At 42.3% G+C, this 52,860-nt stretch carries 43 protein-coding genes, 2 pseudogenes and 1 riboswitch (1 of these 46 cut by a window edge); of the genes and pseudogenes, 38 read left to right on the top strand and 7 right to left on the bottom strand.

Going from position 1 to position 52,860, the window contains the following annotated elements; genetic code table 11:
• Positions 1–146: 146 nt before the first annotated feature.
• Positions 147–377, bottom strand: coding sequence for an HPr family phosphocarrier protein (locus DWX73_RS01160; RefSeq protein WP_118346308.1), 231 nt, complete (start codon positions 375–377; stop codon positions 147–149).
• A 135-nt stretch (positions 378–512) separates the two neighbouring features.
• Complete coding sequence (locus DWX73_RS01155; protein WP_118346307.1) at positions 513–1,244, bottom strand: SDR family NAD(P)-dependent oxidoreductase; 732 nt, start codon at positions 1,242–1,244, stop codon at positions 513–515.
• Between the two features lie 138 nt (positions 1,245–1,382).
• Between DWX73_RS01155 and DWX73_RS01150 the strand changes: the two genes are divergently transcribed.
• From DWX73_RS01150 to DWX73_RS01110, 9 genes are all read left to right on the top strand, one after another.
• Entirely contained in the window at positions 1,383–2,234 is an 852-nt protein-coding gene (locus DWX73_RS01150; RefSeq protein WP_118346306.1) for a YitT family protein, read from the top strand.
• A gap of 13 nt (positions 2,235–2,247) precedes the next feature.
• A complete protein-coding gene (locus tag DWX73_RS01145; protein ID WP_118346305.1) occupies positions 2,248–2,784 on the top strand; it encodes an HD domain-containing protein in 537 nt (178 codons plus the stop codon).
• A gap of 294 nt (positions 2,785–3,078) precedes the next feature.
• On the top strand, positions 3,079–3,987 hold the full coding sequence (gene pfkB / locus DWX73_RS01140) for a 1-phosphofructokinase (protein ID WP_118346304.1): 909 nt from the start codon (positions 3,079–3,081) through the stop codon (positions 3,985–3,987).
• 26 nt (positions 3,988–4,013) lie between these two features.
• The gene (locus DWX73_RS01135; protein WP_118346303.1) at positions 4,014–5,927 is read left to right on the top strand and encodes a PTS fructose transporter subunit IIABC; all 1,914 of its coding nucleotides are present in this window, start codon (positions 4,014–4,016) and stop codon (positions 5,925–5,927) included.
• A gap of 90 nt (positions 5,928–6,017) precedes the next feature.
• A complete protein-coding gene (locus tag DWX73_RS01130; RefSeq protein WP_118346302.1) occupies positions 6,018–6,761 on the top strand; it encodes a DeoR/GlpR family DNA-binding transcription regulator in 744 nt (247 codons plus the stop codon).
• 12 nt (positions 6,762–6,773) lie between these two features.
• Complete coding sequence (locus DWX73_RS01125) at positions 6,774–7,031, top strand: HPr family phosphocarrier protein (protein WP_118346301.1); 258 nt, start codon at positions 6,774–6,776, stop codon at positions 7,029–7,031.
• Positions 7,032–7,058: 27 nt separating this feature from the next.
• Positions 7,059–8,672, top strand: a complete 1,614-nt coding sequence (ptsP, locus tag DWX73_RS01120) for a phosphoenolpyruvate--protein phosphotransferase (protein ID WP_118346300.1) — start codon at positions 7,059–7,061, stop codon at positions 8,670–8,672.
• A 191-nt stretch (positions 8,673–8,863) separates the two neighbouring features.
• Positions 8,864–10,870: a prolyl oligopeptidase family serine peptidase gene (locus tag DWX73_RS01115; RefSeq protein ID WP_118346299.1), complete on the top strand. Its 2,007-nt coding sequence runs from the start codon at positions 8,864–8,866 to the stop codon at positions 10,868–10,870.
• Positions 10,867–11,889 carry an asparaginase gene (locus DWX73_RS01110; protein ID WP_118346298.1) on the top strand — a complete coding sequence of 341 codons (1,023 nt, stop codon included), beginning with the start codon at positions 10,867–10,869 and terminating at the stop codon, positions 11,887–11,889. The genes DWX73_RS01115 and DWX73_RS01110 overlap by 4 nt, the downstream gene beginning before the upstream one ends.
• Positions 11,890–12,005: 116 nt before the next feature.
• On the opposite strand, the gene DWX73_RS01105 is transcribed toward DWX73_RS01110, so the two are convergent.
• Positions 12,006–12,866: a class I SAM-dependent methyltransferase gene (locus DWX73_RS01105; protein ID WP_118346297.1), complete on the bottom strand. Its 861-nt coding sequence runs from the start codon at positions 12,864–12,866 to the stop codon at positions 12,006–12,008.
• A gap of 410 nt (positions 12,867–13,276) precedes the next feature.
• On the opposite strand from DWX73_RS01105, the pseudogene yedF reads away from it, so the two are divergent.
• From yedF to DWX73_RS01000, 21 genes and pseudogenes are all read left to right on the top strand, one after another.
• Positions 13,277–13,881, top strand: a pseudogene (yedF, locus tag DWX73_RS01100) (sulfurtransferase-like selenium metabolism protein YedF).
• 99 nt (positions 13,882–13,980) lie between these two features.
• A complete protein-coding gene (gene selD / locus DWX73_RS01095) occupies positions 13,981–15,027 on the top strand; it encodes a selenide, water dikinase SelD (protein ID WP_199413517.1) in 1,047 nt (348 codons plus the stop codon).
• A gap of 24 nt (positions 15,028–15,051) precedes the next feature.
• Positions 15,052–16,458: an L-seryl-tRNA(Sec) selenium transferase gene (selA, locus tag DWX73_RS01090; RefSeq protein WP_118346295.1), complete on the top strand. Its 1,407-nt coding sequence runs from the start codon at positions 15,052–15,054 to the stop codon at positions 16,456–16,458.
• 44 nt (positions 16,459–16,502) lie between these two features.
• On the top strand, positions 16,503–18,419 hold the full coding sequence (selB, locus tag DWX73_RS01085; RefSeq protein ID WP_118346294.1) for a selenocysteine-specific translation elongation factor: 1,917 nt from the start codon (positions 16,503–16,505) through the stop codon (positions 18,417–18,419).
• Positions 18,419–19,327, top strand: coding sequence for a selenium metabolism-associated LysR family transcriptional regulator (locus tag DWX73_RS01080; RefSeq protein ID WP_118346293.1), 909 nt, complete (start codon positions 18,419–18,421; stop codon positions 19,325–19,327). The genes selB and DWX73_RS01080 overlap by 1 nt, the downstream gene beginning before the upstream one ends.
• 143 nt (positions 19,328–19,470) lie before the next feature.
• Positions 19,471–20,610, top strand: coding sequence for an aminotransferase class V-fold PLP-dependent enzyme (locus tag DWX73_RS01075; RefSeq protein ID WP_118346292.1), 1,140 nt, complete (start codon positions 19,471–19,473; stop codon positions 20,608–20,610).
• A 15-nt stretch (positions 20,611–20,625) separates the two neighbouring features.
• Complete coding sequence (gene yedE / locus DWX73_RS01070) at positions 20,626–21,720, top strand: YedE family putative selenium transporter (protein ID WP_118346291.1); 1,095 nt, start codon at positions 20,626–20,628, stop codon at positions 21,718–21,720.
• 98 nt (positions 21,721–21,818) lie between these two features.
• Entirely contained in the window at positions 21,819–22,022 is a 204-nt protein-coding gene (locus tag DWX73_RS01065; protein WP_118346290.1) for a sulfurtransferase TusA family protein, read from the top strand.
• A 2-nt stretch (positions 22,023–22,024) separates the two neighbouring features.
• Complete coding sequence (locus DWX73_RS01060; RefSeq protein ID WP_118346289.1) at positions 22,025–22,261, top strand: DUF3343 domain-containing protein; 237 nt, start codon at positions 22,025–22,027, stop codon at positions 22,259–22,261.
• A gap of 169 nt (positions 22,262–22,430) precedes the next feature.
• Positions 22,431–23,969 carry an asparagine synthase (glutamine-hydrolyzing) gene (gene asnB, locus DWX73_RS01055; RefSeq protein ID WP_118346288.1) on the top strand — a complete coding sequence of 513 codons (1,539 nt, stop codon included), beginning with the start codon at positions 22,431–22,433 and terminating at the stop codon, positions 23,967–23,969.
• A 21-nt stretch (positions 23,970–23,990) separates the two neighbouring features.
• Positions 23,991–24,800, top strand: a complete 810-nt coding sequence (locus tag DWX73_RS01050) for a prolipoprotein diacylglyceryl transferase (RefSeq protein ID WP_118346287.1) — start codon at positions 23,991–23,993, stop codon at positions 24,798–24,800.
• Positions 24,801–24,972: 172 nt separating this feature from the next.
• The gene (locus tag DWX73_RS01045) at positions 24,973–26,862 is read left to right on the top strand and encodes a serine hydrolase domain-containing protein (protein ID WP_118346286.1); all 1,890 of its coding nucleotides are present in this window, start codon (positions 24,973–24,975) and stop codon (positions 26,860–26,862) included.
• A 24-nt stretch (positions 26,863–26,886) separates the two neighbouring features.
• Positions 26,887–27,336: a polyketide cyclase gene (locus tag DWX73_RS01040; RefSeq protein ID WP_118346285.1), complete on the top strand. Its 450-nt coding sequence runs from the start codon at positions 26,887–26,889 to the stop codon at positions 27,334–27,336.
• A 60-nt stretch (positions 27,337–27,396) separates the two neighbouring features.
• Positions 27,397–28,158, top strand: a complete 762-nt coding sequence (locus tag DWX73_RS01035; protein ID WP_118346284.1) for a MerR family transcriptional regulator — start codon at positions 27,397–27,399, stop codon at positions 28,156–28,158.
• Positions 28,159–28,240: 82 nt separating this feature from the next.
• Complete coding sequence (locus DWX73_RS01030; protein WP_118346283.1) at positions 28,241–28,621, top strand: desulfoferrodoxin family protein; 381 nt, start codon at positions 28,241–28,243, stop codon at positions 28,619–28,621.
• A 152-nt stretch (positions 28,622–28,773) separates the two neighbouring features.
• Positions 28,774–31,974: an alpha-mannosidase gene (locus tag DWX73_RS01025; RefSeq protein ID WP_118346282.1), complete on the top strand. Its 3,201-nt coding sequence runs from the start codon at positions 28,774–28,776 to the stop codon at positions 31,972–31,974.
• A 17-nt stretch (positions 31,975–31,991) separates the two neighbouring features.
• Positions 31,992–32,672 (top strand): D-lyxose/D-mannose family sugar isomerase, encoded by a 681-nt coding sequence (locus DWX73_RS01020; RefSeq protein ID WP_118346281.1) that lies wholly within the window; start codon positions 31,992–31,994, stop codon positions 32,670–32,672.
• A gap of 193 nt (positions 32,673–32,865) precedes the next feature.
• A pseudogene (locus tag DWX73_RS01015) lies at positions 32,866–33,086 on the top strand (FeoA family protein).
• A 14-nt stretch (positions 33,087–33,100) separates the two neighbouring features.
• On the top strand, positions 33,101–33,322 hold the full coding sequence (locus DWX73_RS01010; RefSeq protein ID WP_118346280.1) for a FeoA family protein: 222 nt from the start codon (positions 33,101–33,103) through the stop codon (positions 33,320–33,322).
• 75 nt (positions 33,323–33,397) lie between these two features.
• Positions 33,398–35,596, top strand: coding sequence for a ferrous iron transport protein B (gene feoB / locus DWX73_RS01005; RefSeq protein WP_118346279.1), 2,199 nt, complete (start codon positions 33,398–33,400; stop codon positions 35,594–35,596).
• A 188-nt stretch (positions 35,597–35,784) separates the two neighbouring features.
• Positions 35,785–36,888, top strand: coding sequence for an alkaline phosphatase family protein (locus DWX73_RS01000; protein ID WP_118346312.1), 1,104 nt, complete (start codon positions 35,785–35,787; stop codon positions 36,886–36,888).
• Between the two features lie 55 nt (positions 36,889–36,943).
• Here the strand turns inward: DWX73_RS01000 and carB are convergent, their stop codons facing one another.
• On the bottom strand, positions 36,944–40,168 hold the full coding sequence (gene carB, locus DWX73_RS00995) for a carbamoyl-phosphate synthase large subunit (RefSeq protein WP_118346278.1): 3,225 nt from the start codon (positions 40,166–40,168) through the stop codon (positions 36,944–36,946).
• Between the two features lie 188 nt (positions 40,169–40,356).
• On the bottom strand, positions 40,357–41,157 hold the full coding sequence (locus tag DWX73_RS00990; protein WP_118346277.1) for a M55 family metallopeptidase: 801 nt from the start codon (positions 41,155–41,157) through the stop codon (positions 40,357–40,359).
• Between the two features lie 190 nt (positions 41,158–41,347).
• Between DWX73_RS00990 and DWX73_RS00985 the strand changes: the two genes are divergently transcribed.
• The 8 genes from DWX73_RS00985 (at position 41,348) to glmM (ending at position 50,759) form a co-directional block, all read left to right on the top strand.
• On the top strand, positions 41,348–41,986 hold the full coding sequence (locus tag DWX73_RS00985; protein WP_118346276.1) for an endonuclease III domain-containing protein: 639 nt from the start codon (positions 41,348–41,350) through the stop codon (positions 41,984–41,986).
• A gap of 110 nt (positions 41,987–42,096) precedes the next feature.
• On the top strand, positions 42,097–42,288 hold the full coding sequence (locus DWX73_RS00980; RefSeq protein ID WP_118346275.1) for a hypothetical protein: 192 nt from the start codon (positions 42,097–42,099) through the stop codon (positions 42,286–42,288).
• A 133-nt stretch (positions 42,289–42,421) separates the two neighbouring features.
• Positions 42,422–44,947, top strand: coding sequence for an FAD-dependent oxidoreductase (locus tag DWX73_RS00975; RefSeq protein WP_118346274.1), 2,526 nt, complete (start codon positions 42,422–42,424; stop codon positions 44,945–44,947).
• An 84-nt stretch (positions 44,948–45,031) separates the two neighbouring features.
• Positions 45,032–45,110, top strand: a riboswitch (ZMP/ZTP riboswitch).
• A gap of 107 nt (positions 45,111–45,217) precedes the next feature.
• Positions 45,218–45,931 (top strand): IMP cyclohydrolase, encoded by a 714-nt coding sequence (locus tag DWX73_RS00970; RefSeq protein ID WP_118346273.1) that lies wholly within the window; start codon positions 45,218–45,220, stop codon positions 45,929–45,931.
• A 32-nt stretch (positions 45,932–45,963) separates the two neighbouring features.
• Entirely contained in the window at positions 45,964–47,142 is a 1,179-nt protein-coding gene (locus DWX73_RS00965) for a phosphoribosylaminoimidazolecarboxamide formyltransferase (protein ID WP_118346272.1), read from the top strand.
• Between the two features lie 193 nt (positions 47,143–47,335).
• A complete protein-coding gene (locus tag DWX73_RS00960) occupies positions 47,336–47,755 on the top strand; it encodes a hypothetical protein (protein WP_147334764.1) in 420 nt (139 codons plus the stop codon).
• Between the two features lie 131 nt (positions 47,756–47,886).
• Positions 47,887–49,296, top strand: a complete 1,410-nt coding sequence (locus DWX73_RS00955; protein ID WP_118346270.1) for an NAD(P)/FAD-dependent oxidoreductase — start codon at positions 47,887–47,889, stop codon at positions 49,294–49,296.
• A gap of 116 nt (positions 49,297–49,412) precedes the next feature.
• Positions 49,413–50,759, top strand: a complete 1,347-nt coding sequence (gene glmM / locus DWX73_RS00950) for a phosphoglucosamine mutase (RefSeq protein WP_118346269.1) — start codon at positions 49,413–49,415, stop codon at positions 50,757–50,759.
• Between the two features lie 79 nt (positions 50,760–50,838).
• On the opposite strand, the gene eno is transcribed toward glmM, so the two are convergent.
• Both eno and DWX73_RS00940 read right to left on the bottom strand, forming a co-directional pair.
• Complete coding sequence (eno, locus tag DWX73_RS00945) at positions 50,839–52,146, bottom strand: phosphopyruvate hydratase (protein ID WP_118346268.1); 1,308 nt, start codon at positions 52,144–52,146, stop codon at positions 50,839–50,841.
• Between the two features lie 87 nt (positions 52,147–52,233).
• Positions 52,234–52,860 carry the end of an MATE family efflux transporter gene (locus DWX73_RS00940; RefSeq protein ID WP_118346267.1) on the bottom strand. It continues 738 nt past the right edge of the window, so the window shows 627 of its 1,365 coding nt (coding positions 739–1,365); the start codon falls outside the window, past its right edge — the gene reads right to left on this strand; its stop codon occupies positions 52,234–52,236.

The following is a 52,860-nucleotide window of genomic DNA, read 5'->3' as shown; positions in this document are numbered from 1 at the left end:
GCCATTCTTTTCTTCTTTTTAACGAAAAGTTTCAGGGCAGATTTGACTCATGTGAGTCAAATCTGCCCTGTTTGGAACTATCTATTTCCCGACAGCCCGTTTGGTTTGCCTAATAAAATAGGGGGAGAGTAGAAAAACTACATATATTATGCTGCAAGGTATGGACTAATACAGTCCAGAACTTCCGAACAATCATCTGCGTGAATCTGAAGTGTAAGTTCAGAAGCATCACTGATCGCTGCAGCGCTGACAATGGACTTGGCATCTACAATTCGGCATCCTGCTTTTAAATCCATGTCGAAATCAAATTTACGAATTTTTGTTACAAAATCAAATACTTGTTCTGCATTATTAAAATGTACTTTGTAAGAATGCATGGAATGAACCCTCCTTCAAAAAAATATAACGATATCCGGATAGGAAACAGTTATGTCTAATTATAAGCAGAATAAAGCAAAAGTCAATAGTAAAAATGTTAATAAAGTGTGAAAAAGATAGAATATTCTAACAATTTAAAGAAATCCGCCGTCAAATCCGATAATCTGACCTGTCATGTAGGAAGGGGCAGAAGCGGTGTGGAAGATAAACTTTGCTGCTTCCCATGGAGAAGCGAAATATCCTGCCGGGATTTCTTCTGAAAGGCTTTCGCGCTCTTCTTCTGATAATTGGCTATTCATTTTTGTGTCAATTACGCCGCAGGCAATGGCATTTACTTGAATATTGCTTGGAGCAAGTTCTTTTGCAAGCGCTTTTGTAAGACCATTGACACCTGATTTAGATGCAGAATAGGCTGCTTCACAGGAAGCGCCGGAAGTTCCCCACATAGAGGAAATATTAATAATCTTGCCTGATTTTCGGCGGAGCATTATAGGAATGGCGCTGCGGCAGCAATAAAATACAGAAGAAAGATTTGTATTAAGAACGCGATTCCATTCTTCGTCGGTCATATCGCTTAATAGTCCAATCCATGCGATTCCGGCATTGTTCACAAGAACATCTAGCCCAAGATGAGTATTTTCTATTTGAGTGAAGATAGTGCGAACGGTTTCCGGATTGCTGATATCTCCCGGAAAGATGCTACAGCCAGTATGAAAATTGGAAGTAATCTCTTCCTGAAGTGAGAGCAGGCGCTCTTCTGACCGGGCGTTTAAAAATGTATGATAGCCGTTTTCGGCAAAGATAAGAGCAGCCGCACGTCCGATTCCTTCAGAGGCGCCGCTGATAAAAACTGTTTTTTGATGCATAATCATTCTCCTAACATATAATCTGAATTGATTGTATCATATTTCAGCGGATTTCGGTTGATTTTCATTGTGGGACAGGAGAAAAAATGTTACAATAAACGGAGTAAAATGAATAAAACTAAAAGGAGAAAAGCTGTTATGAAATCAAAGATAAATATGAAAGAATATTTATTTATTACGCTTGGTATCATGATTGTAGCGGGAGCAGTATACTTTTTTATGATACCGTGCCAGCTTGTTGTAGGAAGTTTGTCAGGTCTTGTACTGGTGCTTTCGAATTTTATTCCGCTGTCGATTTCGACAATGACATTGGTATTGAACATGCTGCTTTTGATTCTGGGATTTATTTTTATCGGGAAAGAATTTGGAGCAAAGACGATCTATACATCGATCATGCTTCCGGTTTTCCTGAAAGTGTTTGAGATTTTGTTCCCGGATCCGAAGCCTCTGACAGATGAGATTATTATTAACACAATTTGTTATGTGCTCATCGTCAGCATTGGTCTTGCCATGCTGTTTAATGCCAACGCTTCTTCCGGAGGTCTCGATATCATTGCCAAGTTTCTGAATAAGTATTTTCATATAGAGCTTGGAAAGGCGATGACAATTGCCGGAATGGTAACGGCGTTTTCTTCGATTCTTGTGTATGATACGAAGACACTTGTGATCAGTATTCTTGCGACATACTTCAATGGAATCGTGCTGGATCATTATATTGATGGGTTCCATGTGAAGAAACGAGTCTGTATTCTTTCGTCAGAATATAAGAAGATACAGCAGTACATTGTGCAGGAGATGAGAAGAGGAGTAACCTTGTATCCGGCAAAGGGAGGTTATGACAATCAAGATAAGGTAGAACTGATCACAATTTTGACAAGACCTGAGTACGGAGAATTGCTGAAATATATTCACGAGGCAGATCCGAAAGCGTTTGTGACAGTTTCCATGGTAAGTGAAGTCATTGGTGAATGGAACAGAACGAAAAAATAAGGGGATAGAAACGATGATAGACAGGGCAATTGCGTTTGCGACAAGGGCGCATGAAGGACAAGTTCGCAAGGGGACGACACGTCCGTACATTGTGCATCCGTTGGAAGTAGGCAGGATTGTATCGGTAATGACAGATGATGAGGAGATTATCAGTGCAGCAATTCTTCACGATACGATTGAAGATTGTGAAGAAGTGACGGAGGAAGTTTTGCGAAAAGAATTCGGAGATCGGGTAACAGAGCTTGTGCTTCAGGAAAGCGAAGATAAGTCAAAAACCTGGATGGAGCGTAAAAGCGCTACAATCCGTCAGTTACAATCAGCCACAAGAGAGCATAAAATGATCGCACTGGCAGATAAGCTGTCGAATATGCGGGATATTGACAGAGATTATCCTGAGTGCGGCGAGAAGCTGTGGGAGCGGTTTCGGATGAAAGATAAGAAAATCATCGGATGGTATTATAAAGGAATCCGGGATGTTTTGCGGGAAGAATTCGAAGGACTTCCGGTATATGAAGAATACTGTCATCTTGTTCATAAAAATTTTGAATAGTTTAGAAAATACTGACAAGAATCAGTTATAAAGTAAAAAACAAAAGAAAGCTGTCATTTCCAGGATATAGAATGGAAGGACAGCTTTTTTGAATGTATGCCTGGCGGCACATGCTTTCAATTATGGAAAAATGATATTTGCTAAAGCGGATATTGTGATTTTGCACAAAAATCAATTGAAAATATTGTGACTGAAAATGATTGAAAATGATTGACTATGACTAAAAACGGGAATATAATTAAATCATCAAAAACAACTAAAAACAATCAAAATAAATCAAAAAGGAGGAAAACCATGATTTATACAGTAACATTTAATCCATCGCTTGACTATATTGTTACAGTAGATGTATTGAAGACTGGAGAAGTGAATCGGACGTCTTCCGAGCTGATTTTACCGGGAGGAAAAGGGATTAACGTTTCTATCGTTTTGAAGCATCTTGGAATGGATAATACAGCGCTTGGATTCATTTCCGGTTTTACCGGAGAAGAAATCAGACGCCGGGTAAAAGAGCAGGGAGTTGAAGAAGATTTTATTGAACTGAAAAATGGATGGTCCAGAATCAATATGAAGATTCGTTCTGCAGAAGAGAGCGAGATCAATGGTCAAGGTCCGGTAATTGATGCGAATGCAGTCGGACAGCTCTGTGAGAAACTGGAGCATCTTTCAGAAGGAGATGTACTCGTGCTGGCTGGCAGCATTCCCAATACGATGCCGGATACAATCTACAGAGATATTCTGGAAAGTTTGGAAGGAAGAGGAATTCAAATTGTTGTGGATGCTACAAAAGATCTGCTTGTCAATGTGCTGAAATATCGTCCATTTCTTATTAAACCAAATCACCATGAATTGGCAGAGATTTTTCAGACAACGTTTCAAAACCGGGAAGAAATCATCCGGCATGCGAAAAAACTTCAGGAGATGGGGGCGCGGAATGTCTTGATTTCAATGGCAGGAGATGGCGCAGTGCTTGTTTCTGAAACAGGGGCAGTTTATGAGAGTGAAGCGCCGAAAGGCGTGGTTGTGAATTCTGTAGGAGCGGGAGATTCGATGGTGGCTGGATTTCTTGCGGGATATCTGCAGACCGGTAATTATAAGGAAGCATTTAAGATGGGAATTGCCAGCGGCAGCGCCAGTGCCTTTTCAGAAAATCTGGCAACACTGGAAGAAGTAGAGGCGCTAAAAAGTACATTGTGTTTTTAAGGTTAAAGAAAGAAGGAGCTAACTATATGAGAATTACAGATTTATTATCAGCAGACAGTATTGAATTAAATGGAACTGCTCAAAATAAAACAGATGTTTTGAATCAGATGGTAGATCTGATGGAAAAAAGAGGAAATCTGTCGGAGAAAGAGACATATCGCAGTGCGGTGTTTGCAAGAGAGGAAGAAGGAACAACCGGAGTTGGAGAAGGAATTGCAATTCCGCATGGAAAATCCGCAGCAGTTACGGCACCGGGACTTGCAGCTATGGTTGTGAAAGACGGGGTAGAATACGATGCTTTGGACGGAGAACCTGTGGATTTAATCTTTCTGATTGCAGCGCCGAACACAAAAGATAATGTGCATCTGGAAGTATTGAGTAAACTATCTGTTCTTTTGATGAATGAAGAGTTTACGGCAGCGCTGAAAGCAGCAGCATCGAAAGAAGAATTCCTTCAGATCATTGAAACAGCAGAGAAGGAAAAAGATGCAGAGGAAAAAGAAATTCAGAAATTGGTGGAAGAGCCAGAGATGGCGGTACAGAAAAAAATTGTTGCAGTAACAGCGTGCCCGACAGGAATTGCCCATACGTATATGGCAGCGGAAAGTCTTGAAAAGAAAGCAAAAGAACTTGGCTATCAGATCAAAGTAGAAACAAGGGGCTCCGGCGGCGCTAAAAATGTGCTTACGGAAAAAGAAATCAGAGAGGCAGACGGTGTCATTGTTGCAGCAGATACAAAAGTTCCGATGGAACGTTTCCACGGAAAGCGCGTGATCGAATGTCAGGTTTCTGCGGGAATCAGTAAGCCGGAAGAATTGCTCCAGAAAATTGCTGCTGAAGATGCGCCGATTTACAAGAGCAAGGGAGAGAAACAGAAAGATATGCCGGTGGAAAAAGAAAGCACCGGACATCAAATCTATAAGCATTTAATGAATGGTGTTTCCCATATGCTTCCATTTGTAGTAGGCGGCGGTATTCTGATCGCGATTGCATTTTTGATTGACGGATTTAGTGTAGACATTGCGACACTGGAAGATAAATCACTATTTGGAACAATCACACCGACAGCAGCATTCTTTAAACAGATCGGCGGACTTGCATTCGGCTTTATGCTTCCGATTTTGGCAGGTTTCATTGCGGAAAGTATTGCAGACAGACCGGGACTTGCGATTGGTTTTGTTGGTGGAGCTATTGCGGCAAACGGAAAATCAGGATTTCTTGGCGCACTTGCAGCCGGATTTATTGCAGGGTATCTCGTACAGTTATTAAAGAAAGTATTTTCAAAGCTTCCTGACAGTCTGGAAGGTCTGAAACCGGTACTTTTATATCCACTTTGCGGAACACTGTTTATCGGTTTAACTATGACATTTATTATCGAGCCGGTTGTAGGAATTGTGAATACAGCTTTAACAAATGGATTATCGGCCATGAGCGGTACAAGTGTTATTTTACTTGGATTTATTCTGGCAGGTATGATGGCAGTTGATATGGGAGGTCCATTTAATAAAGCAGCATATGTATTTGGAACAGCATCGATTGCATCAGGTAACTATAACATTATGGCAGCAGTTATGATCGGAGGTATGGTTCCGCCGTGTGCGATCGCACTTGCTACATTATTATTCAAAAATAAATTTACGGTTGAAGAAAGAAAATCAGGTCCGACGAATTTTATTATGGGACTTTCCTTTATTACAGAAGGCGCAATCCCATTTGCGGCATCTGATCCGCTTCATGTCCTTCCGGCATGTGTTGTCGGTTCAGGGGTGGCAGGATCATTGTCCATGCTGTTTGGATGTACATTGATGGCGCCTCATGGTGGAATCTTCGTATTCCCGGTTGTAGGAAATGCACTGATGTATTTGGCAGCGCTTGCAGTTGGAACGGTAATTGGTGCAGTCCTTCTTGGTCTTTTGAAAAAAGAAGTAAAAATGAATTAAATTGTTTTGACAGAAACACATTTTGCAGGCATAATAGAGATATGCAGTAAAATCCTGTCGGAATACATCAGACGGAGCAAGGAGGAAATTATGCTTGCAGAAGAACGTATGGAAGAAATAGTACGGCTGGTGCAGGAATATGGCAGTATGACTGTTCAGAAATTAATGGAGTATACAGGGGCATCGGAATCTACTTTGAGAAGAGATCTCAATGCCCTTGATAAACGTGGGATGCTTACAAAAGTTCATGGGGGAGCCATTGCGCTTGAAATGAACGCAGTTGTGAAAGATTCTGACGTAATACTTCGGGAGGAACTTCACAGAGAAGAGAAAATAGAAGTGGCCAGATATGCAGCGTCACTGATCCAACCGAATGATTTTGTATATCTTGATGCAGGAACGACAACAGGCTATCTGATTGATTTTCTGAAAGAAAAACGGGCAGTTTTCATGACAAATGGTGTGATGCATGCGAGAAAGCTCGTTCAGAAAGGATATACGGTATATCTTCCGGGCGGCGAGTTTAAGGCAGTTACGGAAGCGTTGATCGGAGAGATGGCAATACAGAATCTGCAGAAATATCATTTTACAAAAGGATTCTGGGGAACCAATGGGATTGATTCCTGTCATGGATTTACAACTCCGGACGCGCGGGAAGCGCAGATTAAGCAATGCTCTATGGAACAGACAGAAAAACGCTATATTTTAAGCGACAGCAGTAAGATTGGAAAGGTATCCTGTGTCACTTTCGGGGCATTTGAAGATGCCGGGATGATCGTTGCCGGAGACGTACCGCAGGAATACAAAAAATATAAACATATGATTCATGTGTAGGAGGAAAAAAGGATGGTATCATTTAAATTTACAGTAAAAGACGACGAAGGAATTCATGCTAGACCGGCAGGAATGCTTGTGAAACATGTAGGATCTCTTTCAAGCGCAGTAGAGATTGAATTTAATGGAAAGAAAGTTTCCGCTAAGAAGCTTCTTGCGGTTATGGGACTTGGCGTAAAATGCGGAAATGAAATCGAAGTAGTTGTAACAGGTGATAATGAAGCAGCAGATGCCGACAGCGTAAAGACATTTTTAGAAGAAAACTTATAAAAAATGGCGGTGAAAGGCGGTTGCGTAATGAATAGATTGGAAGGAAAAACAGTATTTTCCGGTATTGCGATCGGAAAGATATCAATACTGCAGAAGGCAGACCAGAGCGTAAAAAGATATCATGTGGAAGAGATAGAGGCTGAGATCCGAAGAGTGGAGGAAGCTAAGCAGACAGCGACAGAAGAATTACAAAAGCTGTATGAGAAAGCGCTTCAGGAAGTGGGAGAATCCGGTGCGGCAATCTTTGAGGTGCATCAGATGATGCTTGATGATGAAGACTATCTGGATTCAATCCACAATATTATTGAGACGCAGCAGGTAAATGCAGAATATGCGGTTGCATCTACAGGCGATAACTTTTCAGCAATGTTTGCGGCAATGGACGATGACTATATGCAGGCGCGTGCGGCAGACATCAAAGATATTTCAGAACGTCTGGTTCGGGTACTGGCAGGACATGGTGAGAGTTTGATGGATGCAGACGAACCGGTGATTGTTGTGGCAGAGGATCTGGCTCCAAGCGAAACTGTTCAGATGGATAAGAGCAAGGTGCTGGCATTTGTGACAAGATTTGGTTCTTCCAATTCCCATACAGCAATTCTTGCCAGAACAATGAATATTCCAGCGCTGATCAATGTGGATTATGATGTGCAGATGAATGGTGCCCTTGGAATTGTAGATGGAAAGAATGGGGTACTCATTGTTGATCCTGATGAAGAAACATTAGAGAAATACCGTACAATTCAGGCAGAAGAAGCAGAGAAGAAGGCGATGCTGAAAGAGCTGAAGGGGAAGGAAACTGCTACAAAGAGCGGAAGAAAGATCAATCTTTATGCGAATATCGGAAGCCTTTCTGATGTGGCAAGTGTACTTCAGAACGATGCCGGCGGTATTGGATTATTCCGCAGTGAATTTATCTATCTGGAGAAAGATCAGTATCCGACAGAAGAAGAGCAGTTCCAAATCTATAAAACAGTTGCACAGAATATGGCAGGTAAGAAAGTAATTATCCGCACATTGGATATCGGTGCAGACAAGCAGGTAGATTACTTTAATATGGATCACGAAGAGAATCCGGCAATGGGATATCGTGCGATCCGGATCTGTCTTGACCGTCCGGAGATTTTCAAGACACAGCTGCGGGCGCTGTTCCGTGCAAGCGCTTATGGAACGATTGCAATTATGTATCCAATGATTATTTCTGTTAATGAAGTGCATCAGATTAAAGCGATTGTAGAAGAAGTGAAGCAGGAGCTGACACAGGAAAATATCCCATTTGGCGAAGTTGAGCAGGGAATTATGATTGAAACACCGGCGGCTGTTATGATCAGTGATCTTCTTGCAAAAGAAGTTGATTTCTTCAGTATCGGTACGAACGACTTGACACAGTATACGCTTGCGATTGACCGTCAGAATGCTAAACTTGACAATATTTATGATGCGCACCACGAGGCAGTACTCCGCATGATCCGCATGGTTGTGGAAAATGCGCATAAAGAAGGAATCTGGGCAGGAATCTGTGGAGAACTTGGCGCAGATATGTCGTTAACAGAGACTTTTGTTGAGATGGGAGTAGATGAACTTTCTGTTTCCCCTACCTTTGTACTTCCAATCCGTAAAATTATCCGGGAGATGGAATAAGAATAGCGGACTGCAGTGAAAAGATTTGTTACATGAGAATTTAGAATCCGACAGAGAATGAAAGAGCTCTGCCGGATTCTTTTGCTTCCGAATGAAATATTTTTATGATTTCCAGAGTGAAATATAGCAAGGAATATGTTATGCTTAGTATAGTGTGTTAGACGAATATACAGAAGGAAAGGTGGATTGTTATGAACTATCCTGCGTGTGAGAAGAAGGATTTTCAGACAGAATATTTTGGACACAAGGTAGAAGATCCGTATCGTTGGCTGACAGATAACCATGATCCGGAAGTGCTTGCCTGGGTAAAAGCAGAAAATGCCTGTACCGATGAATGGTTTGAGAAAGAAAAGCTGGAAGCAAAGATTCAGGCTTTGAAAAAGGGAAAACGACGTCCGCTGTACAGTGCAATTTCTAAGTGGAGAGATGGATTTCTTGCTGCAAAGCGGGAAGATGGATATCCTGTTGTAGTGAAGTTAAGTCAGGATATGCAGGCAGAAGAAATCATTGCAGAGAGAGGAACACTTCCGGAATATACACCATATTCAGCGACGGCATGTCCGAAAGAGCAGAAGTATTTGACGCTTTATGGGTTAAAAGATGAAGCTGCCAGACCGTCAGTGTTGATCATTGACTGTGAGAAGCGAGAGATTGTTGAAACGATCAAGGGAACATTTAATTATGCGTGGTCTGCATCCGATTTGGTACTCTACTATTCTGAAACGGTTTCTGATGCAAAGACACAGGAAAGTTATTCCAGAATGTGCGCTTATCATGCAGATACAGGAGTAACCGAATGTGTATTTGAAGACAGGGAATATTCTGTACTTGGCGATGTGCATGTGGCATCAGATGAACATACAATTTTGTTTGAATACTGGAGTGATTACTCCCATTCCAGATATTTCAGTTATGATGAAATGACAAAAGAAGTGAGGAGTATTAATGGAGATCATGCGGCAGAAATGCGCTATATTGATACAAAAGCAGGAGAACACTACTTTATTATGAAGGAAGATGCTCCTTTTGGAAAATTGATCGCCATTGCACAGGGAAAGTCTTTACAAGATGCCAGAGTATTGAGAGAAGAAGGGGAAGAAGTTCTGGATTCAGGATTTATGCTTGAGGGCAGAGTGTATCTGATGAGCCTGAAAGCGGCGTGTGCGAGACTTATCTGTCTGCAGGAAGAAGAGCAGGCTGTACAGGAAAGGGAAGTAAAACTCCCGGAAGAAATCGGAACATTAACGGTGTGTGGAAGCGCCGGTGGAAAGAAATATTTTCAATACCAGTCTTTTGTTATGCCTCCTGTATTGTTGGAATTTGACGGAAAGACGATGAAGACTGTTCTGAAGAGTTCAGATGTGTCTCATCCGGACGTGATTACAGAGCAGCGCTATGCAAAATCAGTCAAAGACGGAAGAGAGATTCCTTACTTTGTCGTGAGAAGAAAAGATTTAAAACCAGAGGAGTGTAAAGCTGTCTGGATGTATGCTTATGGTGGGTATAATTTCTCGGAAGTGCCGGCTTATGAAATGCCTTGTACCGGTCTTAGAGTGGCAGAATGGGCAGAGGATAAGGGAATTTATATCCTGGCATCGATTCGGGGAGGAAATGAATTCGGAAGCCAATGGCACGAAGAAGGCATGGGACTTTTAAAGAAAAACTGTTATTATGATATGATCGGAATTGCAGAACAGATGATTGAAGAGGGATGGACGAGAAAGGGAGAAGTGATTGTTACCGGTGCGTCCAATGGCGGGTTAATGGTATCAGCGCTTGTAACGATGCGTCCGGATCTGTTCGGATGTGTGATCGGTTCTGTTCCGCACACGGACATGCTTCAATTTGCAGAAGACGACAGAGGGCCGATGTACATTACGGAATACGGAAATCCGCGGGAAAGTGAAGAAATGTTTAAATATCTGTTGAGTTATTCTCCGTATCATAATGTAAAACAGATTGCATATCCGTGGATTTATCTTCAGACAGGAGAATGCGATAATAATGTACCGCCGTATCACGGAAAGAAATTTGCAGCGCGCCTTCAGGAATTGAATCAGAGCGATGCACCAATTCTGCTGAGAGTTCTAAAGGATGGAAGTCATGACAGAGGAGCCGGCGAGGTATTCTGGAGAACAACGGCAGAGATGCAGCTTTTTGCAGATGAATATATTGCATACAGGGAGAACGAAAGATGAAGAAAATTTTGATGATTGGAACCGGAGGAACGATTGCTTCCAGACAGACAGATCAGGGACTTGCTCCGGGACTGACGCCGGAAGATCTCATTTCTTATATTCCGGAAGTAGAATCTGTCTGTGAAGTCAGTACTGTTCAAATCTGTAATGTGGACAGCACGAATATCACACCGGAACATTGGAAATTGATGACAAAAACCATTGAAGAGAATTACTATAGCTATGACGGGTTTGTAATTTGCCATGGAACGGATACGCTGGCTTACACTGCGGCAGCTCTTTCGTACATGATTCAGAATTCTGCAAAGCCGATTGTCATTACCGGCGCACAAAAACCTATGAATATGGACGTGACAGATGCTAAGACGAATTTGCTGGATAGTTTTATCTATGCATCAGATGATGATTCTCAGGATGTGACGATTGTATTTGACGGTAAAGTTATTGTTGGAACAAGAGCGAAGAAAGAGAGAGCGAAGAGCTATAATGCATTTTCCAGTATTAATTTTCCGTATCCGGCGGTCATACAGGATCACAGAGTTATTCGGTATATTCCGTCAGTACCGTATAAAAAACGGGTAGAATTTTACTATGATATGAAAGACAGCATTTGTGTCATGAAGATGATTCCGGGAAGTAAACCGGAGATTCTTTCTTACCTATTTGCAAATTATGATTGTATCGTAATTGAAAGCTTTGGAGTGGGCGGCATTCCGGCAACAATTATGGAAGAATTCTATCATCAGATGAAAGAATGGCAGCAAAAAGGGAAATATGTTGTGATGGCCACCCAGGTTGCGAATGAAGGAAGTAACATGGAAGTGTATGAGGTTGGACAGAAGGTAAAGAAAGATTTTGATCTCATCGAAGCTTATGACATGACGCTGGAGGCAGTAATTACGAAAATGATGTGGCTGATGGGAATTCCGGGGTTGAGCTATCGTCAGGTACAGGAAGCATTTTATCAGACTGTGAATCAGGATATTTTGTTTCCAAGTATTCGGAAGAAATTTTCGTAAATCGTATGGAAGCGGACAAAAACTCTGCTTCAGGTAAAAGTACATATAAATAAGAATAAGAAAAAGAACTGACAGAAACATGTATTGTACGAGCTGTCAGTTCTTTCTTTTTTTATTTATTTTGCTTCCCAGCGGCCACTGGCACCGCAAGGAAGAACGAGACCGTTAGAAGAAACCGGAAGTCCGATTTCCTGAGAGGTTACAGTGCCGTGAAAGCTTTTTAATTCGGTTGCAAGCATATAAGTCAGGACAGCAGGTGCAAGTCCTGTTGTATATGAGTTGATTAGGAAGAATAAAGGTTCATCCGAAAGAATCTTCGTGCAAAGCTTTACGAGAGGATGAATTGCATCCTCAATCTTCCAGATTTCACCTTTGGGACCGCGGCCGTAAGAAGGCGGATCCATGATGATAGCGTCATAATGATTGCCGCGGCGGATCTCACGCTCTACAAACTTCACACAGTCATCTACAAGCCATCGGATTGGAGCGTCAGACAAACCGGAAGAGGCGGCATTTTCTTTTGCCCATCCCACCATACCTTTTGAGGCATCCACATGTGTTACATGAGCGCCGGCCTTTGCTGCGGCTAAAGTTGCACCGCCGGTATAGGCGAAAAGATTAAGTACTTTAACAGGACGTCCGGCGTTTCGGATCTTTTCAGAGAACCAGTCCCAGTTTGTCGCTTGTTCCGGGAATAGTCCGGTATGTTTAAAACTGAATGGTTTCAGGTTAAATGTCAGTTCTTTATAGTGAATCTGCCACTGCTGAGGAAGATCAAAGAATTCCCATTCGCCGCCGCCTTTCTGACTGCGGTGATAATGACCGTTCATGTGCTTCCAACGGCGGTCTGTCTTTGGAGTATCCCAGATGACTTGCGGATCTGGGCGGACGAGAATATAATCGCCCCAGCGTTCTAATTTTTCACCTTTGGAAGAATCAATCACTTCGTAGTCCTTCCATCCGTCTGCTATCCACATAATTTATAATTCCTTTCTGTAAAACATCTTGTAAATTCATTTCTTTAATCGTTTCATTATAGCAATTTTTGCAGAAAAAAACAATTCCTCGTGCAGAAATCCCTTGAAATTGCTTCTTGAGAAACAGAAAGAGAAATGGAATGAATGTCAAAGATATGAGAAACGTGTGCAGCTTTATCTGGAAGGGCAACACCAATGGGATACAAAAACCGCTGTGATTATGGTCGTGAGGGGAGAAAAAACTTGATTTTCCCATAATATCCTGCTACACTTAAAAATATGCAGTTATAGATAAATCATATATATATATTATAAAAACCTATAACCGGACTTGTTTACCTAATACCCAAACAATGATAGAATATGTCTATAAGTGTAAAAGCTTTTTACGAATGAAAGGTGGGTAATTTATGATTACAGTAAATGCGATCGGAGATAACTGTCCGATTCCGGTAATAAAACAAAAAAAGCAATGCAGGCGCTGACAGGACCTGAGACAATTGAAGTATTGGTTGATAATGAAATAGCAGTACAGAATGTAACGAAGATGGCTACAGCAAGCGGCGGAAAAGTGACATCAGAAAAAGTTGCAGAGAAAGAATTCAAAGTAACAATTGAGATGGAAGGCGCTCCGGCAGTTGAGGGCGAGGAAGAAGCTGTATGTACACCGGACAGAAGAGAAAATACGGTTGTTGTGATTTCTTCTGACAGAATGGGAAGCGGTAATGATGAGCTTGGTAAAGTACTGATCAAAGGATTTATCTTTGCAGTAACACAGCTTGATAAGCTTCCTAAGACAATGCTGTTTTACAACGGAGGCGCAACACTGACTGCAGAAGGTTCTGATTCGTTGGAAGACCTGAAGCATTTGGAAGCACAGGGCGTAGAGATTCTGACATGCGGCACATGCCTGAATTATTATGGAATGACAGACAAACTTCAGGTTGGATCTGTGACGAATATGTATTCAATTGTAGAGAAGATGGCCGGAGCAGACAAGATCATTCAGCCATAAGAGAATTCGCTAGATTTTATAGAAGTGAACGTCAGCGTCGGTTTACCGTTGTATTCCGGCGCTGTTTTGCGAAAAAGAATTTGTGAAGGAGAGAGAGTTATGATTCGCGATGTAAAATTAACACATATGACAAAAACAGCAGGATGAGCTGCGAAAGTAGGTCCTGAAACCCTTGCCCAGGTTCTGGGTAAGTTGCCTAAATTTGAAGATGAAAATCTTCTTGTTGGAATTGAAACTTCAGATGATGCGGCAATCTATAAAGTAACAGATGATATCGCGATGATTCAGACGGTTGACTTCTTTACTCCAATTGTGGATGATCCATATATGTTCGGACAGATTGCAGCAGCCAATTCCTTAAGTGATGTCTATGCCATGGGAGGAGTTCCGAAGGTGGCTTTGAATATTGTCGGCTTTCCGAATTGTCTTGACCCTTCTATTCTGGGAGATATTTTAAAAGGAGGCGCCGACAAAGTAAAAGAAGCAGGCGCTGTGCTTGTAGGCGGACATACAATTCAGGATGATGAACCGAAATATGGTCTTTGTGTATCCGGTTTTGTTCATCCGAAAAAGATCTTCAAAAATTACGGATGCCGGCCGGGAGACGTGCTAATTCTGACAAAGCAGATCGGAAACGGAGTTGTGAACACAGCGATTAAAGCCGAGATGGCTTCTGACCGTGCAATCCGTGAGGCGGAGATTGTCATGTCTTCCCTGAACAGAAAGGCAAAAGAAGTTGTGGATAAATATCATGTGAATGCATGTACAGATATTACGGGATTTGGACTTCTCGGACACTGTGCGGAGATGGCGGTACCAAGCCATGTAACATTTGAACTCCGTGTCAAAGATATCGCTTACTTTGAAGATGCGATTTCTTATGCGAAGATGGGACTTGTGCCGGAGGGAGCTTATAAAAACCGTAAACATGCAGGCTCTCATATTGACGTTGGAACAGTGGAAGAGCATTATATTGATCTGCTTTACGATCCGCAGACATCGGGAGGATTGCTGTTAAGTGTTCCAAAAGAAGAGGCGGATGCAGTGATGGAAGATTTTGAGAAAAAGCATATGGATACAAAAGTATCTATCATAGGACAGGTACTGGAAGAAGAGACAAACGGAAAGAATATTCGTTTAGTATAAGAAAAGAAAGAGTTGGAGAAGGGAATGAACAAAAACTTATTATACCGCAATATCCCTAAAGTGGATGTGTTATTAGAAGAAGAAAAGATACAGGAACTGATTGAACGTTACAGTTATGATACGGTAATTGAAGCTATTCGTCAGGAGCTTGACAGCCTGCGGGCATTTATTGGTAAATGTGAGTCAGAAGACGAAGCAAATCACAGATTATCTGTACTGCGGGAGCGGATAGCAGAAAATGTTGCCAGAATGCATCGACCGAATATGCGCAGTGTAGTAAATGCTACAGGGACGATTCTGCATACCAATCTTGGACGTGCGCCAATCGGAGAAAAACACATGAAACATGTGTTTGAGATTGCTACAGGATATTCCAATCTGGAATACAGTCTGGAAGAAGGCAAAAGAGGAGAGCGCTATTCTCACTTTGAGAAGCTGCTCTGTAAGCTGACAGGAGCGGAAGCAGCTATGGCTGTGAATAATAATGCGTCTTCGGTGCTGCTGATTTTAAGTACATTGGGAAAAGGCGGAGAAGTAGTTGTTTCCCGTGGAGAACTCGTGGAAATTGGTGGAAAATTCCGGGTTCCGGATGTAATGGAACAAAGCGGTGCGACACTTGTGGAAGTCGGTACTACGAATAAAACACATTATTCCGATTATGAAAATGCAATTACGGAAGAAACAAAAGCTCTTCTGAAAGTGCATACAAGTAACTATCGGATCGTTGGTTTTACAGAGAACGTATCAATTGCAGAGATGTCCGAAATTGCGAAAGCCCATGATCTTCCGTTAATTGAAGATATTGGAAGCGGAGTGCTTGTGGATCTGAGTAAATATGGTTTGACATATGAGCCGACAGTACAGGATTCTCTGAAGAATGGGGCGGATATTGTTTGCTTTAGTGGGGATAAGCTTCTTGGCGGACCGCAGGCAGGAATTATTGTAGGAAAGAAGAAATACATTGATCAGATGAAGAAGAACCAGCTAACAAGAGCGCTTCGAATCGATAAGTTTACGGCAGCTACACTGGAAGTTGTTCTTCAGGAATATCTCTCTGAAGAGAAAGCAATTAAAAATATTCCGGTACTTCGAATGATGACAGAGTCATTTGAAGATGTGGCGAAACGGGCACGCGGATTGAAACGGATGCTGCAGAATGCAGGAATTGACGCTGTGATTGAGACGGAACACTGTGAGTCACAGATTGGAGGCGGATCCCTTCCGCTAGAACGGATTCCGAGTATGGCGGTAACAATTAAAGCAAATGCGATCACAACAGAAGAACTGGAAGAGCGTATGCGCTGCCTTGAAGTTCCGGTGATCGGGCGTACCTTAAATGATAAAATTCTTTTGGATGCAAGAACGCTTGATGCGAAAGCATGCAAAACAATTGTACAGCAGTTTAAAGAGACGGGAATCTGCAATCGATAGCGGCAGATCAGCGTCTATTACAGATGAGAGGAACGATAAATCAGATGAAGCATATTATTATCGGAACAGCAGGTCATATTGATCATGGAAAGACAACGCTGATTAAAGCGCTGACCGGGCGCAATACAGACCGGTGGGAAGAAGAACAACGAAGAGGAATTACGATTGATCTTGGATTTACTTATTTTGATCTTCCATGCGGGGACAGAGTCGGAATCATTGATGTGCCGGGTCATGAGCGTTTTATTAATAACATGGTAGCCGGTGTTGTTGGGATGGATCTTGTTATGCTCGTTGTGGCAGCGGATGAAGGAATTATGCCGCAGACAAGAGAGCATATGGATATTCTCGGACTGCTTGGAATTGAGAAAAGCATTCTTGTAATTAATAAATGCGATCTTGTAGATGAAGAATGGCTTGAACTTGTAGAAGAAGAGATTAAAGAAGAATTGGAAGGAACATTCCTTGAACATGCTCCGGTTGTGAAGATTTCAGCTGCGACAGGTCAGGGAATCCCGGAACTGATCAGCACGATTGAAGAATTGACCGCAGATGATGTGACAGAAAAAGATACACAGACGATTCCAAGACTGCCGATTGACAGGGCATTTTCCATATCCGGATTTGGAACAATTATTACAGGAACATTGCTTTCCGGAACGATTGCGAAAGATACGTCACTGATGATGTATCCGATTGGAAAAGAGTGTAAGATCCGCAGTATCCAGGTACATGGACAGGATGTAGATAAATGTTATGCAGGACAGAGAGTTGCCATTAATTTGTCAAATGTAAAGAAATCGGAATTAAAACGAGGATGTGTACTTGCGCCTCCAAACAGTATGAAAAATACAATGATGCTGGATGTGAAAATGAATGTTCTGCCATCTTCCATGAGAATCCTGACAAATCATAGCCGTCTGCATTTGTTTACAGGAACGAGTGAGATTCTCTGTCGTGCGATTTTGCTCGATCAGGAGGAGTTAGGACCTGGAGAGAGCGGTTATGTGCAGCTTCGTCTGGAAGAAGAAATTGCTGTCAGACGAGGGGATAAATTCGTGGTACGCTTTTATTCACCGATGGAAACAATCGGAGGCGGTATGATACTGGAGCCAAATCCGGAGAAGAAAAAACGTTTCCAGGAAGACGCAATTGAAGAATTAAAGCAGAAAGAATCAGGTTCTTCAGCAGATGTCATTGCGCTTCATGCGAAGCAGCATGGAGATACGATGGTAACGATCCAGGAGCTGGCAAAACTGACAGCGCTTTCCATTGAAGAAGTGACAGAAGATGTTGAGGAATTAAAAGCAGAGGGAACGGTCTATACATTTGCGATGAAGAAAGATATTTATGTATGGCACCGGTCAGATGAAGCAGAGGGAACAGAAAAGATTCTAGGAACACTTGCAGAATATCATAAGAAATATCCGTATCGTCCTGGAATGAAAAAAGCAGAGATCCATATGACATTCTTCAAAAAGATTAAACAGAATGTATTTGATCTTTATATCGATATGTTGGCGGAGCAGGAGACTGTCAGACGTCATCAGGAGTTCTTGAGCCTGCCAACTTTTGAGATTCAAAAGGATGCAACGTATCAGAAAGCAGAGAAAATTATTTGCGATACATTCCAACAGGCAGCATATGATTTTGCAAAATTTTCTGAAATTGATTTTAAAGGAATTGACAGAGGTACTGCTGATGACATTATCATGGGAATGGTAGATCGCCAGGAAGTAGTGAAACTGGCGGAGGATATGTATACGCTTTCGTCATTTGTGGAAAACGCAAAAGAAAAGATCATTGAGCGTCTGAAGGAAAACGGCGGTGTGATTACAATTGCAGAAGTGCGGGATATGTTTGGTACGAGCCGCAAAAGTGCAAAACCGCTTTTAGAATATATGGACAGCATTAAAGTAACGAAGAAAACCGGTGGAGAAAGTGAGAGGGTGGCATACTAATGAATTTGAAGCAGTTAGAGGCGTTTGTGCAGGTGGCGCAAAGCGGAAGCTTTTCAAAGGCCGCAAAGCAATTGTACCTGACACAGCCGACTGTCAGCGCGCATATTTCTTCTCTGGAGAAAGAGCTGGATGCGAGGCTGTTTGTGAGAAATACAAAGGAAGTAAGCCTTTCCGAAGACGGAAAAACATTATACAATTATGCAAAACAGATTATTGATCTGGAACACAAAATAGAAGAAACGTTTTGTGCAGACCAACAGGAAGAGAAGCAGGAAATTACAATTGCAGCATCGACCATTCCGGCGCAGTATCTTCTTCCGAAGATTCTGGCCAGATTTGTGGAAAAGTATCCAGAAGAGCAATTTCGGATTATTGAGACAGACAGCAGTCAGGTAGTAGAGCAGATTATTAAGCGGAGTGTTGATATCGGCTTTACCGGTACGGTGCTTGAGAAGAAACATTGTAAATATATTCCGTTTTATCGAGATGAACTTGTAGTCATTACTCCAAATACGGAGAAATACCGCAAAATTCAGGAAGAAGAGCAGGATTTCAGGTGGCTGCAAAATGAAGCGTTGATTTTAAGAGAAGAGGGTTCCGGAACGAGAAAAGAGGCGGCTAAACAGTTAAGGCAGCTTGGAATTGAATTGGATAGATTAAATATTGTGGCAAGTATTGGAAATCAGGAAACAATTAAAAAATCTGTACAGAATGGGATTGCGATTTCCATTATTTCCCGTCTTGCTGCGGAAGAAGAAACAAATTCCGGAAAATTATTGAGTTTTCCGATTCCATCAAAAGATGGAGGAAGGGATCTGAATGTTGTATACAACAGAAACTTTCATTTAACTCATTCAGCGGAACGGTTTATCAAGATTGTAAAAGAAATCTATACAAAGAAAAAATAGGCGATGAGAAAGAAATGCGTTTTATAGTTTTTATCTATAAGGCGCATTTCTTTATTGTTCTTTTCTATTAGACTAAGCTATGGAAAGAGGCTATACTTGAATGGAAGAAGTTATAGAAAATTAATGATATACGAGGGATGAACATGATTTACTTAGATAATGCAGCAACGACGATGCATAAGCCGCAGGCCGTGATAGATGCAGTTGTGCAGGCAATGAACAGTCTTGGAAATGCAGGCCGCGGTGCCAATGAAGCATCGCTGAGTGCAGCCAGAATTATTTATGATACAAGGGACAGGCTGGCACAGCTTTTCCATGCGGAGAATGCAAAAAGAATCGCATTTACATGCAATTCGACAGAGAGTTTGAATATTGCAATTAAAGGAAGTCTCAATCCGGGCGACCATGCTATTACAACAGCGCTGGAGCACAATTCCGTATTGCGGCCATTGTATGAGATGCAGGAGCAGGGCGTGGAATTAACTGTGATCGAGAGTGATAAAAGAGGACGCATCTGTTACGAAGATTTTGAGAAGGCAATCCGTCCGGAGACAAAAGTGATTGTCTGTACCAATGGATCGAATCTGACAGGTAACAGAGTTGATCTTGAGAGAGTCGGAAAGATTGCGGAAGATCATGGCATCCGCTTTATTGTAGATGCATCACAGACTGCAGGAGTATTTGAGATTGATGTACAGAAGATGCACATCGATATTCTTTGCTTTACAGGACATAAAGGACTTCTGGGACCTCAGGGAACAGGCGGAATCTATGTTCGGGAAGGAATTGAATTGCGTCCGCTCAAAAGCGGTGGAAGCGGTGTAGATACATATAATACGCACCATCCTGCAGAGATGCCGACTGCACTTGAGGCAGGGACATTGAACGGACACGGAATTGCCGGATTAGGCGCAGGTGTGAAATATATTATGGATACCGGCATGGAGCATATCCGTGAGACAGAACAGCATTATATGTGGAAGTTTTACAATGGGGTAAAGGATATTCCAGGTGTAAAAATATACGGTGATTTTGAAACAGAGGATCGCTGTCCGATCGTTACTCTGAATATTGCTGATTATGATTCTTCTGAAGTGAGCGATGAGCTCCTTATGACATATGGTATTTCTACAAGGCCGGGAGCGCATTGCGCACCGCTTATGCACAAAGCTCTTGGAACAGTAGATCAGGGAGCAGTCAGATTCAGCTTCTCGCATTTTAATACGGAAGAAGAAATTGATGCTGCAATTGCAGCCATCAGAGAATTGGCAGAAGAGGAGTAAGAGGAGGAAATTACAATGAATTTATCTGATTCAAAGAAAAAACTGGCGTTTGCCGGCATTCTTTGCGGTATTGTAGCGGCGGTACTGGCAGTGCTTGGCAATCCTGGAAACATGGCATTTTGTATTGCTTGTTTCATTCGTGATACTGCAGGTGCAATGAAGATGCACAGTGCAGCAGTTGTACAGTATGCAAGACCGGAGACAATCGGTATTGTGCTTGGAGCATTTGCAATTTCTGTTGCAACAAAAGAATATCGTTCTTCAGGTGGTTCTTCACCGATGACACGTTTTGTGCTTGGTATGATCATTATGATTGGTTCGTTAGTATTCTTAGGCTGTCCGCTTCGTATGGTAATCCGTATGTCAGCCGGAGATTTAAATGCATGGGTTGCTCTGATCGGATTTGTCGGCGGTGTTGCGACAGGAGCATTCTTCTTGAAGAAAGGCTTTAGCCTTGGAAGAGCATACGAGACGAATGCAATGAGCGGCGCGGTACTTCCGGTCATCGTGCTTGGAATTCTTGCAGTCAGTGTTGGAACAACTTTATTTGCAGTCAGCGAAAAAGGTCCGGGAAGTATGCATGCTCCGATCATCGCATCATTGATCGGCGGAATTATTTTCGGTGTCCTTGCTCAGAAATCAAGAATGTGTTTTGCAGGAAGTATCCGTGATATCATCTTAATGAAGAGCTTTGATTTAATTTCAGTGATTGCCGGATTATTTGTGGTGATGCTTGTATTTAATATCGCAACAGGCGGATTCCATCTTGGATTCGCTGGTCAGCCGATCGCACATTCTCAGCACTTATGGAACATTCTCGGTATGTATGCAGTTGGTTTCGCCGCTGTTCTCGCAGGGGGATGTCCGCTTCGTCAGTTAGTACTGGCAGGACAAGGATCTTCTGATGCGGGAATGACAGTACTTGGACTTTTTGTAGGCGCAGCACTGGCACATAATCTGGGACTTGCTTCCGCAGCAGCTTCTGCAGCAACAGCAGATGCACCGGCAGTAGCAGGAGGTCCGTCTATCTACGGAAAAGCAGCTGTTATTATTTGTATTGTAGTTTGCTTTATTATTGCAGCAGGTAACAAACGTAAAGCAGCAAAATAAATCCGGGGAGCAGTATATTGAAAGTGAGAAGATAGCTTTTGAATGATGCTTGAAGAGTAATAGGAATTATGGTATTCTGGAAAGGCAGGTAAAATATTATGAAGGAAGTAGATGCAAGAGGTCTTTCTTGTCCGGAACCGTTAATGCTGACAGCAGAAGCGCTGAATAGCACAAAAGGTCCGGTAAAAGTTCTGGTAAGTGAAGCACACCAGAAAACAAACGTTGAAAAATATGCTAAAGATCACGGCAAGAAAACAACCGTAAGAGAGATCGGTTCTGAATTCGAAATTGTAATTGAGTAGTTATGAGAAAGAAAGAATTAAAACTGGTTGTAACATTCCATACAACGGCAGACGCAATGGCGATGGAAAAAGCATGTAAAGAACACGGTGTTCCGGGAAGACTGATTCCGGTTCCGAGAAGTATTTCCGCAGGGTGCGGACTGTCCTGGTGTGCAGATCTTACAGATCGTGAAACAATTCAGGATATGATGAAAAATGTTGGAATTGAAGAAGAAGACATGCACGAATGTATGGTGTAAGAAGAGGTAAAGAGCTATCACTTATGTGGTAGCTCTTTGTAATATCCAATGTTTTATCAATCCTGTATAGATTTTTTATTGTGATTCCGAAACATTTGGACTATAATAAGACAATAGGATTCATAGTAAGATAAAAAATAAGATAAATAATTACAGGAGTGATATACATATGATAAAGGTTCAGGAATACAGAGGACATATCCGTAACTGGAAAGCATTATGTACAGAGCTGGAAATTGACAGTACACTTTCCAGGGAGAAGAAAGAGGAACAGATTTTAATCAGAGCGTATGAGACATGGGGCTATGAGATGGCAAAGCACCTGTATGGAATGTTTGCGTTTGCCTTATGGGACGACAGAGAAAAGAAGCTGTTCTGTGTAAGAGATCAGTTTGGAACAAAGCCGTTCTATTATTACGAAACGGCAGATGGAAAGCTGCTTTACGGAACGATGATTCGCAGTATTATTGAACAGCCGGGATTTGTGAAAGAATTAAATGAAGAAATGCTGCAGTTGTATTTGAGTCTGACATATGTTGCAGGAGAGAATACATTTTTCAGAGGACTGAAGAAACTGCTGCCGGGACGTTATCTTGTATGGCAGGAAGGAAGATTGACAGTTGAGCGTTACTGGAAACCGGAATTTCATCCGGATGAGAGTAAGACACTGGAAGAGTGGGCAGATGAGATCCACGATACAGTGAAGGAGGTAATGGCTGAAGTCAAGACAGAAGATGAGACAGCAGAATCATTTCTGTCAGGCGGTGTAGATTCTTCTTATGTTCTCGCGATGTCCGATGCCGAAACCGCGGATACATGCGGATATGAAGAAGAGCGGTTTGATGAATCTGTACTTGCAGTAGAGACGGCAAAACTACTTGGAAAGAACATTGAGCGCTCAGTGATTACACCGGAGCAGTATTTTGCAATTGTACCGTATGTAATGTATAATATGGAGCAGCCGCTTGGAGATGCATCGGCAATCGTATTTGCGCTTGGATGTCAGGCAACAGCAAAACATACAAAGCTGTGTTACTCAGGAGAAGGTGCGGATGAATTTTTCGGTGGTTATAATATGTACCGCAATGCAGAACGCTATGGGGAGAATTTAAAGACGTTCTATGTTGGCAATACAAACATCATGAAAGAAGAAGAGAAGAAAAAGATTCTGAAGAAATACGATCCGGATGTTCTTCCGATTGAACTTGCGGCAGGTATTTATGAAGAAACAGAAGGACTGGATCCTCTTACGAAAATGTCAGATGTAGATATTCAGATCTGGCTGGAGGGAGATATTTACCTGAATGTGGATAAAATGAGTGAGGCAGCAGGGCTCGAAATCAGGATGCCGCTCACAGACCTTCGAATCTTTGATATCGCATCAAGAATGCCGTCAAGATATAAAGTCAACGAAGAACAGAATAAAGTTGCATTCCGCACTGCCGCAAGAAAAGTGCTTCCGGAGGAAATCGCATTCCGCAAGAAGCTTGGCTTTATCGTACCAATCAGAATCTGGATGGCAGATGACCGCTACAATCAGGATGTGCGCGAGAAATTCCACAGCGAGATGGCGGCAAAATTCTTTAATCTTGATGAGATCAATGCGATCTTTGATGATTATGTTGGCGGAAATTCGGATAACTGGAGAAAAGTGTGGACAATTTATACATTCCTTGTGTGGTATGAGGAATACTTTGTAAAACGTTAGAAAATTAGAAAGTTGGGCTTTATGAAAAATGATTTATTAACAATTGGCAATTTTACAGTGCATGGATATGGCCTTATGATCGGAATTGGTTTTATTGCAGCATATCTGATGACGGAATACCGGGCGAAGAAACATCAGATGAATACGGATTTTGTGTTTACATTATTTCTCACATCAGTTGTATTTGGAATGCTTGGTGCGAAATTACTTTTTTATATGACGATGATCGATGAAATCATTGCAAATCCGAAAGTGATTCTGGATGAAGCGGAAGGTTTTGTCGTATATGGCGGAATCATAGGCGGAATTTTGGCAGGCTATGTGGCGTGCCGCATTAAGAAACAGAATTTCTGGAAGTATTTTGATCTTGTTATGCCGGCAGTTGCTTTGGCGCAGGGATTTGGAAGGATTGGATGTCTGTTGGCCGGATGCTGTTATGGGATGGAAACATCCTGTAAATTCTCAATTACATTTCAGAATTCAGATTTTGCACCGAATCATGTGGCGCTGATTCCGACACAGATTTATTCAAGTATATTAGATTTTCTGCATTGTATTGTACTCTGTATGATTGCGAAAAAAGTAAAAAAGGATAAGATTGTATCGGGATGCTATTTAATCTTTTACAGCATTGGAAGATTTGTTCTTGAATTTTTCAGAGGCGATCTGATCCGGGGAAGTGTCGGAGTTCTTTCTACTTCACAATTTATTTCCATTTTCATTTGTGCAGCTGGTATAGCGCTTGTGATATGGGGAAACCGCAGCAAAGAAATGAATACAGAACTGTCAGAAGAAATAGAAGATACTGCTAAAGGCGTATCAGAAGAATAATAGAAGTATTGTAGGAAAAGGTCGGGAGTTCCCGACCTTTTTTGAATAAAAATGAAAGAGAAAATTATAGAAATACAAAAGAAAACTCTGCAGTACTTGACAGAATTTTAGGACAGTGTTAGTGTATTTTTATGAAAAACTTACAAAATTTTGGCTAAAAGGAGACGGGGACATGGAATTAAAAGAACGGTTATCAGAAATTCTGCGGTTAAATCTTGCGAAAGATTATACTGCAGTTTCTTATGCAATTATGGTAGATGGAAAGATCTGGGCAGCAGATGCGATCGGAAATGACGGAACAGAGGAAAAGAAGTCTGTTACGACAGAGCATACGTTTAATGTTTGTTCTATTTCAAAAATGTTTTGTACAACAGCGGTTATGAAACTGGTAGAACAGGGAAAGGTGGATTTAGACACACCGGTATGCGAGTATCTTCCGAAATTTACAATGTTAGATGAGCGCTATAAGAAAATTACAGTGCGTCACTGTCTGAATCATGCAAGCGGACTTCCGGGAACACAGTGGAAACATTTTTCTGCAACGCATGTAGGGGCGGCAGACAACGAGGAATATTATCAGGAGGTATATGATTATCTTGCTAAATGTCATCTAAAAGCAGATCCGGGATATTATTCTGTATATTGCAATGACGGATTTACTTTGGCAGAAATGGTCGTGGCAGAAGTAGCAGGTATGCCATTTGGTGAATTCTGTAAGCAGTATATTACAGAACCAATCGGAGCTCATTCCACGAGACCGTCCACAACACATAACAGTGATTATCCTCTTGTAAAAGAATCCGGAAAACCGGAAGAATATTTCTATTTGCAGGGATGTGGCGGATTCACGACAAATATGATTGATCTTTGCAAGTTTGGTAATCTTTTCTTGACAGAAAATGATATCATCAGTGAAGAAAGCAAGGCAGAGATGAGAAAACATCAAGGTGTAACCTTCCTTCCAGATGATACAGCAAGTATCGGTTATGGGCTTGGATGGGATAATGTGGCAGTGAATGAACCGGAGTTTGATCTTGGAGAGCATGTTCAGAAAAAAGGCGGAAACAGTTTTCAGTTTACGAGCGGACTTTATATTGTGCCGAAATATCAGGCGGTATTGGCAATCAGTGAGACACATGACTGCAAACTGGATGTGAATGATGCTATCTTTAAAATGTTTGCAACAGCTATGCTGGAAGAAAAAGGGATCAATATTTTCCGTAAATATACTCCGGTTCCAAAGGAATTGATGGAGAAGTTTGACGGTACATATTTGATGCCGGGCGGTATTTATCATACGCATTTTTTTGGAACACATCTGACGATAACAAATGATGATACAAAAGGAAATCACATTGCAGCGTATAAAGATCTGAAATTTGACGGCAGCAGCTTTGTTGGTGAGAATGGTGAGAAGTATTTCTTCAGAGAATATGGTGAGGATCAATATTTCTTCTCTACTTATCATGGAAGAGTATCACCGACTGCAATGCGGGCGAGAGATCATAAAGAGCTTTCTGAAACATGGAAACAGCGGATTGGGAAAAAATATATTGCGATCAGTCTGTCAGAACAGGATATGGTCAGCCATGAAATGATGAATGGATTTACCATTTCAAAACTTCCGAATGTGGAAGGCGTACTTGTTTTTTCTTTCAGTTCGATACCGGATGGGGACATTTATACAGATTTCGAAGCTTCTGTTGTGCCAATGGATGAAATGACTGCAGCAGGATTTCTGCAGACACCATCAAATGGAAGCCGGGATCTTTTAGATCCATATTTTGAGATGAAAGAGAATGTGGAATTCTGTCATGTGGCCAGCTACTATTATATAGATGAAGCAGCTGTGCCGGAATACCATGGAGAAAATTTTGATTCAGAGCTGTACGGAGGAGAGCACAACAGTGTTTATCGTCTGACAGAAGAATTGAAATCCCTCCCGGATGTTCCGCAGGGAAGACGTTTGATCGTCCTGAATAAAGAGATGAGCGCGGTTTATGACAGCCAGACAAGCAAAGAATTTAAAGAAGTAAAAGAGGGATATATCAACTTTATTTAGCGGTAACACAGGGAGGAAGAGGGGATGGCAATTTCTAAGACCCGGGCAGAGTTTGCATGTGATATTGAGACGGTATGGGATACCGTAACATCATTGACGGATTATACATGGCGAAGCGATGTGAAAAAGATCAGAGAGCTTCGAACGAAAGGGCATTTTATCGAATACAGGAAAAATGGAATTGCGACCAAATTTTCCACTACGAAATTTGAGCCGCTGAGCCTGTACGAATTGGATATGGAGAACAAAAACCTTACAGGACACTGGCAGGGAGTGTTTTCTTACCAGAATGGGATTACAGTGCTGGAATTGATTGAGCGTGTAAAAGCAAGAAATATTTTCATGCGCCCGTTTATGAAGCTTTATTTGAAAAATAAACAGAAGAAATATATTGCTTATTTGCGAAAAGAACTGGAAGCATTGGAGGAAGAGGAGAAAGGTACAGTTCAAATGACCTATTTTCCGGAAAAATAATGCTTGACTTTGACGCTGCGTCAACTGGTAAGCTTAAATTGTCCGGAGGAGGGAAAGAAGATGAAGTATAGCATCAGAGAGATTTCGAAGATTGCCGGTGTGAGTGCACGCACACTGCGCTATTATGATCAGATCGATTTGTTAAAGCCAAGCGAGATCAGCGAAGCAGGTTATCGCTATTATGGTGAAAGGGAAGTAGAGCTGCTTTGGCAGATATTATTCTATAAAGATCGAGGGATGGATTTAAAGCAGATTCGGAAGATTATTTATGAGAAAGACTTTGATATTATGCAGGCACTTCAGAAGCACCTTCGGGAACTGGAAGCGGAGAGAGATCATATATATGAGCTGATCCGTGCGGTAAAAGGAACAATTTCGGCGATGAAGGGAGAACAGCAGATGAGTCCTAAAGAGAAATTTGAAGTTTTTAAAAAACGTGTTGTAAATGAATATGAAGAACAATACGGTGAAGAAGCAAGAGAAAAATATGGTTGCGAAGAAGTAGATGCATCCGTGAAAAAAATAATGAATATGACGGAAGCGGATTGGGAACGTTTTCAGAATTTGGGAGAAGAAGTGCGGACGCGTCTGGAAGAGGGTGTGAAAGCTAAGATTTCTCCGGAAAGTGACGAGGCAAGAAGAATTGTGATGCTTCACAAAGAATGGCTTGGACAGACATGGAAACAATATAGTGAAGAGGCTCATAAGGCGCTTGTCGAGATGTATCTTGCAGATGAACGATTTACAGCTTATTATGACCGTAAAGTAGAAGGTTGTGCAAAACTTTTGGAAGAATCTGTAAAATTTTGGATTGGAAAATAGACTTAGACTTGCATAGTTTACAGCGCCAGTGGCATACTATAGAAGGTACCGCGGACAGAAAAGAAATGGAGGAATTTCAGAAATGGCAGCAAAGTTTTATAAATGCGAATCTTGTGGAAGTATTTTGCATACAATGGGATGTGCAAAGGATTTTCAGCAGTGCAGTAAAGTAGAATTGAAGGAATTACAGGCGGGCGCTGTAGATGCCGCACAGGAAAAACATGTTCCGGTCATCCATGTGGATGGCACACATGTTACTGTAATGGTCGGCGAAGTAGAGCATCCGATGATAGAGGAACATTATATTGAGTGGATCGCAATTGAGACAGAGACAGGAATGCAGGTAAAAAATCTGCGTCCGGGCGGAAAACCACATGCAGAATTTATTCTGACAGAGCATGAAAAGCTGATCGCAGCTTATGAATATTGTAATCTTCATGGGCTTTGGAAGAAAGAAGTATAGCGGGACAATTAAAAACAGAAAAAGAAAAGACACACGGCACTTTTATCGAAGGCGCTGTGTGTCTTTTTAATGAAAAATACATAAAGTAAAATGGACATTATATCTTCGATTTGGTAAAATTCACTTATAGCATGAGAAAAGAAGGTGACAGCATGAGTATGCAATTTGAGCTGCAAAGGATCGAACGGATTGTGAAAGATATTGGTCTGCTTCGGCATCCGATTTCGATTCCGGTCAGTCGATATAAGATGTATGAAGGAAAACTGGAGCATGGAGAGCGGTGTGACATATCAGAATGGAAGGAATACGAGATTGAAACACCGTGGAATGCACTTGATGCCCATAGATGGATCAGAACAACGGTAACCATCCCGGAGGAAATGGATCAAAGACATGTGGAAATGGAAGTGCGATCCGGAAGGGAAGGACATTGGGATGCTACAAATCCACAAGTACTTTTCTATATCAATGGAGAGCTTGTGCAGGGAGTCGATGTGAATCACAGAGAGGTAACTATTGCACAGAAAGCACAGGCAGGCGATACATATGAGATTGCGATGTTGATCTACAGTGGCCTTGAGCCGGGCGAACTTATTTTCCACAGTAATCTCTTTGTGATCGATGACCAGATAGAAAAATGTTATTATGACTTTCTAGTTCCGCTGCAGACAGCAAGACTTCTCAGAAATGATGATGAGGATAATACGAGGCGGATTTTGACAAAACTCGGTCGTGCCGCAGATGTAATAGATCTTAGAAAAGCGTATAGCAAATCATTTTATGAGTCACTTCGGGAAGCAGAAAAGATTTTGCGGGAAGAATTTTATACGAAGATTGACGAAGATGCACCGATTGTCAGTGCGGTTGGGCATACGCACATTGATATTGCGTGGCTATGGACGGTTTCCCAGACAAGAGAGAAGGCGCTTCGCAGTTTTTCGACAGTACTGCGGTTGATGGAACAGTATCCGGATTATAAATTTATGTCAAGTCAGCCGATTTTGTATCAGTTTGTAAAAGAGCAGGCGCCTGAGGTATATGAAAAGATCCGTCAGAGGATTCTGGAAGGACGCTGGGAAGCCGATGGAGCAATGTGGCTTGAGGCAGACTGCAACGTGACCGGAGGAGAATCGCTTGTGCGCCAGATTATGAAAGGACAGAAATATTTCCGTGAAGAATTCGGTGTTTCCAGCAAATCGCTCTGGCTTCCGGATGCGTTTGGATATTCGGCGGCGCTTCCGCAGATTTTAAAGCGCTCCGGGATTTCGTATTTTATGACGACAAAAATTTCATGGAATCAATATAATCAGCTTCCGAATGATACGTTTTTCTGGAAGGGAATGGACGGAAGTGAGGTATTTGTCTTTATGCCGACCGCCTGTGATTTTGATATTATACAAAAGTATGTCAGTCCGTATTCCGATGTAAGAAATACAACAACTTACACAGGAATCATTGATCCGAGTATGACACTTGGCACATTTAAACGATTTAAAAACAGAGATCTCACAGAAAATACAATGATGCTGTACGGATATGGAGATGGTGGGGGTGGTCCGACAAAGGAAATGCTGGAAGAGGCGAAACGTCTGCAGTATGGTATGCCCGGACTGCCGCGGCTTGTCCTTGAACGGGAGGAGGATTTTTTTGACCGGACATATGAAAAGCTGTCCGCGCATCCGCAGATGCCAAGATGGAACGGGGAACTGTATTTTGAATATCATCGCGGAACACTGACCTCGATGGCGAAAAATAAATGGTTTAACCGGAAAAATGAGACACTCTATGAACAGATTGAGACGCTTGCATCTATGTTGGACGAGCAGGGGGCAGATTATCCTCAGGCAGTAATTGAGCGCGGTTGGGAAATTCTAATGCTGAATCAGTTCCATGATATTTTGCCTGGCACCTGTATCGGCGAGGTTTATAAGCAGACAGACCGGGAATATGAAGAAATTTATCAAAATGGAAGGAAAGCGCTTTGCCGACTTGCGGATACTGGTGCAGCTAAGCTCCGTACAAAAGAAAATGCGATCGTTGTTTACCAGACAAAAGGATATGATCGCAGTGATGTGATAATTGTCGAAGGATTGGAACATACTGCGATTAAAAAAATTGTGGAAGAAGACAGCCGGGAACTTCCGATGCAGCGCCTATCAGATGGCAGAATCGCATTTTATGCAGAAGGAATTCCTGCGATGGGATACAAAGTGTTTTACTATGTAGATGGAAGTGATGGAGCTGATACTGTATCTCCGCAAATAGGATGCACAGCGGATGAGAAAGAAATCTACACATTTGAGAATCGGTTTTACCGTGTTCAGTTCAATGCGTCGCTTGAGATTATTTCGTTAGAAGAGAAAGAAACAGGAAAAGAATTTATTCAGGAAGGCCGTAAGGGAAATGAGCTGATGGCATATGAAGACCGACCAATGAAATGGGATAATTGGGATATTGATGTTTATTATCAAAAGAAGCCTTATGCAGCAGATACCGTTTCCGATGTAAAGCTGCTGGAAGACGGTCCGGTCAGGAGAACGCTGGAGATTCAGAAACAGTTTGTGGATTCTGTTGTAACACAGAGGGTACATTTGTATCATGATCTTCCGCGGATTGATTTTGAAACGCATGCAGACTGGAAAGAACATCATGTGCTTCTGAGAGTAAATTTCCCGGTAGAGATGAATACAGCGAAGGCAGCTTATGAAGTACAATTTGGAAATGTGGAACGTGAAACGACAAACAATCACAGTTGGGACAGCGCCAAATTTGAAGCTTGCGGACATCGCTGGGCAGATCTGTCGGAAGATAACAATGGAATCAGTCTGCTAAATGACTGCAAATATGGATATGGGATTAAGGAAGGTAATTTGTCCATGACGCTCATCAAAGCGGGAACATATCCGAATGAGAATGCCGATATCGGTGAGCATGATTTTACATATTCTATTTATCCGCATGCGGGAAGATGGCAGGATGCAAAGACGGTTGAACAGGCGTATAATTTGAATGTGCCGCCAGTTGTTGCGCTTAAGAGAGGTTCTGCGGAAAATGCATATCCGGACTGGAAAGAACCATGTGCACAAAGCTTTCTTACATGCAATGCAGACAATTGTTTTGTCGAAGTGATAAAGCGGGCAGAAGACGGGAATGGGTTTATTTTGCGCATGTATGAAAATAAAAATCGATTTACAAAGACAGAGCTTCTGTTCGGAAGAAAGATCAGCAATCTGTACGAATGTAATCTGATGGAAGTCAATGAAAGAGAAATTCCGCTTTTAGGACAGGCAGCAGAGATTACATTCCGGCCATATGAGATCAAGACATTCCGGATAGTGTTTGAATCAATATAACGTTTGGAGGGGATGACATGAAACGATCAAAGATCAATCAATGTATCAGAGAAATGGAACAGTTGGCAGAGCAACATGGATTTGTATTGCCGCCGTTTTGTAACTGGACACCGGACGAGTGGGAGACGAAATCACATGAGTATGATGAGATCAGGGATAATATGCTCGGGTGGGATATTACAGATTATGGGCTTGGGGATTTTGACAAAGTTGGATTTGCACTTGTCACAATCCGAAATGGCAATCAGAATAATCCGAAATATAAAAAGGTATATGCAGAGAAGCTTTTGATGTTGAAAGAAGGGCAGCATTCACCAATGCATTTCCATTGGAAAAAATCCGAAGATATCATTAATCGCGGAGGTGGTATCCTGATTATCCATCTTTACAATGATAAAGGAGACGGAAGCTTTGATGACAGCGATGTGCTTGTAAATTCAGACGGGCGTTCTTATTATGTAAAGGCCGGAACAGGAGTAGAACTGCGGCCGGGAGAGAGTATTACACTGTGGCCGCACCAGTACCATGATTTTGATGTGAAGGAAGGAACAGGAGACGTTCTAATCGGTGAAGTTTCCATGTGCAATGATGATAACACGGACAATCGTTTTTATGAAGAAGTAGGACGTTTCCCTCAAATAGAGGAAGACGAGGCTCCGTATCGTCTTCTTTGTAATGAATATCCGGAAGCAAAATAAAATAAGATTATAAGGAATCGAGAAAGCTTTGGATCACGGCAAGACATTAGAGTGCAGCGTTAGTGGTCCAAAGTTTTTTTATTTACTCCAAAATTGAAAATGCAAAAAGAAGAAAAATTATTGACAACTAACTATAATTAGTATATACTAACTAAAGAAATAAAGAAAAGATCATAAAGAAAGAAGATGAAATATGATGCCTTTATCAATGGTAAAACCGGGCGAAGCAAATGTGATCCGCAGGTTGGCGGGAAAGAAGAGACAAAACGGTTTCTCGAAAATCTTGGATTTGTGATTGGCGGAAATGTGGAAGTGATATCGGAAATAAGTGGGAACCTAATTGTCAATGTGAAACAGTCAAGAGTGGCAATCGGTAAGGATATGGCGAATAAAATTATGGTTGAGATGAGATAAGGAGGATATCTGTTATGAAAACATTGCGGGAGATACCTTGTGGCAAAAGCGCGAAGGTTGTGAAACTAACCGGAGAGGGTCCGACAAGAAGGCGGATCATGGATATGGGAATTACGAAAGGTGTGGATATTTTTGTGAGAAAAGTAGCTCCGCTTGGAGATCCGGTGGAAGTTACCGTACGTGGTTATGAGCTGTCAATTCGAAAAGCAGATGCGGAAATGATTCTGGTAGAATAGTATATTTTTTTAAACAAAGGTTAGTTAAAGCTAATAAAAATAATCATAGAAATAGTAAGAAAGGAAGCGAGAGAGATGGCAATAAAGATTGCGTTAGCGGGTAATCCTAATTCCGGAAAAACAACGCTGTTTAATGCATTAACAGGTTCAAATCAATTTGTCGGAAACTGGCCGGGAGTAACGGTTGAGAAAAAAGAGGGAAAATTAAAGGGGCATAAAGATGTAGTGATTATGGATCTTCCGGGAATTTATTCCCTTTCACCCTATACATTGGAAGAGGTTGTGGCAAGAAATTATCTGATTTCAGAACGTCCGGATGCTATTTTAAACATTGTAGATGGGACAAATATTGAACGGAATCTGTATTTATCCACTCAGCTAATGGAACTTGGAATTCCGGTTGTGATGGCGGTTAATATGATGGATCTTGTGGAAAAAAACGGAGATCAGATTGATACTGCAAAATTAGGAAAAGAACTTGGCTGTGAAGTCATAGAGATTTCTGCTTTAAAAGGAACCGGAATACGCAAAGCGGCAGAAAAAGCAGTAGCTGCGGCGGGAAATCATTACAAAAAGCCGCCGGTACACAAGTTTTGTACAGAAGTAGAGCAAGTTTTAGACGTGATAGAAGGTAAGATCCGAGGAAGTGTTCCGGAGGAACAGGAGAGGTTCTTTGCGATTAAATTGCTGGAACAGGATGATAAGATTCAAACGCAATTAGGATCTGCCTTACCGGATGTTTCGGAGGAAATAGATCAGATTGAAAAAAGGATGGAGGATGATACAGAAAGTATTATTACAAACGAACGTTATCTGTTTATCTCTTCTGTAATCGGATCATGCTGCCGGAAAAATCGTGATCAGAAGTTGACGACATCTGATAAGATCGATCGAATCGTTACGAACAGATGGTTAGCATTACCGATTTTTGCTATTGTTATGACGCTTGTGTATTATATATCGGTATCTACCATTGGAACGTGGGCAACGGATTGGGCGAATGACGGAGTGTTTGGAGAAGGATGGCATTTATTTGGAATCGATTCTATGTTTATTCCTGGAATTCCGGCACTTGTTGCATCAGGGTTGACAGCAATTGGATGTGCCGGCTGGCTGCAAAGTCTGATTCTTGACGGAATTGTTGCAGGTGTCGGAGCTGTGCTTGGATTTGTTCCGCAGATGCTTGTACTGTTTGCTTTTCTTGGATTTCTGGAAGCGTGCGGCTATATGGCGCGAGTGGCATTTATTATGGACAGAATCTTCCGTAAATTCGGACTTTCCGGGAAATCATTTATTCCAATGCTGATCGGAAGTGGCTGCGGCGTACCCGGAATCATGGCTTCCAGAACAATTGAAAATGATCGTGACCGGAAAATGACGATTATGACAACGACATTCATTCCGTGCGGGGCAAAGCTGCCGATTATTGCATTGATTGCCGGTGCGCTGTTCGGCGGTGCATGGTGGGTTGCGCCGAGTGCATATTTTGTTGGAATTGCTGCAGTTGTTTGTTCTGGAATTATATTGAAAAAAACAAAAATGTTTGCAGGGGAACCGGCGCCGTTTGTTATGGAACTTCCGGCATACCATATGCCGACAGTGGGAAATGTGGCACGCAGCATGTGGGAACGAGGCTCTTCTTTTATTAAGAAAGCAGGAACTATCATTCTGCTATCAACGATTGCGCTCTGGTTCCTGATGAGTTTTGGCTGGATTGATGGAAGCTTCCGTATGTTAGAAGCAGAACAGTTGAACCACAGTATTCTGGCAATGATTGGAAGCGTGATCGCGCCTCTTTTTGCGCCGCTTGGATGGGGAGACTGGAAGATGGCAGTTGCGGCTGTGACAGGACTGATTGCAAAAGAAAATGTTGTGGGAACATTTGGTGTTCTTTTTGGATTTGCAGAAGTAAATGCAGAGAATGGAATAGAAATCTGGGGACAGCTTGCAGGAAGTCTGACAGCGGCAGCAGCATATTCTTTCCTTGTGTTTAATCTGCTTTGTGCACCGTGCTTTGCAGCAATGGGAGCAATTAAAAGAGAGATGAACAATGCAAAATGGTTCTGGTTTGCTATTGGATATCAGACATTGTTGGCTTATGCAGTATCTCTTTGTGTATATCAGATCGGCACGTTTGCAGCAGGAGGAGCTTTCGGAGCAGGAATGATCGCAGCAATGATTCTGGTAATTGGATTTATCTATTTCTTAGTAAGACCATATCATGACAGCAGGCAATTGAGTATTGCAGTCAGCAGAACGGCAGGGGCAAAATAACTTTTATCTGATACAACATGTGAAAGCAAAGAAGGAATGATGGAATATCATTTCTTTTTTGCTTTTTTAGAGTGAAGAAAATCTTACTTGGTTATTGTTGGAAAGGAAATTAGAAAGTGCTATAATAGGAACAACATTTTATGGAGAGAAAGGTCAGTATAGTTTTTGACAGGAAGGAGAGCGGAAATATGAAAATTGTAGTACCGGATTATGAACATAGTATTTTGAATTTGATGAATTCGATTTTAAAGTATTATGGAGCGGAGTATCACTATAAACCCCTTTCCGAGGCAGAGGAGTTTTTGAAAGGTTCCTATCGCCATATCGTATTGATGGTTATGGATGGTATGGGAAGCAGTATTTTGGAACAGCATTTGGAAAAAGACAGTTTTTTGCGGCAGCATATGAGAAATAGGATCACTTCTGTATTTCCACCGACAACGGTGGCTGCAACAACTACATTTGACAGCGGAATTGCTCCGGCAGAGCATAATTGGCTTGGATGGACGCTGTATTTTCCGGAGGTAGGAGATAATGTAGCAGTTTTTACGAATCGGAAAGAAGATGGGACAGTTGCGTCAGAAGAGTTTGTTTCAAGAAAATATCAGTCATACGAGAAAGTAGGAGATAAGATCAGAAAAGCCTCTCCGGCAAAAGCATATACCGTATCGCCTTTTGGAGATTATCCTATAGATACATTTGACGAATTGCTTCAGGGAGTGCGTGACTTATGCAGTAAAGAGGAACAAAATTATATCTATGCCTACTGGCCGGAGCCGGATCATACGATGCATGAGTGCGGCTGTGGTTCTGAGTCGGCGAAAGCCTGGGTGACTCTTATCAACCGGGAGTTGGAGAAACTTTCAGAAGAGTTGAAAGACACATTAATTTTTGTGACAGCAGATCATGGACTTTTAGATACAAGGAATGAATCTCTGACAGAATATCCTGCTATTATGGAGTGTCTTGAGCGGATGCCTTCTATTGAGCCTCGGTCGCTGGCGTGCTATGTGAAAGAAGGAATGGAGGAGCAATTTGAAGCAGAATTCCGAAAGTGCTTTGGAGAAAAGTTTTATTTGTATACAAAAGAAGAAGTGATCAAAAGCAGATTATTCGGTCCGGATGTGATGCATGAACGATTTGCAGACACAATTGGAGATTATCTGGCAGTAGGGATTGATGATGTGACAATTTTTAATTCTTCGGAGGAAAAAGATTTCTTTATTGGAGTCCATGCAGGATTATCAGAAGATGAAATGTATGTTCCGCTTATTGTCATTGACAGAAAATAAATGAACCACAGCAGGGCAGTTTCTTGCCTGGCTGTGGTTCTCTTTTTAAAGCGATTTATTTGTCATGAATTTCGCTGTGCAGTTCCTGAAGAGATTTGACATCTTCATCGCCGTGTTTCAGTACGTGATGGATTCCGCTTGCAGTTGCTTTTGCGGCAGCGATTGTTGTCATGTAAGGAACTTTTGCTTTGATTGCAGCTTTTCTCAGGTAACTGTCATCGTTGACGCTGTCTTTTCCGACAGGAGAGTTGATGATCAGCTGAATTTTGTTATTTGTAATTAAGTCAAGGATGTTCGGACGTCCTTCTGTTAACTTCAGAACTCGTTCTGCTTCGATTCCGGCAGAACGGATCAGTTCGCAAGTACCTTCTGTTGCTACGATCTTGAAGCCGTTATCTGCAAATTTCTTTGCAACTTCCACAACTTCTGCTTTATCTTTGCGGTTTACAGAAATCAGAACAGTTCCGCCAAGCGGCAGCTTGGACTGTGTTGCTTCCTGTGCTTTGAAGAATGCTTCACCGTAAGAAGGAGATAATCCTAATACTTCACCGGTAGAGCGCATTTCCGGTCCAAGTACCGGGTCTACTTCCTGGAACATGTTGAATGGGAAGACCGCTTCTTTCACACCGTAGTATGGAATCACCTGTTCTTTCAGAGCCGGTACCGGTGATGGACGGCCTGTCAGTTCAGAAGTAATGATATCTGTTGCGATCGGAACCATGCGGATGTTGCATACTTTGGAAACAAGCGGTACTGTACGGGACGCACGAGGATTTGCTTCAAGTACATATACCTTTCCGTTCTCAATTGCGTACTGCATGTTCATAAGTCCTTTGACATGCATCTCTTCAGCAATTTTCTTTGTATATTCTTTAATTGTTTTTACATTTTCTTCAGAGATATGTGCAGATGGAATGATACATGCAGAGTCTCCGGAATGTACACCGGCAAGCTCAATGTGCTCCATGACAGCCGGAACAAATGCGTGTGTTCCATCGCTGATGGCATCTGCTTCACATTCTAATGCGTGATTTAAGAAACGGTCAATCAGGATTGGACGATCCGGTGTCACGCCAACAGCAGCTTTCATGTAGTTTACCATAGCGTCATCATCGTATACGACTTCCATTCCGCGTCCGCCAAGAACGTAGGAAGGACGAACCATAACCGGATATCCAATCTTAGAAGCGATTTCAAGGGCTTCTTCTACTGTAGTAGCCATTCCTGACTCCGGCATCGGGATTTCCAGTTTTTCCATCATTTCACGGAAGAGATCACGGTCTTCAGCAAGGTCAATGACAGATGGAGAAGTTCCAAGAATCTTTACGCCATTTTTCTCAAGCTCTGCAGCAAGGTTTAATGGTGTCTGTCCACCGAACTGAGCGATTACACCGAGAGGTTTTTCTTTCTTGTAAATACTTAATACATCTTCCAATGTCAGTGGCTCGAAATACAATTTATCAGAAGTATCGTAATCTGTGGAAACGGTTTCCGGGTTGCAGTTTACGATAATTGTTTCAAAACCGAGTTTCTTGAGCGCCATAGAAGCGTGTACGCAGCAGTAGTCAAATTCGATACCCTGTCCGATACGGTTTGGTCCGCCGCCAAGAATCATGATTTTTGGTTTACCTGTCTTGACAGGATTCTTATCTTCTGCATTGTAAGTAGAGTAGTAGTATGCGCTGTCTTCTGTACCGCTTACATGTACGCCTTCCCATGCTTCTTCTACGCCGATTTCAATACGGTGATTGCGGATTTCTTCTTCCGGAATCTCCAATACCTGGCTTAAATATTTGTCCGAGAAACCGTCTTTCTTGGCAGCAACGAGCATTTCGTCAGACGGCAGGCTGCCTTTGTGTGCTTCTAATGCAGTTTCTTCTTCTACAAGCTCTTTCATCTGCTCAATGAAGTAAGCTTTTACTTTTGTGATTTCGTGAAGTTCTTCTACAGTTGCACCTTTGCGAAGCGCCTCATACATAATGAAGTGACGCTCACTTGATGGAGTGATGAGCATTTTCAGAAGCTGTTCTTTTGTCTTTTGACGGAGATCTTTTGCATTTCCAAGACCGTAGCGACCTGTTTCAAGACTGCGGATTGCTTTCTGGAATGCTTCTTTATATGTTTTACCGATACTCATAACTTCACCAACGGCTCTCATCTGAGTACCAAGTTTGTCTTCAACACCTTTGAATTTTTCAAATGCCCAACGTGCGAACTTGATTACAACATAGTCTCCGTCCGGAACATATTTATCAAGTGTGCCGTATTTTCCGCAAGGAATGTCTTTTAAAGTCAGACCTGTTGCAAGCATAGCGGATACAAGTGCGATTGGGAATCCGGTTGCTTTTGATGCAAGAGCAGAAGAACGGGATGTACGAGGGTTGATTTCGATTACGATATCACGGTCTGTCTTTGGATCATGTGCCCACTGAACATTTGTACCGCCAATGACCTGAACAGACTCAACGATTTTATAAGATTTTTCCTGAAGACGTTTCTGAACCTCTTCTGAAATAGTAAGCATTGGTGCAGAACAAAAAGAATCCCCTGTGTGAACACCAAGAGGGTCGATGTTTTCGATAAAGCAGACAGTAATGATATTATTGTCTTTGTCACGAACAACTTCAAGTTCAAGTTCTTCCCATCCGAGAATGGATTCCTCTACAAGAACCTGTCCGACAAGGCTGGCCTGAAGACCGCGGGCACAAACTGTTTTTAACTCTTCCTTATTATATACAAGTCCGCCGCCGGCGCCGCCCATTGTATATGCAGGACGAAGAACAACAGGATAACCAAGTTCATCAGCAATCTTTAAAGCCTCTTCTACGGAATAGGCAACTTCGCTTCGTGCCATTTCTACACCAAGCTTGTCCATTGCTTTCTTAAATTCGATACGGTCTTCTCCACGCTCAATAGCGTCTACCTGAACACCGATTACCTGTACATTATATTTATCTAAAACACCTGCTGCAGCAAGTTCTGAACAAAGATTAAGCCCAGACTGTCCTCCAAGATTCGGGAGCAGGGCATCCGGACGTTCTTTAGCAATAATCTGTTCGAGACGCTCTACATTTAATGGTTCAATATAAGTAACGTCTGCTGTTTCAGGGTCTGTCATAATAGTTGCAGGGTTGGAGTTTACTAATACGATTTCATACCCCAGTTTACGAAGGGCTTTACATGCCTGTGTTCCGGAATAATCAAATTCGCAGGCCTGTCCGATAATGATTGGACCGGAGCCAATGATAAGTACTTTGTGAATGTCTTTTCTCTGTGACATACGTGAATCCTCCTTATATTTTCATAAAAAAATCAAGTTTCTGTAAGTTGACTTTTTTCTCGCTATCATACATTATAGCGAAAAAAGCCAAAAAGGAAAGAGTAAAATTCATATTTGTGCATTTTGACTAAAAAAATACAGTTAAAAGAGCAAAAAGTATCTTTTTAGCCAAAATGCGTTTAGGGCCGCTAGATTACAAACAGAAGAAAACGGTTCACTTCATACCAGTCATCTGATGCAAAACCTACGGTAGTCGGGTTGATCAGAGAAGCGCCCGGATAGAAACTTCTGGAATAGGCAATATTGTGGTCTTTGTAGGTGACTTCAACCTCAAAATATTCCGGGAGATCGATCAGACATTGTTTCAGATTTCCTTGAAGCGCCTGAGTGGCTGCTTCGCGGATGCGGCGCTTCACAAGGGCTGGACTTAGTGACTGGGAGCGGCCCCCAACATCTTCCTTGACAGCAACCGTTGTCAGATCCGGGCAAAATTCTTTGCCAAATTCACAAAGCGCTTTATCACCGGTCAGGAGTACACTTGGAACGCCATAGTAGGAAGCAAGCATACTATAGATCATAAATTCTGAAGCAGGTGTGCCGTTTACGCGGATAGAGTGAATGACGGAGCCGTTAATTGTGTGGCTCAGTACATTGCCGTCCAGTCCGGCAGCGCTGTGGTAACCTATAAAAAATGCTGCGTCAAAAGTCTCGTCCAGTCCTTCGATCATCTTTCGTGGTTCCCGGCTCCAGCCGCGGATCAGCTGTACATACTCCGGCATCTGTTCTGCATAAATATTGGTAGCAGAAGCGTGGGCGTCTTTGATGACTACAAGGTCAGCTCCGGCAGCGTGGGCGCCTTCTGCTGCGGCAAGAACTTCTTCGGTCATTTCCTGGCGGCTTCTTTCGTAATCATGGCCGCCGATATTGGTAGCCGGCCAGTTCATAGTAAATGCGGTTCCTTCGATATCAGCACTGATAAATACTTTCATAATTGAGTAAAACTCCTTTCAGTTCATTTATTCCTATTATACCATGAAGCATACAAACTGTGGCGGGAAAAATGAATGAATTTGATAGAAGAACAGGCTTGCTTTTCAAAGAAAAACAGTATACCATCAATGTATAGGATCGTGTATTTGAAGATTCTATTTATATTAAGGAAACAACAGGAGAAAATATATGACATTACAGGAGAAAACATTAGAAGTGATCCGGCGTTTGGCAGAAGAATATCCGGATGCAGACTGTACGCTTGATTATGATGAGGCATGGAAGCTGCTTGTCAGTGTAAGGCTTGCTGCCCAGTGCACAGACGAACGGGTAAATATTATTGTAGAAAAGCTGTTTGCCAAATATCCATCCATTGAGGCGCTGGCTGATGCATCGCCGGAAGAGATTGAAGCAATTGTGAAACCGTGTGGACTTGGAAAGAGTAAGGCACGGGATATCAGCGCATGCATGAGGATGCTGCGAGATGATTTCGGGGGAAAGATCCCGGATCAGTTTGATGATCTGATGAAGCTTCCGGGTGTGGGAAGAAAGAGCGCCAATCTGATTATGGGAGATGTGTTCCACAAGCCGGCCATTGTAACAGATACACACTGTATAAGACTTGTAAACCGCATTGGACTGGTGGATCAGATAAAAGAGCCAAAGAAAGTAGAGATGGCGCTTTGGAAGATTGTTCCGCCGGAAGAAGGAAGTGATTTTTGTCATCGGCTTGTATATCATGGAAGGGCAGTCTGTACAGCGCGGACGAAACCTTATTGCGATAAATGTTGTCTGAAAGATATCTGTGAGAAGAATGGAGTGCAGTAGATTCTATGAGAATAGAAATAGACAAAGACCTGCGGGCGTATATGAAGAAAAGTGGCAAGAATTATCTGATCGTGAAAGAAGAGGTATGCCACTGGTGAGGAGCTTCGCGTGTGGAGATGACGGCAAGAGTTGCCGGAGAAAGTTCAGTCAAAAGACTAAAGATAGAAGAATTTACTGTATTACAGGACGGCGGAACAAAAATATGGATCCAGAATGTTTATGTGCAAAAGTATAAAACGCTGCGGTTTCGCATGTCACCGGTCATTGAGAGCGGGCGTGCGGCAGTTCAGGGAATTGTTTAATAAAACAAAGCTCTGATATGCAGAGGAGATTGCACTTGTGAAATACATAAAAAGAAAGAGTTTATATTGACAAGAGTGGTTACACTACTCATAATAAACAACATTATAAGATGCAGCGAATAGGAGGAATCGCATGAGAAGCTTAGAATTAAGAAAAAATTTTTACTGGACAGGAATTGTAGACGATACACTGCGAGTATTTGATATTATTATGTATACGGAATTTGGTACTTCTTACAATTCATATGTATTAAAAGCCGGTGATAAAACAATTTTATTTGAGACGGCAAAAGCAAAATTCTTTGATGAATATCTGGAGAAATTAAAAGAGATTACAGAGATCGATCAGATTGATTATATTGTTGTCAATCATACAGAACCGGATCATGCCGGAAGTGTAGAGCGTCTTTTGGAAATCAATCCGGGATTGAAAATCATCGGAACCGGATGTGCGATTAATTTCTTAAAAGAAATTGTGAATGGAGAATTTACATCCATTATTGTCAAAGACAACCAGGAATTAAAGATTGGGGACAAGACATTGAAGTTTCTGTGTGTACCGAATCTTCACTGGCCGGACACAATGTATACTTATATAGAAGAAGAGCAGATTCTTGTTACTTGTGATTCCTTTGGTTCTCACTACGGCTTCCATGATGTGCTGAGAAGTAAAGTGACAGACGAAGAAGGGTATATGCGCGCAACAAAATATTACTTTGACTGCATCATCGGACCATTTAAACCATTTATGTTAAAAGCGCTTGCACGGGTGCGCGAATTAGACGTAACTATGATCTGCACCGGACATGGACCGGTACTTGACAGTCATATTCCGGAGCTGCTTGATATTTATGAGGAATGGTGTACAGTTGTAAATCCGAATCCGAAGAAAACAGTTATTATCCCGTATGTAAGTGCATATGGTTATACAAAAATGCTGGCAGAGAAAATTGCAGAGGGAATCAAAGCCAGTGGAGAGATTGATGTAAGAAGTTATGATATGGTAGAGGCAGACCAGGCGAAAGTGTTGGAAGAGCTTGGATTTGCAGACGGTATTTTATTTGGTACACCGACGATTGTCGGAGAGGCGCTGAAACCAATCTGGGATCTGACAACATCTATCTTTGCAGGAACTCATGGCGGTAAACTGGCGAGCGCGTTTGGAAGCTACGGTTGGAGCGGAGAAGGAGTTCCTCATATCGTGGAACGTTTGAAACAGCTTCGAATGAATGTGACAGAAGGGTTCCGGGTGAAATTTAAACCAGGTGAAGAGAACCTTATGGATGCCTTTGATTATGGATATAATTTCGGATGCCTGCTTCAGAAAAAAGAAAATCCAAGAAAGAAATCAGGTGCAAGGACACTTGTAAAATGCCTTGTCTGCGGAGAAATTTTTGATTCTTCTATTGAAGTATGCCCGGTATGCGGTGTTGGCAAGGAGAATTTTGTTTCAGTAGAGGTGGAAGAAAACACATTCCGCAATGATACGAAAAACTGCTATGTGATTCTCGGAAATGGAATTGCGGGATTACAGGCGGCTGCGGCAATCCGGGAACGGGACAAGACAGGTGATATCGTGATGGTTTCAGAAGAACCGTACCGTACTTATCATCGTCCGATGCTGACAAAATCCATTATGGCAGAGTTGGATGAAGAGCAGATTGCAGTGCAGGATGCATCCTGGTACGAAGAAAATCATATTCAGCTTGTACTTGGCAAAGAAGTGACAGAAATTCAGCCGGAGACACATACCGTAATCCTGGAGGATGGAAGTCAGTTCCTTTATACAAAGTTAATCTATGCAGCAGGCGCAAGATGCTTTGTTCCGCCAATCAATGGAGCCGGGAAGAAAGGCGTTGTTGCCATTCGCGGTCTGAAAGATGTAAAAGAGATTGAAACAATGCTTCCGTCTGTAAAGCATGTCGTTGTGATCGGTGGCGGTGTGCTGGGACTTGAGGCTGCCTGGGAATTGAAGAAATCCAAATGTGACGTAACGGTATTGGAAGCAGCTCCGATGCTTATGGGAAGGCAGCTGGATGAACCGGCAGCAGAACTTCTGAAAAAGATTGCGAAAGAGCAGGGAATAGATATTCACACAGGTGTACAGGTGGTGGAATTTACAGGAGAGGATCAGGTATCTTCTGTACTTCTTGCTGATGGAAGAGAGTTCCCGGCAGAACTTGTGATCGTTTCTGCAGGTGTAAGAGCCAATGCAGCTGTGCTGGAGAAATCAGGCGTGAAGACAGAAAAAGCTGTTGTAGTAAATGAGCGGATGGAGACAAGCGCTGCAGACATTTATGCGTGTGGAGACTGTGCAGAATTTGAAGGAATCAATTATGCAATCTGGCCGGAGGCAAGTGAACAGGGAAGAATCGCAGGCGCCAATGCGGCAGGAGATGAACTGGTTTATCAGGAAGTATCTTCCGGACTTAGCTTCCACGGCATGAAGACAGCGCTATTTGCAGCAGGAGATAACGGAAAGAATCCGAACCTGATCTATAAGACAGTAGAATTTAAGGATATGGGCAAGAAACATTATCAGAAGCTGTATTTCTTGAATAATCGTCTTTGCGGTGTCATTCTGATTGGAGATGTGAGCCGCATGGCAGAACTCACAGAGGCGTTGGAGAAAAGAGCTTCTTATAAAGAAGTTTTATAAAAAATCAAATCTTGATGAAATCTGATTAAAAAAGAAATTTGTGTTCAGGCAGGTTGACATTTTTCCCGTCCGATGCTACACTAAACTTACTTATATGACTGACGGAAGTGGAATTGACCACAGGAAGTATAAGGGAAAGATGCCGACCGTCTGGGCTGCAAATAGTTTGCGTCCCAGGCGTTTTTTATTTTGTAGGAGAGACGGTCGGGGAATTCAGACGATTTGTTACTGTTAATGTATGAGAAAAGAGATGTCAAAGGAGAAACACTCATGGAAATGCTTTCAATTGAAAAAGAATTACAGGGAAATTCCTATCCGGGAAGAGGAATCATCATTGGTAAAAGTGCTGACGGCAAGAAGGCAGTGACAGCATATTTTATTATGGGAAGAAGTGAAAACAGCAGAAATCGTGTTTTTGTAGAAGAAGGTGCAGGAATCCGCACACAGGCATTTGATGAATCAAAACTGACAGATCCAAGTCTGATCATTTATGCACCGGTCAGAGTACTTGGCAATAAGACAATCGTGACGAATGGAGATCAGACGGATACGATTTATGAAGGAATGGACAAACAGCTTACATTTGAACAGTCTTTGCGTACAAGAGAATTTGAACCGGATGCTCCGAACTATACACCTCGTATTTCAGGGATTATGCATATTGAGAATGGAAAATATAACTATGCAATGTCAATTTTAAAGAGCAATAACGGATGTCCGGATGGATGTAACCGCTATACATTTGCTTATGAGAATCCGAAGGCAGGAGAGGGACATTTTATCCACACATACAAATGTGACGGAAATTCGCTTCCAAGCTTTGAGGGAGAACCGAAGCTGATCGCAGTTCCGGATGAAATCGATGGATTTACAGAGACATTATGGAACAGCCTCAATGAAGATAATAAGGTGTCTTTATTTGTGCGCTATATTGATATTGAAACAGGAACTTACGAGACAAGAATCGTAAATAAAAATAAATAGCTCAATAGAGAATCACAAAGGAGTCTGAAATCATGAAAGAATTAGAATTAAAATATGGATGTAACCCAAATCAGAAGCCGTCAAAGATTTTTATGTCTGACGGACGTGAACTTCCGATTCAGGTATTAAACGGAAGACCGGGATATATTAACTTTATGGATGCATTTAATGGCTGGCAGCTTGTGAAAGAATTGAAGAAAGCAACAGGACTTCCGGCTGCAACTTCTTTCAAGCATGTATCACCGGCGGGAGCAGCAGTTGGTCTGCCGCTGAGTGAGACATTAGCTAAAATTTACTGGGTAGATGATCTTGGAGAACTTTCTCCGCTTGCATGTGCTTATGCGAGAGCAAGAGGCGCTGACAGAATGTCTTCTTTCGGAGATTTTATTTCACTTTCTGATGTGTGTGATGTTTCTACAGCAAAGATTATTAAGCGTGAAGTTTCTGACGGCGTGATTGCGCCGGGATATGAGCCGGAGGCGCTTGAAATCTTAAAAGCAAAGAAGAAAGGCAATTACAATATTATCCAGATTGATCCGGACTATGTACCGGCTCCGATCGAACATAAAGATGTGTTCGGTATTACATTTGAACAGGGAAGAAATGAACTGAAAATTGATGAAGAATTATTCGCAAATGTTGTTACAGAAAATAAAGAATTAACAGAGCAGGCAAAGATCGATCTTGCGATCGCTATGATTACATTAAAATATACACAGTCAAACTCTGTATGCTATGCAAAAGACGGACAGGCAATCGGTATTGGCGCCGGACAGCAGTCCCGTATTCATTGTACACGCCTTGCAGGAACAAAAGCAGATAACTGGTGGCTTCGTCAGAGCCCACAGGTGTTAGGTCTTCAGTTTGTAGACAAGATTGGACGTGCAGACCGTGATAACGCAATTGATCTTTACATCGGTGAAGATTATATGGATGTACTGGCTGATGGTGCATGGGAAAATATTTTTAAAGTAAAACCGGAAGTATTTACAAGAGAAGAGAAGCGTACATGGCTTGATAAGATGCAGGACGTTGCACTTGGCTCAGACGCGTTCTTCCCGTTTGGCGATAATATTGAGCGGGCGCATAAGAGCGGCGTGAAGTACATTGCACAGCCGGGCGGATCTGTCCGTGATGACAATGTAATTGAGACATGTAATAAATATCAGATGGCAATGGCATTTACAGGAATTCGTTTATTCCATCATTAAAAAGAATGGCCCCGGAGAGGCAGTAGTGAAGTTTCATATACTGCTGATCCGGGGCTTTTTGTGTGGAGAGAACTAAGGAATGCTGCAAAATCCTGTCGAAAGAAAGCGAACAGTGAAGGTGGAAGGAAAAGAAGGAGCAATGATACAATGAGAAGCGTATGGACTTGTGTAGTGAAAGAAGGGGGAAATGATAGTGAACAGACAGAAAAAAGAATCATATACACAGTTTCTGATGCCGCTTCCGCAGGCGCTTTTGAATTTTCTGGACCGGCTTTTGACTTCTCAGGAGGGGAGCCTTTTGGAAGACGATTTTGATAAATTGATGAACCTTGTAAGCGGCTATGCTTCTCGACGAGCCATTGCGGCGGCGGAAGTATTGCAGCAGGAATTTCGCAGCTGGAGGACAGGGCAGCAGACAAACCGTTACCGAATGATTGCGGCGTACGGGCTTCTTGTAACAGTGATAAAATATGAAGTGACAGGGATTTTTACGAAACCGGATCAGTGGTTTCGTGTCAAGGTCAGTGATTATGAACTTACGAATCCGATTTTTATTGTAGAGACAAATAAGCTGGCAGAGGAGCTGAAGTTTCCGGGAAAATACAAAATATAATGCATAAGAATTATTGTACAGGATAATCTTTTAAAGAAGATTTTACAAAAGAAGAGAAACTTTTTCATGTGTGAAGTGATATAATGAAAAGAGTAATATGCATTGAAGTTATGGAAGAGGGGGTATGACCTATGACAGAAAAACAGAACTATGACGTAATTATAATAGGGGCAGGTCCATCCGGAATTTTTTGCGCTTATGAACTTATGGAGAAGAAACCGAACCTTCGTATTCTGATGATTGAAAAAGGACGGTCAATTGAAAAGAGAAACTGTCCGAAGCGAAAAACAAAGGTATGTGTGGGATGTAATCCCTGTTCCATTACAACAGGATTTGCAGGGGCAGGAGCATTTTCAGATGGGAAATTATCGCTTTCTCCGGATGTTGGAGGAAACTTACCGGAGATTCTCGGTTATGAGTACACGGAGGAGCTTCTGAGGGAGGCAGATAAAATCTATCTGAAATTTGGAGCAGATAAAAAGATATATGGCATTGATGATGCAGCGGCGATCGAACGGCTGCGGACAAAGGCGATCCAGGCGAATTTGAAGCTGATCGAGTGTCCGATCCGTCATCTTGGAACAGAGGAAGGATACAAGATTTATACAAAACTCCAGCATCATTTGGAAGAAAAAGGAGTTGAGATTCGCTTTCTGACAATGGTGGAGGAACTTTTGACAGAAAAGGGGCGTGTCATTGGTGTACGAACAGATCATGGAGATAGTTTTTATGCACCGGAAATCGTGGCAGGTGTCGGGCGAGAAGGATCAGAATGGTTTTCCAACACATGCAGGAAGCTCGGGATTGAGACTGAGAATGGAACTGTTGATGTAGGGGTGCGTGTAGAAGTGCGCGACGAGATTATGAAAGAACTCAACGAGAAGCTTTACGAGGCAAAACTTGTATATTATACGCCGACATTTGATGATAAGGTAAGAGTATTTTGTACGAATCCATCGGGCGAAGTGGCGACAGAGTATTATGATGACCATTTGGCTGTTGTCAATGGACATGCGTATAAGTCCAGCGACCTTAAGACGAATAATACGAATTTTGCCCTGCTTGTTTCAAAGAATTTTACGAAACCGTTCCGTTCACCGATCGAATATGGAAAGCACATTGCACAGCTTGGAAATATGCTGTCCGGAGGGAAGATTCTTCTCCAACGCTATGGAGATTTTAAGCGTGGAAGAAGAACGACGGAGGAACGACTTTTACGAAACAATATTGTTCCGACGCTCAAAGATGCAGTTCCGGGTGACTTGTCTCTTGTATTTCCGCATCGGATCATGGTGGCCATTGATGAAATGCTTCGTGCACTTGATAAAGTAACGCCGGGAATTGCAAGTGACGAGACACTTCTCTATGGGGTGGAAGTAAAGTTCTATTCGAATAAGGTACTTGTGGATGATCGTTTTCAGACGAGTCTTCCGGGGCTTCGGGCAATCGGAGACGGGGCATCGGTAACGCGCGGACTGATGCAGGCGTCGGCAAATGGGATTGCAGTGGCAAGAGCGGTGATGCAGATTTTGGACAAATAATTACCAAAATTGTTTTTTGAGGTTGATTTTTGCGTCAAAAAGCATATAATAGAAAAAGATAATTGTGCAAAAAAAACGGACAATAATTCAAATAGAACATACTGGAGGACAGCATTATGGGGAAATATTTTGGAACAGACGGATTTCGCGGGGAAGCCAACAAAGTACTGACAGTGGAGCATGCATTTAAGATTGGACGGTATCTTGGATGGTATTTCGGACAGGATCATAAGGCACAGATCGTAATAGGAAAAGATACACGAAGAAGCAGTTACATGTTTGAATATGCATTGGCATCAGGACTGACAGCTTCCGGAGCGGATGCATATCTTCTTCATGTAACGACAACACCGAGCGTATCTTATGTAACACGAACAGAAGACTTTGACTGCGGTATCATGATTTCTGCAAGCCATAACCCATATTATGATAATGGAATTAAGCTGATCAATGGTCAGGGACAGAAGATTGAAGCAGAGATTGAAAAGAAAATTGAAGCCTATTTAGATGGGGAGACAGAAGAACTTCCGCTTGCTGTGCGGGGAGAGATCGGAAGAACGGTAGATTATTCCGCAGGCCGTAATCGCTATATCGGGCAGCTGATTTCTTTGGCGACAAGATCGTTTAAGGGAAAACGTGTTGGACTTGATTGTGCAAATGGAAGTGCATCAGCCATTGCAAAGAGTGTTTATGATGCTCTGGGAGCGAAAACTTATGTCATCAGTAATGAACCGGACGGGATCAATATCAATACGAATTGCGGATCTACCCATATTGAACAGCTTCAGGCATTTGTGAAAGAAAAAAACCTGGATATCGGATTTGCATTTGACGGAGACGCAGATCGCTGTATTGCGGTGGATGAGAATGGAAATGTTGTGGATGGCGATCTGATTCTCTATGTATGCGGTAAATATCTGAAAGAGCAGGGAAGGCTGAACCACGATACGGTAGTAACAACAGTCATGTCCAACCTCGGTCTGTATAAAGCATTTGATAAGGCAGGAATTGATTATGAGAAGACAAAGGTAGGAGACAAATATGTGTATGAGAATATGTCTCAGAATAACTACTCACTCGGTGGAGAGCAGTCCGGACATATCATTTTCAGCAAACATGCAACAACAGGAGACGGAATCCTTACTTCACTGATGATCATGGAGGCAGTTCTTGAGAAGAAACAGAGTCTTGGAAAGCTGACAGAAGAGGTAAAGATTTATCCGCAGCTGTTGAAAAATGTGCGTGTGTCCGATAAGACGGCAGCAAAGACGCATCCGGCTGTTGTAAAAGCAATTGAGGATGTGGAAGAAGCACTTGGACAGGAAGGACGTATTCTTGTAAGAGAGAGCGGAACAGAACCATTGCTGCGTGTTATGGTTGAGGCAGGGACTGATGAACTGTGTGAAAAATATGTACACCAGGTTATTGATGTTATGAAAGAAGAAGGTCTTGTAACAGAATAAATTACAGATAACTCTTTATAGAATGGGAAGATGTTTTAGAGTGTCCGGCAGCTGCTTATTGTCAGCTGCCGGATTTTATCTATTCATATTTCCAGAAAAATGGGTCATCATATACTGCGGCAGAGTCAAGTTCTTCTTCAATGCGAAGAAGGCGATTATATTTTGCAGTGCGTTCAGAACGGCATGGAGCGCCGGTAATCTGTCCGGTATTAAATGCGACGGAAAGATCGGAAATGAACGTATCTTCTGTTTCACCGGAGCGGTGAGAAATAACTGCTTTGTAGCCGTGGGAACGGGCGGTTTCAATGGCATCAACTGCCTCTGTCAGTGTTCCGATTTGATTGACTTTAATTAGAACTGCGTTGGCTGCGCCGCGGCCGATTCCGAGTTCCAGCCGTTTGCGGTTGGTAACAAAGAGATCGTCACCGACAAGCTGCACATCATTTCCAAGCCGTGTCGTGAGCAGTTCCCATCCATCCCAGTCTTCTTCATCCAGAGGATCTTCAATAGAAGCAATAGGAAATTCATTTATAAGTTCTTCATAATATTCAATCATTTCTTCAGAAGAACGGAGTATCTTAGTATTGTTTGCACGTCCTTCTCCTTCAAATATATATTTGTGAAAGGAAGTGTCATAGAGTTCACTGGCCGCTGCATCAAGTGCAATTACGATGTCTTCTTTTGGTTGATAGCCGGCACGCCGAATTGCTTCCGTTATGACAGAGAGCACGGCTTTTGCATTGGAGAGTTCCGGAGCAAATCCGCCCTCGTCGCCAACAGCAGTAGAAAGATTTTGTTCTTTTAAGAGATTTCGCAGCGTATGGTAAATTTCAGAGCCGATGCGAAGAGATTCATGAAACGAACAGGCTTTTGTCGGCATGATCATAAATTCCTGAAAATCAATATTATTATCTGCGTGACGTCCGCCGTTTAAAATGTTCATCATTGGAACAGGAAGCCGATGGGCATTGATTCCGCCAAGATAACGATAAAGCGGAAGTTTTATTGCCTGGGCGGCAGCTCTTGCACAGGCAAGAGAGACACCGAGCATGGCATTGGCACCAAGATTACTTTTGTTGTCAGTTCCGTCTCGGCGAAGAAGAAGCGCGTCAATCTGTCTCTGATCGAAAACATTCATGCCAACCAGGGCATCTGCAATATCGCAATTGACGTGATCGACGGCACGGAGTACACCAAGACCACGGTAACGATTTTCACCGTCCCGCAGTTCAACTGCTTCAAATTGTCCTGTAGAAGCGCCGGATGGAACGGCTGCGCGTCCGAGAATATCATTTCCGGCAAGTACATCTACTTCAATCGTAGGATTGCCGCGGGAGTCAAGAATTTCCCGGGCAAAAATATCTTTTATCGGTAAAAAATGGTACATACTGATTCCTCCTTTTCGGAATTAGTATGTACCATGTGATTCAATTTTATTGCAGCGAAGAGCTGTCACAAAAATCCAGTTAAAGTTTTAAATGAATTTATTGTTTGCTGCAGATTTCATATAGTGATGAAGAACATAGCCAAATGCAGCAGGAAGAAGAAGTCCGCGGATAATGCTGGAAATTGAAATACTCCACCAGACACCATTTAATCCAAGAGCAGTAGCGGAAAGCGCTAATGCCATAGGAATTCGAAGCGCAGTAAAAATAATAATGATGAGCGAGGAGAAGATAGATTTTCCAAGTCCTTGGAAAGCTCCTGCAGCAGTCATTTCCAGGCATGCAAATACTTCGGAAACAGCAAGTATTTTCAGATAGTCTACTCCAATCGGCACAACATCTGCTTCATGAATGAAGATTTGCATAAGCTGTTCCGGAAAGACAAAAAGTACAACGCTTGTGAATGTTCCCCAGAGAAGCATGATCGTCATAGCAGTAAAATAGCCCTTGCGGATACGTTCTTTTTTACCGGCGCCGTGATTTTGGGCAATAAAGGAATTGACCGCAGAGCCGAATCCTTCGGCAGTCATCCAGGCAATACTTTCAATCTGTGCTCCAACTTTTTGTACAGCTACGGCGGCTGCTCCATAGTCTGCCACGATACGGGCGATGGTCATGGAAATCATAGAAAAGAGCATACTCTGAAGACCTACAGG

This window comes from Coprococcus sp. AF21-14LB, from assembly GCF_003458885.1.
In the GTDB taxonomy this organism is placed as follows: domain Bacteria; phylum Bacillota; class Clostridia; order Lachnospirales; family Lachnospiraceae; genus UBA9414.
This window is presented reverse-complemented; position numbering and strand designations above follow the sequence as displayed.

Excerpts from the sequence above, each read along its gene's own strand:
- DWX73_RS01160 (WP_118346308.1), bottom strand. The coding sequence starts at position 377 with ATGCATTCTTACAAAGTACATTTTAATAATGCAGAACAAGTATTTGAT.
- DWX73_RS01155 (WP_118346307.1), bottom strand. The coding sequence starts at position 1,244 with ATGCATCAAAAAACAGTTTTTATCAGCGGCGCCTCTGAAGGAATCGGA.
- DWX73_RS01150 (WP_118346306.1), top strand. The coding sequence starts at position 1,383 with ATGAAATCAAAGATAAATATGAAAGAATATTTATTTATTACGCTTGGT.
- DWX73_RS01145 (WP_118346305.1), top strand. The coding sequence starts at position 2,248 with ATGATAGACAGGGCAATTGCGTTTGCGACAAGGGCGCATGAAGGACAA.
- pfkB (WP_118346304.1), top strand. The coding sequence starts at position 3,079 with ATGATTTATACAGTAACATTTAATCCATCGCTTGACTATATTGTTACA.
- DWX73_RS01135 (WP_118346303.1), top strand. The coding sequence starts at position 4,014 with ATGAGAATTACAGATTTATTATCAGCAGACAGTATTGAATTAAATGGA.
- DWX73_RS01130 (WP_118346302.1), top strand. The coding sequence starts at position 6,018 with ATGCTTGCAGAAGAACGTATGGAAGAAATAGTACGGCTGGTGCAGGAA.
- DWX73_RS01125 (WP_118346301.1), top strand. The coding sequence starts at position 6,774 with ATGGTATCATTTAAATTTACAGTAAAAGACGACGAAGGAATTCATGCT.
- ptsP (WP_118346300.1), top strand. The coding sequence starts at position 7,059 with ATGAATAGATTGGAAGGAAAAACAGTATTTTCCGGTATTGCGATCGGA.
- DWX73_RS01115 (WP_118346299.1), top strand. The coding sequence starts at position 8,864 with ATGAACTATCCTGCGTGTGAGAAGAAGGATTTTCAGACAGAATATTTT.
- DWX73_RS01110 (WP_118346298.1), top strand. The coding sequence starts at position 10,867 with ATGAAGAAAATTTTGATGATTGGAACCGGAGGAACGATTGCTTCCAGA.
- DWX73_RS01105 (WP_118346297.1), bottom strand. The coding sequence starts at position 12,866 with ATGTGGATAGCAGACGGATGGAAGGACTACGAAGTGATTGATTCTTCC.
- selA (WP_118346295.1), top strand. The coding sequence starts at position 15,052 with ATGAACAAAAACTTATTATACCGCAATATCCCTAAAGTGGATGTGTTA.
- selB (WP_118346294.1), top strand. The coding sequence starts at position 16,503 with ATGAAGCATATTATTATCGGAACAGCAGGTCATATTGATCATGGAAAG.
- DWX73_RS01080 (WP_118346293.1), top strand. The coding sequence starts at position 18,419 with ATGAATTTGAAGCAGTTAGAGGCGTTTGTGCAGGTGGCGCAAAGCGGA.
- DWX73_RS01075 (WP_118346292.1), top strand. The coding sequence starts at position 19,471 with ATGATTTACTTAGATAATGCAGCAACGACGATGCATAAGCCGCAGGCC.
- yedE (WP_118346291.1), top strand. The coding sequence starts at position 20,626 with ATGAATTTATCTGATTCAAAGAAAAAACTGGCGTTTGCCGGCATTCTT.
- DWX73_RS01065 (WP_118346290.1), top strand. The coding sequence starts at position 21,819 with ATGAAGGAAGTAGATGCAAGAGGTCTTTCTTGTCCGGAACCGTTAATG.
- DWX73_RS01060 (WP_118346289.1), top strand. The coding sequence starts at position 22,025 with ATGAGAAAGAAAGAATTAAAACTGGTTGTAACATTCCATACAACGGCA.
- asnB (WP_118346288.1), top strand. The coding sequence starts at position 22,431 with ATGATAAAGGTTCAGGAATACAGAGGACATATCCGTAACTGGAAAGCA.
- DWX73_RS01050 (WP_118346287.1), top strand. The coding sequence starts at position 23,991 with ATGAAAAATGATTTATTAACAATTGGCAATTTTACAGTGCATGGATAT.
- DWX73_RS01045 (WP_118346286.1), top strand. The coding sequence starts at position 24,973 with ATGGAATTAAAAGAACGGTTATCAGAAATTCTGCGGTTAAATCTTGCG.
- DWX73_RS01040 (WP_118346285.1), top strand. The coding sequence starts at position 26,887 with ATGGCAATTTCTAAGACCCGGGCAGAGTTTGCATGTGATATTGAGACG.
- DWX73_RS01035 (WP_118346284.1), top strand. The coding sequence starts at position 27,397 with ATGAAGTATAGCATCAGAGAGATTTCGAAGATTGCCGGTGTGAGTGCA.
- DWX73_RS01030 (WP_118346283.1), top strand. The coding sequence starts at position 28,241 with ATGGCAGCAAAGTTTTATAAATGCGAATCTTGTGGAAGTATTTTGCAT.
- DWX73_RS01025 (WP_118346282.1), top strand. The coding sequence starts at position 28,774 with ATGAGTATGCAATTTGAGCTGCAAAGGATCGAACGGATTGTGAAAGAT.
- DWX73_RS01020 (WP_118346281.1), top strand. The coding sequence starts at position 31,992 with ATGAAACGATCAAAGATCAATCAATGTATCAGAGAAATGGAACAGTTG.
- DWX73_RS01010 (WP_118346280.1), top strand. The coding sequence starts at position 33,101 with ATGAAAACATTGCGGGAGATACCTTGTGGCAAAAGCGCGAAGGTTGTG.
- feoB (WP_118346279.1), top strand. The coding sequence starts at position 33,398 with ATGGCAATAAAGATTGCGTTAGCGGGTAATCCTAATTCCGGAAAAACA.
- DWX73_RS01000 (WP_118346312.1), top strand. The coding sequence starts at position 35,785 with ATGAAAATTGTAGTACCGGATTATGAACATAGTATTTTGAATTTGATG.
- carB (WP_118346278.1), bottom strand. The coding sequence starts at position 40,168 with ATGTCACAGAGAAAAGACATTCACAAAGTACTTATCATTGGCTCCGGT.
- DWX73_RS00990 (WP_118346277.1), bottom strand. The coding sequence starts at position 41,157 with ATGAAAGTATTTATCAGTGCTGATATCGAAGGAACCGCATTTACTATG.
- DWX73_RS00985 (WP_118346276.1), top strand. The coding sequence starts at position 41,348 with ATGACATTACAGGAGAAAACATTAGAAGTGATCCGGCGTTTGGCAGAA.
- DWX73_RS00975 (WP_118346274.1), top strand. The coding sequence starts at position 42,422 with ATGAGAAGCTTAGAATTAAGAAAAAATTTTTACTGGACAGGAATTGTA.
- DWX73_RS00970 (WP_118346273.1), top strand. The coding sequence starts at position 45,218 with ATGGAAATGCTTTCAATTGAAAAAGAATTACAGGGAAATTCCTATCCG.
- DWX73_RS00965 (WP_118346272.1), top strand. The coding sequence starts at position 45,964 with ATGAAAGAATTAGAATTAAAATATGGATGTAACCCAAATCAGAAGCCG.
- DWX73_RS00955 (WP_118346270.1), top strand. The coding sequence starts at position 47,887 with ATGACAGAAAAACAGAACTATGACGTAATTATAATAGGGGCAGGTCCA.
- glmM (WP_118346269.1), top strand. The coding sequence starts at position 49,413 with ATGGGGAAATATTTTGGAACAGACGGATTTCGCGGGGAAGCCAACAAA.
- eno (WP_118346268.1), bottom strand. The coding sequence starts at position 52,146 with ATGTACCATTTTTTACCGATAAAAGATATTTTTGCCCGGGAAATTCTT.